The organism is Brevundimonas sp. UBA7838, from assembly GCF_002500885.1.
In the GTDB taxonomy this organism is placed as follows: Bacteria; Pseudomonadota; Alphaproteobacteria; order Caulobacterales; family Caulobacteraceae; genus Brevundimonas; species Brevundimonas vesicularis_C.
Genome location: NZ_DLTK01000100.1, coordinates 1 through 55,460 on the forward strand (window position 1 = coordinate 1; position 55,460 = coordinate 55,460).

The following is a 55,460-nucleotide window of genomic DNA, read 5'->3' on the forward strand; positions in this document are numbered from 1 at the left end:
GTCGCGGCCGGAGGGGGCGTGGCTTCGGCGGCGGCGGCGCGAGCGGCCATCTGCTGGGCCTGGAACCGGGCGGCGAGCTTTTCGGTCAGTTCCTTGGCTTGCGGCGCGCTCATCTGGGCCATAATGGCGGCCAGGGTGCGCGGACGCATGGCGGCGGCGACCGGCAGGCGCACCCGGTCCTCCAACGCGGCCATAACCGGGGCGGCCTCCTTGGGACGCATGGCGGAATAGACCTGAACCAGACGATCGATCTCGGCCTTCTCGCGCTCGTCGACTTGGCCGAGCATCTGCTTCATCTCGGCCTTCAAGGCTTCCAGCGCCTTGACCTTGGCGTCCAGCTTCTGCTCGGCGGCGACCATCAGCGGCAGGGTGGTGGCGAAGTCTTGATCACGTGCGTCCAGCGCCGCGCGGCGCTGCGACAACGACTGGATGATCTTCAGCTCGGCCGGCGAAATCCCGGCCTGCTGGGCCAGTTGTTCGGGAGACAAGGCGGAACAGGTGCCGGGCAAGGCCGGCTTGGGGGGCGCGCCGGCCGCAGCGGGAACCGCCTCCTCGGCCCAGGCCTTGGCCCCGTCGAACAGGCCAGGCGCGACGCCGACGGCGCGCACGGCGACGACCCCGCCGATGGCGATGGCGATCAGGGGCAGGATGCGAGGAAGGCGGGCCATGAAATGGGGTTCCGAACTCAGGCGGCGAACAGGTCGTCGTCGAGATTACGACGCGCGGCGTTGAGGCTTTGTTTGGCGGAATGGTTAGCGGAGCGTCCGGCCGTCAGGGCCTGAACAATGGCGGCGACATTGTCGCGCCCGGCGGGGGCGACGGCTTCGTTGCGACGGTTCGAAGCGGGACTGGCCAGTCCCTGGATGCGTTGCGCCAGGGCGGCCATACGCTCGGCCCGCTCCTCGTCTTCGGTCGCGGCCGGGGTCGGAGCGAGGGCGACCGGGGGCGCGCGGCGGACGGGCTCTTCCTCGACGATCCGCACCGGCGCCATGGCCGGCGCGCGGGCGATTAGGGTTTCCAGCTGCGCCTTGACCTCACGCGCCTTGATAATCCGGTCGTGCAGCAGATCCGTTTCCTGGCCCGAGGCCCGAAGGGTGGCCAGGGCGTTTTCGGCGCGCCCCGCAGCGGCGTTCAGTTCGGTGACGGCCTGGGCGAAGGCCAGCTGTCCGGCGCGCAGGGCGGCCAGCTTGCGTTCCAGCTTGATGCCGTAACCGACCGCCGCGATCAGCAGCACCATCAGCACGCCGTCCATGATCATTCCGGCCATCAGACGTTCACTCCCAGGCGGGCGGCGACTTCCGGATTGACCGGCCCTTCGACGCGTATGGCGATGTGCTGTCCCTTGCGACCCATGCGGCCGGTGGTCAGCGGAATGGAGCCGGCGCGGATCGAAACCTCGGAATCCGGCGTGGCGTTCAGCATCATCGTGTCGCCGACCTTGAGGTTCAGCACGCTGGACAGGGGCATCTGCTGTTCGTCCAGGACCGCGCGGACTTCGGTCTCGGTCGTCCAGATCTCGGTGGCCAAGTGGCCTTCCCAAATGTTGTCGCGGCCGAACTTCTCGCCCATGAACTGCTGCAGCAGCATCTTGCGGATCGGCTCCAGCGTCGCATAGGGCAGCAGCAGCTCGATACGGCCGCCGCGATCCTCCATGTCGATCCGCAGCTTGATCAGGATGGCGGCGTTGGCGGGACGCGCGATGGCGGCGAAGCGCGGATTGGTCTCCAGCCGGTCCAGGTTGAAGTGAACCGGGGTCAGGGGCTCGAACGCCTGGCGCGCGTCGTTCAGCACGACCTCGACCATCCGCTGCACCAGCACACGCTCGATGGTGGTATAGGGCCGGCCTTCGATGCGCAGCGCCGCCGTGCCGCGACGACCGCCCAACAGCACGTCGACGATCGAATAGATCAGGTTGGAATCGACCGTCAGCAGGCCGTAGTTGTCCAGCTCTTCGGCGCGAAACACCGCCAGGATGGCCGGCAGCGGGATTGAGTTCAGATAGTCGCCGAACCGGATCGACGAAATATTGTCCAGGCTGACTTCGACGTTGTCGGAGGTGAAGTTGCGAAGGCTGGTCGTCATCAACCGCACCAGGCGGTCGAACACGATCTCCAGCATCGGCAGACGCTCGTAGCTGACGAGCGCGGAGTTGATGATGGCCCGGATGCCCGAGCGTTCGGAACCGTCGTCGTCGCCCAGGTCGAAGCCCAGCAGGCTGTCGATCTCATCCTGGTTCAGGACGCGTTCGGACAGGGCGTCGCCAGGATCGCCCAGACCGCCGAACGGATCGAGTTGCGCCGCGTCGGTCATGCCTATTGCACCAGCATTTCTTCGATCAACACGGCGTCGACCTTGCCCGGAGCGGCGATCAGATTGACGCGGCGCAGAATCTCGGCGCGCAGCTGATAGGTGCCGGCCGAGCCGCTGAGGTCCTCAGGGCGCAGTTCGCGCATGAAGCTGGTGAACATGTCCTGCAGACGTGGCATTTCCTCCTGAAGATGGCTCGCGACCTCGGCGTCCTGCATCTCCAGCGTCAGCTTCAACTTCATATTGGCCGGACGCGGGCCGTCCGACTGAATGTTCATCACCATGTCGGGCAGGGTGTAGAAGGTGACGCCGTCCGGCCCTTCAGAAATGACGCCCAGCGCGGGATCGGCCTCGCCTTCCTTGCCGCCGCCGCCGTGACCGCCGCCTTCCTTCTTCTCTTCCTTGCCCTCGGCCTTCTTGTCGGCCTTCTCTTCTCCGTGGCCGGCTTCGGCTTCGGCGCCGTGCGCTTCGGCGGGCTTGGGCTTCAGCATGAAGAAGGCCGCCGCTCCCCCGCCGCCCAGCACCAGCAACGCGACCGGCGCAATGATGAATAGCAGCGGGATTTTCTTCTTCTTGGGCGCGGCGGCATCACCGTCGGCGGCCTCGTCTTCGGTCACGGCCGGCAGGTTGGCGTCGGCGTCGGCCGCAGGCGCACCCTTCTTCTTGCCGAACTTGAACATGCGCGCGCCCCGGAGACTTTCTCATGATGAGGATCGTCCGGTTTGGTTAACGCGACGTTTACAATGGGCAGGATTTGCCGGGTTGGAAGCGACCCGATCCCGCTCAAACCCGCATTCCGCCTGAATTAACCCTGTTGGCACGGCCGTTGCGAGAGGCTGAGGCGAAGGAGCACGCCTCTCGTGGAAAACGCCGCCTATATCGGACTGTCACGCCAGATGACGCTGCGTCGCGAGCTGGACATCGTGGCCAACAACGTCGCCAACGCCAACACCACCGGCTTCAAGGTCGAGCAGCTGATGCTCGGAACCGAGATCGGTCAGCGAGCGCGCAACGACTCGATCCGCCCGTCGGCCAGCTTCGTGCTGGACAATGGCGTCGGTCGCGACTTCGGCCAGGGCTCCATGCAGCAAACCGGCCGCTCGCTGGACTTCGCCATTTCCGGCGAGGGCGCCTTCTTTACCGTGCGTGATGGCGCCAACGGCGAGGCCTACACCCGCGACGGCGCCTTTACCCTGGATCCGGAAGGTCGTTTGACCACCAAACAGGGTCAGGCCGTCCTTGGCGGAGGCGCGGAGATCGTGCTGGACCCCGCGCTTGGCGCGCCCAGCGTCGGGGCCGACGGCACCATCACCCAGAACGGACAGGTCACTGGCCGGCTGTCGGTCGTGCGTTTCGATACGCTGGGCGTGCTCGAAAAGGGCGGCGACAGCCTCTACCGCAATAAGTCCAACGCCCAGCCGATCGAGGCCGCCGACGCCCAGGTTCATCAGGGCTCGCTGGAGTCTTCCAACGTCAATCCGTTGATCGAAATCACCAATCTCGTCGAGATCAGCCGCGCCTACGAGAGCATTTCCAAGCTGATCGAAAACACCACAGACCTGAGCCGTCGCGCCGTCGAGCGCCTCGGCAAGGCCGCTTAAGGGAGAGCCGGAACATGCGCGCTCTGAGAACCGCAGCCTCGGGCATGGCCGCCCAGCAGCTGAACGTGGAGGTCATCTCCAACAACATCGCCAACATGAACACGGTGGGCTTCAAGAAGCAGCGCGCCGAGTTTCAGGACTTGCTCTATCAGAACGTCGAACGCATGGGGGCCCAGTCCTCGGCCTCCGGAACCGTGGTCCCGACCGGCATCCAGATCGGCGCAGGCGTTAAGGCCGGGGCCGTCTATCGGATCACCGAACAGGGCACGCCCCAGGCGACCGGCAACCCGTACGACATGGCCATCGACGGCAAGGGCTATTTCCAGATCAGCCTGCCTTCTGGCGAAAAGGCCTACACCCGCGCCGGCAATCTGCAGGTCAATCCAGAAGGCCAGATGGTGACCGACGACGGCTATCTGCTGGAACCGGCGATCACCATCCCGCAGGACGCGACCAAGGTATCGATCTCCAAGACCGGTCTGGTTCAAGTGACCCAGGCCGGACAGCCCGCCCCGACCACGGTCGGGCAGATCGAACTGGCCAGCTTCTTCAACGAAGCCGGTCTGGAAGCCATCGGCGACAACCTGCTGCTGGAAACCGCCGCATCCGGGCCGGCGATCGTCGGGACGCCCGGCGACGCGGGCTACGGCCAGATCATGCAGTCCTACACCGAGGCGTCGAACGTGGACGCGGTAGCAGAGATCAGCGCCCTGATCGTGGCGCAGCGCGCCTATGAGATGAACTCCAAGGTCATCAGCACCGCCGACCAGATGCTGTCCGTCGCCTCGCAAGTGAAGGGCTAGGGCCATGACCATGATCAGTTCCCTGCTGCTCGCCGCCGCCATCAGCGCCTTCGCCGGCGCTGCCCTCGCCAACCCGGTCGTGCTGCGCGCCAACCCCGTGGACGACGACGGTCGCGTCACCCTGGGCGACATCTTCGAGGGCGCGGGCGCCGCAGCCAATGTCGCCGTCGCCGAACGCGTCGGCCCCTCGGTCGTGCTGGACGCCGGTCAGCTTCAGGCCCAGGCGCGTCAGGCGGGCCTTGACTGGAGCAATCCCAACGGCCTGCGCCGCGTCGCCGTGCGCCGTTCGGCCGGACCCGTTCAGACCGTGGCCGAGGCCGCGCCGACGGACGCCGTCCAGGCTGCCCAACCTATCGCCCGCGCCGCCTATCGTCCCGGTGCCGCGCCGCAGGTCATCGCCCGCAACGATATGGTGCGCGTCACCTATCAGGTCGGCGGCGTGAACCTGGCCGTCATGGGCAAGGCCATGCGCAGCGCCGGTCTGGGCGAACCAGTGGCCATCATGAACACCACCTCCAACCGCGTCATCGATGCGGTCGCCTCCGGTCCCGGCCAGGCCATCGCCGGCCCCGGCGCCGACATGGCCCGCGCCAATCCCCAACAGTTCGCTGCCCGCTAGGGAATCCAAGTCATGCGTAAAGCCGTCCTGATCCTCGCCGCCCTCGCCCCGCTCGCCGCCTGCTCGACCGTCGCCGAAACGGTGCGCGGTCCGGAACTGGCCCCCATCGGCTATCCGGCCGCCCTGATCCCGGCGCAGCAAGCCTATTTGCCTGCGCGCGAGACCGCGCCAGCCAGCGCCAACAGCCTGTGGCGCACGGGCGCCCGCACCTTCTTCGGCGACCAGCGCGCGCGCCATATTGGCGACATCCTGACGGTCAAGATCGACATCGACGATCGCGCCCAGACCCAGAACTCGACCCAGCGCTCGCGCTCCAACGAGATCAATGCCGGCGTCAGCAATCTGTTCGGCCTGGAAAGCAGCCTGGGCCGCGCCTTCCCCGGCGGCTTCGATCCGTCGAAGATGGTTGGCATGGAAGGCGATCTTAAATCGTCGGGCAACGGTTCGGTCACCCGCGCCGAGAAGGTGTCGCTGACCATCGCGGCCGTCGTTACCGACGTCCTGGCCAACGGCAATCTGGTGATCCAGGGTCGGCAGGAAGTGCGCACCAACCGCGAGGTCCGCGAACTGACCGTCGCCGGCATCGTCCGCCCCGAGGACATCTCATCGGCCAACGCCATTAACCACACCCAGATCGCCGAGGCGCGCATCTCCTACGGCGGTCGTGGCGACGTCAGCCGCGTCCAGGCCCCGCCTGTCGGACAGGCGCTGGCGGAACGCTTCAGCCCGTTCTGACGCGAGCTGACCCCGCTGCGTGAACTGCTGAGGGATAACCGCGTTCAGAGTGAATGCGGTCGTCTGATCTCTTGCGGTTCCAGCCGCGCCTGACGACATTGAAGACGACGCGGCGCTGCGCGTCCTCGGCGGGGGCTGACACATGATGCTGATACTCTCCGCCCTGATGGCGGCCGCGATACAGACTGCGCCCGCCGCAGGCTGGACCTGGAGCCTGTACGAGGGCGAGGGACCGATGGTGCTGGCCAATGACATCCCCGACACCGCCAGCCTGCGCGCGACGCTGCAATGCCTGCCGGGTTCGGGCGCGGTCTCGGTCGCGGTCTATGGCGAGGATGCGTCCGCCGGATTTGCGCGCATCACCTCGGGCGGGTCGACGGCCACCAGCGAGGCCCGCGTCGGGCGTGGCGGCAAGCTGGAGACGGCGATCCCCGTCGACCACCCCGCCTTTTCCGCCTTCGTCGCGAACGGCCGGATGACGATCACCGTCGGCGACGACACCAGCACGATCACCGTCGAACGTCCGCACATGGCCAAGCTGCGTCGCTTCGCCGATCGCTGCGCCGGCTGAGGAACTTACGCATGCGTCTTCGCTTGATATCAGCCTTGATCGCCGGCTCGGCGCTCGCCGCTTGCGCGACCCAGGCTCCGATGCCCGCCGCCGGCTCTGCGGCGACTGCATCGGCGCCGGCGCCCACGCCCGGTTACGACTGGTTCCTGAACACCGATGGGCAGGAGGCCATGCTGGCCTACGGCGTCGCCAATAGCGACGAAGTCAAACTTCGGCTCGCCTGCCAGGTGGGGTCGAGCGCGCTGGAATTGACGGCCTCCAGCGACAAGCCGGGCCGCGAAATCTACTTGGAATCCGGCGGAGACACCGAGCGCTATCGCGCCGCATCTGAGCCTGCTGCCGTGCATGACGGCGAACTGCTGACGGCTCAGGCCAAGACCAAGGATCCGGTCTTCCAACGCTTCCGCCGTCTGGGCTGGATCGCCGCCTGGGCTGACGACGAACGTCACGTCTACGCCGCCCATCCCGCCGCAAAGGTGCAAATCGAGCGGTTCTTCACCGTCTGCGGTTGACGCATCGGCTCTGCTCGGCTTGCGTGCCGCTCCTGACAGGAGGGGCGTCATGAAGATTTCTTATCTGGCGATTGCGGCCATGCTTGCGGCCGGGTCGCCGATCATGGCCGTCGCGCAAACGCCGCCCGCCGCCGTCGCAACCGCGCCGGCAGACGCCGCGCTGAACGCCGTCATCGCCGACTACGAGACCTATCTGAAGTCGGTCGATCCGATCTCGGCCGGCGGAGAGGGCGATGTCGAGGCGATGGGCCGGGTGCCTGATCTGTCGCGTGAGTTTGAACTGGCCCAGCGCGCGCCGCTGGAAGGGTTCGTGCGACGGCTGACGGCCATCAACCCGGCAAGTCTTTCCCACGCCGGCGGCATCAACCACGCCTTCCTGCTCTATACGCTTAACCGCAGCCTGGAAGGGTTGGACTACGACACCAGCCGCCTGGCGTTCGACTCCGAAGGCGGCCCTGGAACCTGGGCGCTCTATGTCGGCGGCAGCACGCGACTGAACTCGGTCGCGGAGGCCGAGGCCTACATCAAGCGTGTCCGGGGCTTCGGCCAAATCTACGCCCAGACGACCGCCAACGCCCGACGCGGCCTGGACACCGGCCTGGTCCAGGCCCGGTCCGTGACAGAAAGCGCCCTGACGCTGGCGCGAAACGATGTGGCGATCAAGTCGGACGCCGAGCCGCTGCTGAAGCCCCTGTCGACCCTGCCCTCGACAGTGTCTCAAGCGGATAAGGATCGCCTGACGGCAGAGGCGACGGCGGCGGTTTCGGAAACGATCCTTCCGGCGCGCCGGGCTTGGCTGGCCTTCCTCGAAAGCGACTACCTGCCCAAGGCGCCGGTCCAGCCGGGCATCGGTAACCGGCCCGGCGGCAAGGAACTGTACGCCTATCTGGTGCGCGGCCACACCACGACCGACCTGACGCCGGACCAGATCCACCAGATCGGCTTGGACGAGGTCGCGCGCATCCGCGCCCGTATGGATGTGGAGATGAAGGCGTCGGGCTGGACCGGCGACTTCGCCGGCTTCCTGAACTTCCTGCGCACCGATCCTCAGTTCTATGCGACCAGCCGCGAGGCCCTGTTGCAGCAGGCGTCGGAGATGGCGAAGCGTGCGGATGGCGGCCTGCCGCCCCTGTTCGCCACCCTGCCCCGCCTGACCTACGACGTGCAGCCCGTGCCGCCGCAGATCGAGGAAAACTACACCACCGGCCGCTACAGCGGCGGGTCGATGCAGAACGGCGTCGCCGCCCATTACATCGTCAACACGTCCAAGCTGGATCAGCGTCCGCTGTACGAACTGCCCGCCCTGACCCTGCATGAGGCCGTGCCAGGCCACCACCTCCAGATCGCCTTGCAGCAGGAGGCGCCTGGCCAACCCTATTTCCGCCGCCAGGCCAACGTCAGCGCCTATACCGAGGGCTGGGGCCTGTATGCCGAATATCTGGGCGAGGAGATGGGCTTCTACCGCACGCCCTACGAACGGTTCGGCCGCCTGTCCTATGAGATGTGGCGCGCCTGCCGACTGGTCGCGGACACCGGCCTGCACTGGATGGGCTGGACCGAGGAACAGGCCCGCGCCTGTTTCCGCGACAACTCGGCGCTCGCGCCGCACAATATCGAGACCGAACTTCAACGCTACATCGGCTGGCCCGGTCAGGCCACGGCCTACAAGATCGGTGAAATCCGCCTGCGCGAGATCCGGGCGCGGGCCGAGCGGGAGTTGGGGCCGAAGTTCAACATCCGCACCTTCCACGACGCCCTTCTGGTCGAGGGCCCGCTGCCGCTGGCGCTGTTGGACCAGCGGATGGACGCCTGGATCGCGGAGCAGAAGGCGAAATAGGCTGTGCGGCCTACGCCCAGTCCGGCTCCGGCAAACCCTTCGACCGCAGGAATTCCGGGTTGAACAGCTTGGACGCATAGCGCGAGCCGGGATCACACAGGCAGGTGACGATGGTCTTGCCGGGGCCAAGCTCGCGCGCCAGCCGCACCGCGCCGGCGATATTCACCCCCGCCGATCCGCCCAGCGATAAGCCTTCGTGCTTCACCAGGTCGAACAGGATCGGCAGGAACTCCGCGTCTTCGATCCGATAGGCGTAATCGGGCCTGAAGCCCTCCAGGTTGCCGGTGATGCGGGCCACGCCGATCCCCTCGGTGATCGACGATCCCTCTCCCGTCATCTCGCCCTTGGTGAACCAGTTGAACATGGCCGCGCCCGCTGGATCGGCCAGGGCGATGGTCACATCCGGCTTCTGCTCGCGCAGATAGGCGCCGACGCCGGCGATGGTCCCGCCCGAGCCGACGGCCGAGACCAAGGCGTCGACCTGACCGTTTGTCTGCGTCCAGATTTCGGGGCCGGTCGTGTTGTAATGCGCCTCGCGGTTGGCGGTGTTGTCGAACTGATTGGCCCAGATGGCGCCGGCCTCTTCGCTGTCGTTCATCTCGGCGGCCAGACGCCCGGAATAGTGGACGAAGTGGTTCGGGCTGGAAAAGGGCGCGGCGTCTACCTCGACCAGGCGGGCGCCCAGAGAACGGATGGCGGACTTCTTCTCTTCCGACTGGGTGCGCGGAATGACGATGACGACCGGATGCCCCAAGGCGGCCCCGACCAAGGCCAGGCCGATGCCGGTGTTGCCGGCGGTGCCCTCGACGATCGTCCCGCCGGGTTTCAGCACGCCGGACGCCCGCGCGCCCCGCACGATCGACAGGGCCGCGCGATCCTTGATCGAGCCGCCGGGATTCAGAAACTCGGCCTTGCCCAGGATTTCGCAGCCCGTCGCGTCGGACAGGCGGTTCAGGCGCACCAGCGGCGTATTGCCGATCAGGTCGATGACGGATGGCGTAGCGGACAAGGTCAGGCTTTCAGGCGAAGGTCGAAACAGGGCGGATCAGGCGGCGGCCTGGCGTGGCCCTAAGTGGATGCCGCACTCGACCTTGTCCATGCCCGACCAACGTCCGGCGCGGGCGTCTTCGCCGTCCTGGACCGCGCGGGTGCAGGGCCAGCATCCGATGGAGGCATAGCCCTGCTCGACCAGCGGATGGCGCGGCAGATCGTTCTCCTCCAGCCAGGCCTCCACGTCGTCGGCGTCCCAGTTGGCCAGGGGATTGATCCGCAGCACTCCGTCCAACACCTCGAACGGCTTCAGCTTTGCCCGCGTGGCGGATTGGTAGCGTTTCCGCCCGGTGATCAGAGCATTGAACCCCGCCGTCGCCCGCGCCAGCGGCCGCACTTTTCGCAGGTCGCAGCAGGCGTCCGCGTCTGTCTTCCACAGGTCATCGCGCGCATCCAACGTCGCCTTTTCGCCCGCATCCGGCGTGACCAGCCGCACATCAGTCAGACCCAGCGCCTTGGTCAGTTGCGTGCGATAGGACAGGGTCTGGAGGAAATGCTGGCCCGTCTCCAAAAACACCACCGGCACGGTCTTGTCCTCGCCGGCGATGATGTCCAGCAGGGCGGCGGATTCGGCGCCGAAGGACGAGATGGCGCCGACCCGCAGGCCCAGCGCCGGATCCAGCGCCGCCTTCAGGATTTCGGACGCGTCCTTGCCCGCCGTCTCGCGATTCAGCTGTTCGGCGAGCGCGCCCAGATCGCGGTCGTTGGACGCCGCCCGCCGCCGCTGCCAGATCGTCGGCGCGGGATCGACGGCGGGCTGGTAGGCGCCGCTGAACGCCCGGTCCATCCGGTCCCAGGCCGCCTTGTCCGCGCCCTCGGTCAGTTCCACCGCGTCGAAGCCCGAGCGCCGAAGGTGTCGCGCCTGATCCGGCAGGACCTTGCCCGCCGCGATCAGCCGCCCGGCGTAACCGCGCTCTCGCAGCACCGCCGCCAGCGAGAAGCCGCGTCCGTCGCGGAAGGCGTCGAACTCCAGCACCAGCGTGTCTTCGCTCGCGGCGGCGGCCTCGACCTCCTCCAGTGGGGTCGTCACCGACAGGCGCAGCCCGTTCTGTATGCCCTCAAGCCGTTGCATCGAGCGTCTCATAAATGGCGTCGCGGAAGGGATCGGGTCCGACACGGCGCACCGTGTCGATGAACCGCTCGCCCTCGGCGCGGATTTTCAGGTAGCGATCCAGGGTCCGCTGGATCGCGGGCGCGACCTCATCGGCCGGCAGGCTCTTGCCGACGATATCGCCCAGCGCCGCCTGTTCGTCGGGGGAGCCGCCGACGGTGATCTGATAGTATTCCTCGCCCTTGCGATCGACGCCCAGGACGCCGATGTGGCCGACGTGGTGGTGGCCGCAGGCGTTGATGCACCCGCTCATGTTGATCCGGACGGGCCCCAGTTTCTCCTGATAGTCGAGATCGGCCAGCCGCTTCGACAGGGCCTGGGCCACCGGGATCGATCGGGCGTTGGCGAGGCTGCAATAGTCCAGGCCCGGGCAGGCGATCACGTCGGTCGCCAGATCGGCGTTGGCCGTCGCCAGCCCCGCCTCTCGCAGCGCTCGCCACAGAGTCGGCACGTCGTCCAGCTTCACATGGGGCAGGACCAGATTCTGCTCATAGGCGGCGCGCAGTTCGTCGAACGAATAACGCTCGGCCAGATCCGCCACCGCGTCCATCTGGTCCGCCGTGATGTCGCCCGGCACGCCGCCGACGGGCTTCAGCGACACCACCACCGAGGCGTAGCCAGACTGGCGATGACGGCGGACGTTGGTGCGGGCGAACCGGGCGAAGTCGGGATCGGCCAGCAGGGCGCGGTCGAATGGGGCGCTGGTCTTGGGCAGGGCCTCGAACAACGGCGAGGCGAAATAGGCCTGAATGCGCGCGGCCTCGTCCTCGGGGATGCGCAGGTCCTCGTGGCGCAAAGTGGCGTAATGCTTGTCCACCTCCTCGCGGAAGGCCTCGATGCCCAGCGAGGCGACCATGATCTTGATCCGCGCCTTGTGGATGTTGTCACGCCGACCCAGCAGGTTCCAAGCCCGTAGAATGGCGGTCAGATAGGCCAGCAGGTCCGCCGCCGGGACCGCCGAAGCAATCTCCTGACCGATATGGGGCAAACGTCCCTGTCCGCCGCCGACGAAGACGCGGAAGGCCATTCCGCCGTCATCGCCCTTCACGATCTGCAGGCCGACATCGTGGGTGCGGATGGCCGCCCGGTCCTTCTCCGCGCCGATCACCGCGATCTTGAATTTGCGCGGCAGGAAGCTGAACTCCGGGTGGATGGTCGACCACTGGCGGATGATCTCGCACCAAGGGCGCGGATCCTCGATCTCGTCGTCGGCGGCGCCGGCGAAGACGTCTGTCGTGGTGTTGCGGATGCAGTTGCCGCTGGTCTGGATGGCGTGCATCTCGACATCGGCGAGGTCGCTGAGGATCGCCGGCAGGTCGGTCAGGGCCGGCCAGTTGTACTGGATGTTGCAGCGGGTGGTGAAGTGACCGTAGCCCTTGTCATAGGTCCGCGCGATATGGGCCAGCCGGCGCATCTGACGACTGCTCATCACCCCATAGGGAATGGCGACGCGCAGCATATAGGCGTGCAGTTGCAGATAGACGCCGTTCATCAGCCGCAGCGGCTTGAACTCGTCTTCGGTCAGGGCGCCGGATGCGCGCCGCGCCACCTGGTCTGAGAATTCCTCAACCCGCTCACGCACCAAGGCGTGGTCGAACTCGTCATAGCGATACATCAGCCCACGCCTCCGACGACGCTGTGACCGACGGTCGGCCCGGCCGAGCGGATGCGCTCTTTGAGTCGGTCGCGGCCTGACGGCGTGCGGTCCTGAACGTCGAACAGATAGGGATTCACGAAGACGTCCGGCCGCCCGGCGACATCAGCCAGCACGACCTCGGCCGCCGTCTCGTCCAGCATCGAAGCCTGGTCGATGTGCTCGACCGGCTGGTTGTCGATGCCTGCATAGATGACGCGACCGTCCGACAGGCGGTTTGCGGTCACGATCTTCACGCCGCGACCTCCGTCCGCGTCTCGACCGACGCCGAGAAGGCCGCCGTCTCGCCGACGAACAACAGGGCCGGGCCGGTCAGGTCGGCGCCGCGCACCAGGGCGCCCAGCCCGTCCAGACGCCCGGTCAGAACCCGCTCGTCCGGGCGGCTGCCGTTCTCGACAATGGCGACGGGCGTCGAGGGCGAGCGACCCGCCGCAATCAGGCGCGCAGCCGTCTCCTCGGCTCGGTCCGTGCCCATATAGATGGCCAGGGTGTGGTTCGTTCCGGCCAGCCGCGTCCAGTCGGCCTCGACGCCGGCCGACTTGGCCTGGGCCGTCACGAAGGTGACGGCCTGGGCGTGATCGCGATGGGTCAGGGGAATGCCCGCCGAGGCCGCGCAGGCCAGGGCCGCCGTCACACCCGGCACGACAAAGACCGGGACCCCGGCCGCCCGCATGGCGTCCAGTTCCTCGCCGCCGCGCCCGAAGACGAAGGGGTCGCCGCCCTTTAGGCGCACGACGCGGTGGCCGGCGCGAGCCTCCGCAATCATCAGGGCCTCGATCTTATCCTGCGGCACCGAATGTTCACCGCGCGCCTTGCCGACATAAAGCCGCTTGGCGTCGCGCCGCGCCCGCTCCAGCACCGGCTCGGGCACCAGACGGTCGTGGATGATGACGTCGGCGTCCTGCAACACCCGCAGCGCCTTCAGGGTCAGCAGTTCCGGGTCGCCCGGCCCTGCGCCGACGATATAGACCACGCCCGTCTCCGGCGCGGCGACGTTCAGCAGGCGCAGCATCTCGCGCCGCGCCTCGGCCGTCCGACCTTCCGCCGCCAGCGTCACGGCCGGACCCCGGAAGGCCTTCTCCCAGAAGCGACGGCGCGCCATGAAGTCCGGCACGCTGGCCTTGACCGTATCGCGCAACTCGCGCGCCAGCCGCGCCACATTCGCCAGTCCGGCGGGCAGCACGCCCTCAATGGCCGTGCGGATATCCCGCGCCAGAATGGGCGCCGATCCGCCGGTCGCCACGCCGATCACGACCTCGTCGCGGTCGATCAGGGCAGGGGTCTGGAAATCGCTCAGATGCGGCTTGTCCACCACATTGACCTGAGCCCCCGCCGCCCGTGCGAGATGGCCCAGCCGCACGAGTTCATCCGCGTCGTCCAGCGCCATGAACACCAGCCGTGCGCCGGCCAGTTCGTCAGCCTCTGGCGCACGCAGCACCGGTTCCGGCGCCGTCAATGGCGTCTCGATCTTGGGGGGCGCGCCGTCTGGCGCGAACCACACCACCTCGGCGGGCGTGTTCAGAAACAGTCGCAGCTTGGCCAGCGCCGGCTCGCCGCCGCCGATGATCACGATCTTTGCGGCCTCCAGCGGAATGGAGGCGAGGAATACACGCATCGTCTTGCTTTCAGGGCCGTCGGGAGAGGAAACAGGGACGACGGCAGGGCGCGAACCTTCGTCTTCCCCGCCCAGAGCCGCAAACCAGATTGCCTTTGTCTCGCTGATAGGATTTCTATCCGCGATGGCCCGTCCCCTGCTCCCGCTCAACGCCCTGCGCGCCTTCGAGGCCGCCGCGCGGCATCTGAACTTCTCGCGCGCCGCCGACGAACTGTCAGTGACGCCGGGCGCGGTCAGCCAGCAAATCCGCCTCTTGGAAGACATCGTCGGCGGGCCGCTGTTCGTGCGCGAGGCGCGGGGCCTGCAACTGACCGATCTGGGCCGTTCCTCCGTGCCGCTGCTGCGCGAGGGGTTCGAGCGGCTGATGGACGCCTCGGCCCTGTTGCGCGAACCCCCGCGTCGCAAACAAGTGTCGATCAGCGTCGCGCCCGGTTTCGCCTCCAAATGGCTGATGCCACGCATGGACGACTTTCACACCGCCCATCCCGAGATCGAACTGTGGATCTCGGCAGACATGGAGCCGGCGGACCTGAGCGAGGGCAAGGTCGATCTGGCGGTGCGCTACGGTCCCGGCGACTATCCCGGCCTTACGGTTGATCGGCTGATGACCGAGACGGTTCTGCCTGTCTGCGCCCCATCGCTGATGGATGGCGAAAAGCCGATCCGCAAACCGGCCGACCTGATCGGACACACCCTGTTGCACGACATGTCCAACGATGGCGATCCCAGCCGCCCGGACTGGGCCATGTGGTTGAAGGCGCGGGGCATCCGTCACCCCGACCCGCGTCGAGGCTCGCGTTTCAACCAGTCGGGTCTGTTGATCGAGGCCGCCATATCGGGGCGCGGCGTGGCCCTGGCCAAACGCACCCTGGCCCAGGCGGACCTGGCGTCAGGGCGACTGGTCGCGCCCTTCCCTGACGGGTCCGAGGCGGTCGGCTTCGCCTACTACGTCGTCCAGCCCCGCGACCGGCCGCCCTCGCCCAGCGCGACGGCTTTTGTCGGCTGGCTGAAGAAACAGGCCGTGGATCACGACAATACGATGGGTCAGTTGTAGGGTTCGTTGCACCGCAGATTGGCGGCGCAGGAAAAGGACATCCGCCATGGCTGACGACAAGGCCCCTCGCCTCGCGGTCCTGATCGATGCGGAGAACGCTTCCGCCCGCATCGCAGAGGCGCTCTTCAGCGAAATCGCCACCTTGGGCGAGGCCTCGGCGCGGCGCATATACGGCGACTTCGCCAGCCCGCAGATCGCCGGCTGGACGCGGGTCTTGGCTCGTTTCGCCATCCAGCCGCAGCAGAACTTCGCCAACACCAAGGGCAAGAACTCGGGCGACATCGCCTTGGTCATCGATGCGATGGACCTGCTGCATTCGGGGCGGTTCGACGGCTTCTGCCTGGTGTCTTCCGACGCCGATTTCACCCGACTGGCGGCGCGCATCCGCGAGGAAGGCGTCGACGTCTACGGGTTCGGCGAGCAGAAGACGCCCGAAAGCTTCCGTCAGGCCTGCACCCGGTTCATCTATACAGAGAACCTGATCGCGCCGGTTCCGGTCGACGCCGGCGCCAAGTCGCCCGTCGCTGAAGCGCTGGCGACCAAGCGCAAGCCGTCCGAGGCCGCGCGCCTGATCGCGGCCATCATCGCCGACATGGACGAGGACGGCGACGGATGGGTCGCGGTGGGCGGTATCGGCAATCGGCTGCGCAACGCCCATCCCGACTTCGATCAGCGCACCTATGGCTACGCCAAGCTGTCAGACCTGATCCGCGCGACCGGCCGGTTCGAGGTCGAGACCGGCGAACGCGGCGCGATGCGAATTCGCGACCGCGCCTGACGCGTTTACGCGCGGACGGCTTGGCTCGCGGAAACGCCGAGGGCCTGAAGCGCGGCGGCGGTGATGTGTTCGGCGTTCAGGCCGGCCTGGGCGTACATCGCCATGGGCGCATCCTGGTCCTGGAAGACGTCGGGCAGGTTCAGGGTGCGGATCTTGAGCCCGCCGTCCAGCGCGCCCTTTTCGGCCAGCAGTTGCAGCACGAAGGCGCCGAAGCCGCCCATGGCGCCTTCTTCGACCGTGATCAGGGCCTCGTGCTCGCGCGCCAGACGCAGGATCAGATCGGCGTCCAGCGGCTTTGCGAAGCGGGCGTCGGCGACGGTGGCCGACACGCCCTTGGCGGCCAGCATGTCCGCCGCCTTCAGCGATTCCTGCAGGCGGGTGCCCAGGCTAAGGATGGCGACCGAAGTCCCCTCTCGCACGATCCGGCCCTTGCCGATCTCAAGCGGCGCAGCGAGTTCGGGGATCTCCACGCCCACGCCGTCGCCGCGCGGATAGCGGAAGGCGCTGGGCCGGTCGTCGATGGCCAGGGACGTCGAGATCATCGCCGCCAGTTCGGCCTCATCGGCGGCGGCCATCAGCACCATGCCGGGCAGGGCGCCCATGAAGCCGATGTCGAACGATCCCGCGTGCGTGGCGCCGTCCGATCCCACCAGACCTGCCCGGTCCATGGCGAAACGCACCGGCAACGACTGGATCGCCACGTCGTGGACCACCTGGTCGTAGCCGCGCTGAAGGAAGGTCGAATAGATGGCGCAGACTGGCTTCATGCCGTCCGCCGCGAGACCGGCCGCGAAGGTCACCGCGTGCTGTTCGGCGATGCCGACGTCATAAGTCCGCTCGGGGAAGGCTTGGCCGAACAGGTCCAGACCCGTTCCCGACGGCATGGCCGCCGTGATCGCCACGATCGACGGGTCGACCTTGGCGTGTTTGATCAGCTCGGTTCCGAACACCTTGGTGTAGCTGGGCGCGTTGGAGATGGCCTTGGCCTGCTTGCCCGAGACCACGTCGAACTTGACGACCGCATGGAGTTTGTCGGCGCTGCTTTCGGCGGGAGCGTAGCCCTTGCCCTTCTGCGTCACGACGTGGACCAGCACCGGGCGGTCTTCGATGGCGGCCGCCTTCTTCAGGATCGGCACCAGATTGTCCATGTCGTGGCCGTCGATCGGACCGACATAATAGAAGCCCAACTCCTCGAAGAAGGTGCCGCCGGTGACCATGCCGCGGGCGTATTCCTCGGCCTTCTTGGCCGCCTTGCGGAAGGGGCGCGGCAGGTGCTGGGCCACCGTCTTGCCCAGGCGGCGGACGTTCTGATAGGCGCCGCCCGACACCAGGCCGGCCAGATAGGCGCTCATCCCGCCAACCGGCGGCGCGATCGACATGTCGTTGTCGTTCAGGATGACCATCAGCTGGCCGCTGGTCGCCTCGGCGGCGTTGTTCATCGCCTCATAGGCCATGCCGGCCGACATGGAGCCGTCGCCGATGACGGCCACCACGCGGTTCTTCTCGCCCTTCTGGTCGCGCGCGGCGGCGAAGCCCAGGGCGGCGCTGATCGAGGTCGAGGCGTGGGCGGCGCCGAACGGATCGTATTCGCTCTCGCTGCGCTTGGTGAAGCCCGACAGGCCGCCGCCTTGGCGCAGGGTGCGGATGCGGTCGCGCCGTCCGGTCAGGATCTTGTGCGGATAGCACTGATGCCCGACGTCCCAGATCAGGATGTCCTTGGGCGTCTCGAACACATGGTGCAGCGCCGTGGTCAGTTCGACCACGCCCAGTCCCGCGCCGAGATGGCCGCCGGTCACGGATACGGCGTCGATCGTTTCGGCCCGCACCTCCTGCGCCAGTTGTTTCAACTGGGCGATATCGAAGTCCCGCGTGTCGGCGGGCGTCTTGACGGTGTCGAGTAGCGGGGTGTCGGGCATCAGCCGTAAAACCTTGGAAAGTCTGGTCGATCAACCCGCAGGTCGTTTCAACGTTTCGTATCAGGACCGGCGCTTTAGCACAAAGTCCACGCTGGCCCTGAGGATTTCGGCCTCGTCGCCGAACGGCTCCAGATGCGAACGGGCTTGGTTTGCGAGATGCGCGACCCTTTGCCGCGCCGCTTCCAGACCCAGCAGGGTGACGAAGTTGGTCTTGCCCAGCGCTGCGTCCTTGCCCCCGGCCGCCTTGCCCATTTCCTCGGCCGAGCCTTCGGCATCCAGCAGGTCGTCGACGATCTGATAGGCCAAGCCGACGTCGTGGGCGAAGCTGATCAGGGCATGGCGGTGCTGGGCAGAGGCGTCGGCGATGATCAGCGGGATTTCGAAGGCGTAGGCGAATAGGGCGCCGGTCTTCAGGCGCTGCATCCGCGCCACGCCGCCCAGGTCGTCGCGCACGCCCAGCAGATCGATCATCTGACCGCCCGCCATGCCGCGCGCGCCGGACGCCAGCGACAGCCGCGCCGCCAGTTCGCAACGCACGGCCGCATCCTCATGGGTGTCCTCATGCAGGATGATGTCGAAAGCGGCCGTCTGCAGCGCATCACCGGCCAGCACCGCCGTCGCCTCATCATAGGCCCGGTGAACGGTCGGCCGGCCCCGGCGCACGTCGTCGTCGTCCATGCACGGCAGGTCGTCGTGAACCAAGCTGTAGGCGTGAACGCATTCCAGGGCGCAGGCGGCGCGGAGCACCGACCGCTCATCGATATCGAAAAGGCGTGCGGCCTCTAGCGCGAAGAACGGCCGCAAGCGCTTGCCGGGGCCCAGCGCCGCATAGCGCATCGCCTCGGTCAGGCGGGATTCCGGGCCCTCGGCGCGCGGCAGCAGTTCATCCAACGCGACCGTGACCAGATCGGCGACCTCAGCCACGCGATCGATCACCGCCTGTTCCGGCGAGTTCGCGGCGATGACCCGGTTCACGAGAACCGGCTCCAGACCAGGCTCGAAGACGACATAGGGATCATTCGAACGACGCCGCCTCGACGCCCTTGGCCTGACCGTCCGGGCCGACCACGATCTTTTCCACACGCAGTTGAGCCGCCTTCAGGCGCGCCTCGCAATGCGCCTTCAGCTTGGCGCCCTCTTCATAAAGCGCGATCGATTCCTCCAGCGGCGCCTGGCCGGATTCCAGGCGAGACACGATGGTCTCAAGGCGCTTCAGGGCGTCTTCGAAGCTGAGATCGGCGGGGATGGCGGCGGCGGTATCGGTCATGGCGCGAACCCTAGAGGCGAGCGCGGGGCGCATCAACGTCAGAAGCGGCTATCGCTTCTCGTAGCGACGCTGCGACCAATATTTGAAGCCCTGGTTCTGAACCAGCTTCCAGCCGTCGGCCTTCAGCGCGCGCCCGACCATATGGTTGAAATAGCCATGGGCGAAGACCAGCACGTCCTGACCGCTCTCGGCTCGCGCGATCAACTTTTGCGCCGCCTGATCGGCGCGCGCCTCGGCCTGGGCGCGGGTTTCCTGGCCGCCGTGGTGATCGAAAGCGTGCCACCAGAAGCGCGACACCACGCCCCACCATTTGGGCGACAGCTTGATCCATTCTGGAATCGGCGGCGGCGGCAGGGGCGCCTCGATGAACATGACGTCGGCCATGACCTCGCGCCCCGCAGCGACAGCAGCGGCGGTTTCCTGGGCGCGCTGACGGGTCGAGGCGTAGATAGCCCCAGCCCCTTGGGCCGCCGCAACCAGTTCGGGCGGCGGCGTCTGACCGGCCAGCAGGCCGCCGATCTCATACTTCGCCCACCAGTCGCCGTACTGGCGGGCAGAGATCAGACATTTGCGCGACAGGGCCGGCTCGCCGTGACGCGTCAGGATGATGGCGCCGGGACGGACAGCGACAAGCGCGCCGACGGATGGCGCGGCGTCAGGCGGGGACACGGACGGTTCGGTCGAATCGAGGGACAGGGCGGGGGCTGACATGACAAACGGACGGGCCTTTGGTTTCAAGGCGTTAGGCGTCCTCAGTCCTCCCCGAGCGCAGCGACGTGGGCGACCGCAGAGCGGCCTAGTCCTTCAAGGTCGTAACCGCCCTCAAGCGCCGACACAACCTTGCCCGAACAGGTCCGACGCGCGACTTCCAGAATCGCGCGCGTCGCCCAGGCGAAATCCTCGGCCTCCAGCGACTGATGCGCCAATGGATCGCGCCGGTGGGCGTCGAAACCGGCCGAGATCAGGATCAGGTCCGGCCGGAACGATTCCAGCGCCGGCATCAACCCGCCGGCGAAGATCGCGCGCCAGTTCTCGCGCGCCGCATGGGGCGCGACAGGCGCGTTGACGATATTGCCGACGCCCCTCTCGGACGCCGCGCCCGTGCCGGGATAGAGCGGCATCTGGTGGATGGAGGCCAGAAACAGGCTGTCGTCGTCTTCGAACGCCGCCTGGGTGCCATTGCCGTGGTGAACGTCGAAATCAACCACCGCCACCCGCGCCACCCCTTCGGATTGAGCCACACGCGCCGCGACGGCGACGGAGGAGAACAGGCAGAAGCCCATGGCCCGATCCGGCTCGGCATGGTGACCCGGCGGGCGCACGGCGGCGAAGGCGCGATCCATCTCGCCCCGCGCCACGGCTCGCACCGCATCGATCGCCGCCCCGGCCGCCAGCCGCGCGGCCGGCACGCTGCCGGGCGAAAGGACAGTGTCGGCATCCAACTGAACCATGCCTGCGACCGGCGAGGCGTCCAGCAGGCGTGCGACATAGGCGGCGGGATGCACCCGCTCCAGGTCCGCAACCTCGGCCTGGGTCGCGGCGCGGCGGTCGCGGGCCAGGCCTGCATCCTCGAGAGCATCCAGCACCGCCTTCAGCCGCTCGGGACTTTCGGGATGGCCCGCGCCCGGCGCGTGGGACAGCATGGACGGATGGGTGAAGATCGGCAGGAACATTGAAGCGACGATACGCCGGGCTTTTGGACTTGTCGCCCGTGACGCGCACCAAGGCGCGCGCTAGAGCCGAAGCATGACCGAGATCGTGATCCGCCCTGGCCGCCCCGAAGACGCCGCCGCCTTGGGCGCCCTGGGCCGCCAGACCTTTATCGACACTTTCGTCGAGGGGTTCGGCATCCCCTATCCCGAGGCGGACCTGAACGCGTTTCTGGACGCCAGTTTCGATCTGGAACCGACGCTGAAGAAGTTGGCGGAGCCCGACTGCGCCTGGTGGGTGGCCGACCGCGACGGCGAACTGCTGGCCTTCGCTAACGCCGGCCCCAACGGCCTGCCCCACCCCGAGGCTCGACAGTCGCACATGGAGTTGCGCCGGCTCTATGTATCCAAGGCGGCGCAAGGTCTGGGGCTAGGAACCCGACTGCTGAAGCTGTCTCTGGACTGGATGCAAAGCCACACGGACGGACCGCTGTGGATCGGCGTCTGGAGCGGCAACGACAAGGCCCAGCGCCTCTACGCCGCCTACGGCTTCGAGAAGGCTGGAGAATACGACTATCCCGTCGGCGCCTGGCGCGACCGCGAGTTCATCTTGCGGCGCGACTGATCCGGGTTCACATCCCTCTCATGCTCCTGCCATTCTTTACCGCGCTGCGCGACGCCAAGGTTCCGGTGTCGATGAAGGAATGGCTCCATCTGATGGAGGCCATGGATCGCGAAGTGGCGGGGCGCGAGGTTGAGGCCTTTTATCACCTGTCGCGCGCGGTGCTGGTCAAGGACGAGAAACACTATGACCGGTTCGATCAGGTGTTCGGGACGGTGTTCAAGGGCGTCGAGTCGGTCGGGTCGGGCGAGGATCTGACCACCGACATTCCCGAGGACTGGCTGCGGCTGCTGAACGAAAAATATCTGACCGACGAGGAGAAGGCCCAGATCGAGGCGCTGGGCGGATTCGACAAGCTGATGGAGACGCTGAAGCAGCGTCTGGAAGAGCAGAAGGAGCGGCACTCGGGCGGCTCGAAATGGATCGGGACGGGCGGGACCAGCCCCTTCGGACACGGCGGCTATAACCCCGAAGGCGTAAGGATCGGCGGTTCGGGCAAGCATGGCCGGGCGGTCAAGGTCTGGGAAAAGCGCGAGTTCAAGAACCTGGACGACACGGTCGAACTGGGCACCCGCAACATCAAGGTGGCGCTACGTCGTCTGCGCCGTTTCGCCCGACAAGGGGCGCCCGACGAACTGGATATCGACGGCACCATCGACGGCACGGCTCGTCAGGGCTGGCTGGACATCCAGATGCGGCCCGAGCGGCGCAATACGATCAAGGTGCTGCTGTTCCTCGACATCGGCGGGTCGATGGACGGTCACATCAAGCTGGTTGAGGAGTTGTTCTCGGCGGCCAAGACCGAGTTCAAGAACCTGGAGTTCTTCTACTTCCACAACTGCCTCTACGAAGGCGTCTGGAAGGACAATCGCCGGCGGCACACCGAGCGGATCCCGACGTGGGATCTGCTGCACAAATACCCTGGCGACTGGCGCGCCATCTTCGTCGGCGATGCGACGATGAGCCCCTACGAGATCACCATGCCCGGCGGCTCCGTCGAGCACTGGAACGAGGAGGCCGGAGCCGTATGGATGAAGCGGGCGCGCCAGCAGTGGGAGAAGTCGGTCTGGCTCAATCCCGTTCAGGAACGGTACTGGGATTATACCGCTTCCGTCGGCATGCTACGCGAAGTGATGGAGCAGAGGATGTTCCCGCTGACGCTCGAAGGCCTCGACAAGGCAATGCGGGCCCTGACAAGGTAGGAGACGTTCGGGCGACCGCCTGCAACTTCACGAAGGGTCCGACCATGATCGCCGCCGCCTTCGCCTTGCTGATCCTCCAACAGACTGTACCCACCGTGGTGTGGGAAACGCCTGCGACTGAGGCGGTCGTTGAAATGCCGGCGCCGCCGCTTGATCACAACGTGCCTGCCTGGGGCCTTGCCGATCCGTTCGGCTTCGAGCGCGCTCGGTGCAGCCCGTTGGTGCGAGGCCAGAAGTCCATGGCCGAATGTCAGACCGAGGTGCGCGAACAGCTGGCCATCGCCATGGGGTCCGACCTGCCCGAAGCTCTGCGCCCGAGCGGCATGGCCGGTGACTGTCAGATGATCCGGGCCAGCGCCGCAGGCTCGGACTATGCGGTCCAGTGCGGCCCGCAGTCTCGCACGGCGGCCACGCCCTCGAGCCTGCGAGAAATGGATTGTCGTCCGCGTCCGGTCGAGGGCGGGTTCAGCTCTGAGTGCCGCCCGGTCGATGGAGCCGACAAGAAGGGACTATCGCTGACCCTGTGGGGCGACAAGAACTGATCGAAAAGAAAAGCGCCGCCCGCTTTCGCGGACGGCGCTTCGCATCTTCGCGCATTCGAGGGAAGCTTAGGCCTTGTCGCGCAGGCTGTCCTTGACGCCGCCGACAGTATTCTGGACCTTGCCTTCGACCTGATCGGCCTTGCCTTCAGCCTGCATCTTGGTGTCGCCGGTCACCTTGCCGACGCCTTCTTTAATCTTGCCACCGATGTTCTTGGCGGCACCTTCGATACGGTCATGGTCAGCCATGGAAATCTCCTAATTTTCGTCGCCGCGACGTAACGTTGCGGTTCGAAAAATAAACGATTTCGCTAATGGCCTGTTCCGTAAGGCTCAGCTTGGACGACGTAGCCAGACGGCGACAGCCCAGGCGTGAGAATCGTGACGCAAGCGCGAGATGGCGAAGGTCGGATCCAGCCACACCAGGGTGTGATCGTCCTCACATTTTGCATCGGGATTTTCGGCCGCCACAGTCGCCGTCCAGAAGCCGCCGACATTGTTGACCGGCTCGCGCGTCGAACGCACGAAATATTGGCTGGCCTCGGCGATGCGGTTCAGCGGCGCGACCGTCAAGCCGGTTTCCTCGACGAATTCGCGGATCAGCGCCTGAACCTCGGTCTCTTCCAAATCCAAGCCGCCGCCGGGCAGGTCGAAATAGGGACCGGTCTCGCGTTCGACGCGCACACAGGCGATCAGGCCATCGCGCTCGACGATGCCGAACGCGGTGGCGCGGTGACGATAATCCGAAGCGGGTTTGCGAACGCCGAACTGCAACATGATGAAAACCGACCCTAGAGGTCGAACGACAACCTGGCGCGCACGCCCTTGTGGGCGCCGTCGAACTCGACTGCCGACCGCAGGCCAGACGCCATGGCGGAAATGATCTTGCCACCGAGCCCCGTGCCCTTTGGCGTTCCATCGCCCATGCCGGGGCCATCGTCCTCGACCGTCAGCATCACGCGATCATCCGTTTCGCGGCGCAGATGGATGCGAATCTCGCCGCCCTGCCCCGGCGCATAGGCGTATTTGACCGCGTTGGTGACCAGTTCGGTGACGATGACGCCGATGGACACGGCCTGATCGGTCGTGACCGACAACGGCTCAGCGTCCAGCCTCAGTTTGGGCGATCCTTCGTCTGGCCCGATTGACTTGGACAGTTCGTCCATCAGCCCGACCAGATATTCGTCCATCTCCACGTGGCTCATATCGCCGGACGTGTAGAGGCGGCGGTGAACATGGGCGACGGCCTCGATGCGCGCCTGCGATTCGCGCAGCGCGTCCTTGGCGCCCTGATCGGTGACGTGGCGCATCTGCAACGACATGAAGCTGGACACCAGCTGCAGCGAGTTGCCGACGCGGTGGTTCACCTCACGCAGCATCGCCTCGGCCCGATCGCGCGCTCGGCGGATTTCTTCCTGCGCCAGTTCGTTCTCGCGCTCCAGCCGACGGCGCGACAGGGCGTCCTCGAGCGCCGAGCGCAACAGGGAGGTGAAGTCCTCCGAGACGTCCTTGATCACATAATCCGCCGCGCCCGCTCGAAGGGCGGCGACGGCGATCCGCCCATCCTGCGCACCCGTCACATAGACGACGGGCGGCGGCGCCGTCAGGGCCAGAATGTCCGGCAGGACGTCCAGCCCGTCTCGCGTCGGCATATAGTGGTCCAGCGCGCAAACGTCGAACTCATCCTGCTGCAACAGTTCCAGCCCCGCATCGCCGTCGGGCGCGCAGGTGACGGCGTAGCCGTGACGCCCCAGTTCCTTCTCGACCAATCGGGACAGACCCCGATCATCGTCGATGTAGAGCAGGCGGATGGGCTGGGACGCGTCGATCGTCAGATCTCCGGCGCCTGAATCACCGACAGGAACAGACCCAACTGACGGATGGCGCCGGCGAAGGACTCATAATCCACCGGCTTGGTGATGTAGACGTTGCAGCCCAGGTCGTAGCAACGCTGGATTTCGACCTTGTCGTCCGTGGTCGTCAGCACCACGACCGGAGCCCGCTTCAGACGGTCGTTGGCCTTCACCTTTTCCAGAATGTCCGTACCCGACATATCGGGCAGGTTGAGGTCGAGCAGGATCAGCAGCGGGCCATTGGCGAGGATTTCGTCGCTGAACAGATAGTCGAGCGCCGCACCGCCCTCATCGAAATGCTTGATCTCGTTGTTGATGTTGGCCCGGCGGATGTTCTTTTCGATCAGCTTGGCGTGGCCGTGGTCGTCTTCGACCATGATGATTTTGACGGGTTGCGTCACAGCGCGCCTCCGGGTTCAGACAGGATCAGTCGTTTGGGGAATTTCACCAGGAAAGTCGAGCCTTTGCCCAGTTCGGACTCGACGTCGATGGTCCCGCCCAGGCGGCGCACGCTATTTCTGACGAACGCCAGCCCCAGACCTTCGCCGGAACGGTCCTGTTTTCCGGAGCGGCGGAACAGTTCGAAGATCCGCTCATGGTCACGCGGGGCGATGCCCCGGCCGTTGTCGGCGACCCGGTAGACGACCCAGCCGCCCGGCACGTCTTCGCCCGACACGACGATTTCGCCCGGCCGGTCGTGATCCAGATATTTGACGGCATTATCGATCAGATTGCCGACGATCTGCTCCATCGAAATACGGTCGCTTTCGATCTCGGGCAGCGACTGCACATCGATGCGGGCGCCCGAGGCTTCGGTCTGGTGATGGACGCTGTTAGCGATGTTCTGAGCCATCGTCGTCATGTCCAGCAGTTCTGGAAGCAGGTTGCGGCGACCTTCGCGCGACAGCTTCAGGATGGCGTTGATCAGCCGGTCCATCTTCTCGGTCGAGGCGCGGATGAAGCCGATCGCCTCAGGCATTTCCTCGCGGACAGCTGTGACGATCTCGGGATCGACCACGCGCGTCTTTTCCGCCTCGTAGATCGCCTTGTCGACGATCTTGCCCGCCTGCTCCAGTTCGGAGGTGTAGCCCATGACGTTGACCAGCGGCGCGCGCAGGTCGTGGCTGACGATATAGGCGAAGCGTTGGATTTCCTCGTTCGCGCGCATTAGGTCGCCGGTGCGCTCGCGAACCTTGTCCTCCAGGCTGGCGTTGGCGGCGTCCAGTGTCGCGCGGGCGGACTGGATCTCGGCCACGTAACGCCGCACCAGCCAGGCCGAGAGCAGAGCCAAAACGAGGACCAGAAGCCCCGCGATGGCGTTCATCGTGACGGTCAGGAAGCCAAAACGCTCCGAGGCCCGGCGTCGGCTGTCGATTTTGTCGGACTTCAGCTTGTCGAACTTCTCGATGGCGGCTCGGAGCTCGTCCATATACTGCTTGCCTTCGCCAGACCGCACGGCCTGGATCGACTGCCCGATCCGACCCTGCCGCGCCAATGCGACGGTGCGCTCCATCTCGTCCCATTTCTTGTCACCCAGACGGTGAATGGGTTCGACGGTGTCTTTCAGCGTCGGATCGAGGGCTGCGCCCTCATCCAGAAACGCCAGAGCGGGCTCCATGTCGGCCCTGGATTCGCGATAGGGCTGTAGAAAATCGCTTCGTCCAGTCAGCAGAAAACCGCGTTGCGACGTTTCGGCGTTCAGGCTCGCAATGAGAACCGTGCGCGCGGCGCGCCGCATCTGCTGAGCATGCTCGATGGTCTTGTTCAACGCGACGGTGCGCTGGATCATCACGAAGGTCGTCGCATTGACCACGATCAGCAGTCCGAACGCCAGGATTAGCATGGCCGAGATCGACCGGGCCAACGACGGCGTACGCATGAAGTCGCGCAGGCGCGACCATTGGGATCGGGGGTTCGGACTCATGACGGCGGAGCTTTAGCGGGGTGCGTCGCCGCGTCAAACGTCAAACTGCCAAGTCGGCGGGATCAGACCTGGCCAAGGGTCCGCAACCGGGCCTTGGGATGGATCTCGTTCTGGCTCATCACGACGGTCTGGCCGCGGAAGCGTTCGATGATCGAGCGCACATAGGGCCGCGTCATCGGCCCGGTCAGCAGCACCGGGTTTTCGCCCGTCATGGCGATCCGCTCGAAAGTGTCACGCACGGCGCGGATGAAGTCCTGAAGGCGCGACGGCGCCATCGCCAGCTGCTTGTCTTCGCCCTGACCGATCAGGCTTTCGGCGAAGGCGTTTTCCCATTCCGGCGAAAGGGTGACGATGGGCAGGGCGCCCTCGCCGTCCTTGTTCTGCCAGCACAGTTGGCGGCCCAGACGCGCACGAACGTGTTCGACCAGGGTGGTGACGCTGGAGCTGTGCGGCGCGGCCTCGGCCAAACCTTCCAGAATGGCCGGCAGGTCGCGGATCGACACTTTCTCGCGCAGCAGAGACTGCAACACCCGCTGCAGCGTCGTGACGGTGACCACGCTGGGCACCAGTTCCTCGACCAGCTTCTTCTCTTCGGCGCCCAGTTCCTTCAGCAGCTTCTGCACCTCCGCATAGGACAGCAGATCGGCCATATTATCTTTCAGGATCTCGGTCAGATGGGTCGTCAGGACCGTCGACGGATCGACAAGCGTATAGCCCCGGAACGTCGCCTCCTCGCGCAGACCTTCCTCGATCCAGGTCGCTGGCAGGCCAAAAGCGGGTTCGCGCATATGCTCGCCCGGAAGCTCGACCTGACGGCCTGCCGGGTCCATCGCCATCAGGTGGCCCAGCCGCACCTCGCCCGCGCCCGTCTCCATCTCCTTGATGCGGATGGCGTAGCCCTGGGTCGGCAGGCGCATGTTGTCGAGGATGCGCACCTGGGGAATGACGAAACCGTATTCCTGGGCCAGCGACCGCCGCAACGCGCGGATTTGATCGGTCAGGCGGCGTCCTTCAAGATCGTTGATCAGGCTGAGAAGCGAGTAGCCGAGTTCGATCTTCACCTCGTCGATGGTGAGGACGTTGGCGATCGGCTCTTCGACGTCTTCCTTGGGTTTTGCGGCCGCTGCCGCCGCGGCGATCTCCGCCTCTGTCGGCTGAGGCTTCAGGCGATTGCGGCCCAGCCGCCAGGCCATGAAGCCCGAGCCGATGGCCAGGGCCGCGAACGGGATCAGCGGCATCCCGGGGATCAGGCCGATCAGACCGGCCGCGCCCGACACCACGCCCAGCGATACGGGATTGGTCGCCAGCTGGGTGACCATGGCCTTGTCCGCCGTGCCTTCGACGCCCGCCTTGGACACCAGGAAGCCGGCGGCGATCGAGATGATGATGGCCGGCACCTGCGTCACCAGACCATCGCCGATGGTCAGTTGCACATAGGTGTTGGCGGCTTCCATCGCCGGCATGCCGTGTTGCAGCGTGCCGATCAGTATGCCGCCGATGGCGTTGATGAAGGTGATGATCAGCCCGGCGACGGCGTCGCCGCGCACGAACTTGGAGGCGCCGTCCATGGCGCCGAAGAAGGTCGATTCCTGCTCCAGCTCCTTGCGGCGCAGCTTGGCTTGGTCCTCGGTGATCAGGCCCGACGACAGATCGGCGTCGATGGCCATCTGCTTGCCCGGCATGGAGTCCAGGGTGAAGCGGGCGGACACTTCGGCGATCCGGGTCGAGCCCTTGGTGATGACGACGAAGTTCACCACCAGAATGATCGCAAAGATGATCACCCCAATGATGAAGTTGCCGCCCATCATCAACTGACCGAAGGCGTTGATGACCTGACCCGCCGCATCGTGACCTTCTTGGCCGTGGGTCAGGATCAGACGCGTTGAGGCCAGGTTTAGGCCGAGACGGAACAGAGTCGAGACCAGCAGCACGGTCGGGAAGATGGCGAAATCCAGCGGCCGCTTCATCATCACAGCAGTCATCAGGATCAGCACGCTGGACACCAGCGAGAAGGCCAGCAGCAGATCCAGCAGGAACTTGGGCACCGGCAGGATCAGCAGCATGATCACGCCGATCACGCCGACCGCCATCAGCACTTCGCCGCGGTTGACCCAGCCCAGGACGTCGCGGCCCGTCGGGCGCGCCATGCCGTCCTTCATCATCACCGGCGTATCAGTCACGGCCCAACGCCTTCAGCGCGCGACGCGTCGCCTCGGCGATCACGACCGCATTGGCGTCGTCCGATGTCGCCCGGGTGGCGTGGTAATAGGCGGCGACGATCACAGGTTGGCCGTTCGGCGGATACAGCAGGCCGATGTCATTGGTCGGCCCATAGCCCCCCGTCCCAGTCTTGTGCGCCACCCGCCAACTCGCAGGCGTCCCAGCCCTAAGACGATTCTGACCCGTGGGCGTATCGGTCATCCACTGCAGCAACAGGGCGCGCGACGCCGCCGTTAAGGGCGAGGCCGGATCGAGAAAAAGACGTTGGAGGTTGGCGACCGACTGGTTGGGAAGGATCGTATCCTTGTCGCCGTCCAGACGATTCATCTCCGGCTCGAAACGGTCCGAGCGGGTGCTGCGGTCGCCGATGCCGCGATAGAAGGTCTGCATCGCCGACGGGCCGCCCAGGGCCTTCAGCAGCAGATTGGCGGCGGGGTTGTCGCTGACCTCCACCGCGCCCTTCATCAACTGCTCGATCGTCAGGCTGCCACCAACCGCGGGCTCGGTCACCGGAGCGTGGTTGATCATGTCCGCCGCAGTGATGGGGATGCGGCGATCAAGTCGCTCCTGCCCGGCCTGCACCCGCAACAGGGTCGCGGCGGCCAGATACATCTTGAAGGTCGAGCAATAGACGAAGCGTTCGTCGCCGCGCCAAACCAGCTTACGCCCTGTCGCCGCGTCCTGAACGACGAAGCCGAGACGTCCGCCATTGCGCGCTTCCAGGTCGGCCAGGTCAATAGCCTCGTCTGACAGACGGGCGGGCGCGGCAGGGTGTGATTCCGCGCGCGACGAACAGCCGACCGCGCTCAAGGCGGCCAGCCCCGTCAGGACGCATCGGCGCTCCACGGATGCGCGCATGGGTTCAGGCCGCGTAGCCCGAGGCGGAGACGCCGCTCATCGGCGCCGGAATGGCCGTGCCCTCATCGGCGTATTCGTTCAGCTTGTTGCGCAGGGTGCGGATCGAGATGCCCAGGATGTTGGCCGCGTGGGTGCGGTTGCCCAGGCAGTGGGTCAGGGTGTCCAGGATCAGCGTCTTTTCCATCGCCGCCACGGTCTGACCCACGAAGCTGCGGGTCACGGCGTCGGCCGCTTGGGCGGCGCGGGCGGCCACCCCGGCTTGCGGCGCCTCATAGGCCTGTCTCGCCATCATGCCCGCGCCCATGCCGCCCAGCGGCTGACCGTCCGGCAGGCGGATGGCGTCGACATCGATCTCAGGGCCGGTGGCCAGCAGCACCGCGCGGTGCATGGCGTTTTCCAGCTCGCGGACGTTGCCCGGCCAGCGATGGGCCGAAATAGCCTGACGCGCGGCGGCCGAGATCGGACGCACCGGCACGCCGTTGGCGGCGGCGTATTTCTTGATGAAGTGGTCGGCCAGCACCACGATGTCGCCGGGCCGCTCGCGCAAGGACGGCAGGCGCAGGTTCACCACGTTCAGGCGATACAGTAGGTCCTCGCGGAAGGTGCCTTCCGCCACGGCCTTGGCCAGATCGCGGTTCGAGGTGGCAATGATGCGGATGTTGACCGAAACCGGCTTGGAGCCGCCGACGCGGTCGATGACGCGCTCCTGGATGGCGCGCAGCAGCTTGGCCTGGAGCCGGGCGTCCATCTCGGAGATTTCGTCCAGCAGAAGCGTGCCGCCGTCAGCCTCTTCGAACTTGCCGATGCGGCGCGCAACGGCGCCGGTGAAGGCGCCCTTCTCGTGGCCGAACAGTTCGGATTCCAGCAGATTGTCGGGAATGGCGGCGCAGTTGACGCTGATGAACGGGCGCTCGGACCGACGCGAATGCTCGTGCAGATACCGCGCCATCACCTCCTTGCCGACGCCGCTTTCGCCGGTGATCAGGATCGAGGCTTCCGAGCGCGCGACCTGGTCGGCCAGTTGCAGCACAGCCTTCATCGAGGGGTCGGCCGAGATCATCGGCTTTTCGTCGTCGGCGACGGCCGACAGGACAGCGGCGATCAGTTCGGCGTCGGGCGGAAGCGGAATGAATTCCTTGGCGCCGGCCTTGATGGCGGCGGCCGCCTCTCGCGCATCGGCGTCGACGCCGAAGGCCACGACCGGAATGGTGATCCGCTCGGCTTCGTTGGCGGCGATCAGGGCGGCGATGTCCAGCTGATAGTCGACCATCAGCAGGTCCGCGCCCTGCCCCCGGCGCAGTTGTTCGGTCGCCTGGTCGGCGCGCTCGACGTGATTGACCTTGGCGCCGTGCGCCATGGCCATCTTCACCGCCGAAGCGAGCTGGCCGCTCAGTCTGCCTACCACCAGAAGACGCATCGTTCTTCTCCTCTAATCTCTAAAGCCGGTCGCCAATCAGGCGCCCGAGTCCTCGGTCTTGATGATTTCCGTCATGGTCACGCCCAGCCGGTCGTCGACGACGACGACCTCGCCGCGCGCGATCAGGCGGTTGTTGACGAAGATGTCGATCGCCTCGCCGACCTTGCGGTCCAGCTCCAGCACCGAGCCCTTGTTCAGTTTCAGCAGCTGGGCCACCGACATGTGCGACTTGCCCAGAACGGCCGAGATATTGACCGGCACGTCGAAGACGGTCGCCAGGTCGGCGGCGCTCTTTTCGCCGCTGTCGTCCAGGGGCGGCAGGCCCGAAAGGCCGGAGAATTCCTCCAGCGCCAGGTCGTCGGATGCCATCAGAACATGCTCCTGTCGACGGGAAGGGTTTCGGCGTGTCCGGCCTCGGCGGCCAGGGCGGCGGTCAGGGCTTCGGCGACGCGATCGGCCGAACCCTGCGGGTCGTGATCAGCGCGCCCGTCGGCCCATTCCAGCTGGAAGGCGGCCTGGGCCATGCCCGGTTCATCACGGAAGGCGACCGTACCGGTGAAGCCGCTGTCGGCGCACGCCCGCTCAATCAGGCCGCGCGCCTCGTCATCCAGGCCCGAGGCGCGAACGACCAGGCGTGGCGAGGCGTCGATCTCCTGCGCCAACAGTTCCAAAGCGGCTTTCAGCGGCGCATGCGGAAACCGGTCCAGAGCGGCCCCTGCGATGGTGCGCGCAGCAGCCAGGGCCAGGTCAGCGGCCTGTTCGCGGTGCGCCTGGGCCACAGCCTTCAGGGTCGGCATGGCCGAGGCCACAGCCTGGGCGATGTTGCTCAGGGCCATGGCGCGGATGTTCTCAACCTCGCTGAGCGCCTGTTCGCGCGCTTCCAGACGCCCCTGGGCGACCAGGGCCTCGACCTCGGCCGGCAGATAGGAGCGCTTGGCCGGCGTCCAGGCGCCGGGACGCACGACCGTGCCGTCCGCGTCAAACTCTGTGTCGAAGGCGAAGAGGCGCCGGATTTCTGGAGACTGGGTCATGTCAGTAGATCAACTCGTCGTCGGCGCCCTGACCGGCCAGCATGATGTCGCCCTTGGCGGCCAGATCCTTGGCGACCTGAACCATGGCCATCTGGGCGGCGTCCACGTCCTTCAGACGCACCGGCCCCATCGACTCCATGTCTTCGCGCATGATCTTGGACGCGCGCTCGGACATGTTGGAGAAGAACATCTCGCGCAGCCCTTCCGACGCGCCCTTCATCGCTAGGCCCAGCGAATCCTTGTCCACGGCGCGCAGCAGGGTCTGCACCCCGCCCGGGTCCAGCTTGGACAGGTCTTCGAAGACGAACATCAGGGCGCGGATGCGTTCGGCCGACTCACGATTGCGCTCTTCCAGGGCGCCGATGAAACGGGCCTCGGTCTGGCGGTCGAAGCTGTTGAAGATGTCGGCCATCATTTCGTGGCTGTCGCGCTTGGAGGTGCGCGCCAGGTTCGACATGAACTCGGTGCGCAGCGTCGCCTCGATCTTGTCCAGGATCTCGCGCTGAACGGGCTCCATGCGCAGCATCCGCTGGACGCATTCCAGGGCGAAGTCTTCCGGCAGGCTGGTCAGGACGCGCGCGGCGTGGTCCGATCGCACCTTGGACAGGATCACGGCGACAGTCTGGGGGTATTCGTTCTTCAGATAGTTGGCGAGAACGGCCTCGTTCACATTGCCCAGCTTGTCCCACATGGTGCGACCGGCCGGCCCCCGGATCTCCTCCATCAGGCCATCGACGCGATCCTTGGGCAGGAAGGCGGCCAGCAGCTTTTGCGTCTGCTCATAGCTGCCCATCACGGCCCCGGAGCCGGACAGGCCCGAGACGAACTCGATCATCAGGGCCTCGACGGCCTCGGCGCTGACGTTGCCCAGGGTCGCCATGGCCTGGGAGATTTCCTTGACCTCGTCGTCGTCCAGCCGCTCCCACAGGGCGGTGTGCTCTTCGCCCAGCGCCAGCAGGATGACGGCGGCCTTCTCCGGTCCCGACAGCTTGTTGGGATCGTCGATCGAGGCTTTCTTGTTGACCAGCTTCGCCATCAGCCTTCGGCCACCCAGGTCCGCAGGATGCCGGCCGCGTCATCGGGATGCGACTGAACGAAGTCGGCGACCTTCTTGACTGACGACGCCTTCACCTGACCCTCGATGCGGGCGATGTCGATCTTCTGTTCCATCTCGCTGGGCGCCGGCAGCTGAACCAGCTGAGGCTGGCCGTCCGGGCCGATCACCGTGGTCGCCACGGTCGTGACCGGCACGCCGTTGGCGCCCGCCAGCGCCGGCAGATTGGCCCCGCCACCGGCGGCCGTCTTCAGCAGAGGACGCAGCACGAAGAAGATCAGCAGCAAGGCGACGACCGTCAGAATGCCCAGCTCGACGAAACGCATGATGTCGTTCTTGGAGAAGTCCAGCAGCGACGACTTTCCGTCCAGACCGCCCTCAATGCCCGTGTCGTGGTTGAAGCGGACGTTGATCACTTCGATCTTGTCGCCGCGTGTCTCGTCGATGCCGGCGGCGGCGGCGACCAGCGACTTGATCTGGGCGATCTCCTCGGCCGTGCGCGGCGCATAGGTCGGCTCGCCCTTGCCGTCCTTGGCCGGCGTCCACTTGCCGTCGACCGCGACGGCGACGGCCAGCTTCTTGACCTCGCCCGGCTCCTTGGTCGTGGTCGTGGTGGTCTTGGAGATTTCGTAGTTGGTCGTCTCGGCGTTTTCCGAGTTGGTCGAACCGGCCGGCGTGGCACCGGGCGCCGCCCCGCCAGGGATGTTGTTCGTCGCAGTCACGCCGCCGTCGGGCTGGGCGCTGTTGTCTGCGGATTGCGAGCCGTTGGTCGTGGTCGAGCGGACGACCTGACCATCGGGATCGAACTTTTCTTCCTGTGTCGTGGCGCGGCTCTGGTCGATGTCGGCCGTCACCTGGACGCGAGCGGCGCCGGCGCCGACGACGCCTTCGACGATATCCTTGATGCGCGCTTGAAGCTGGCTCTCGGTATTGCCCTTGGCCTCGGCGGCAGAGGCTGAGGTGAAGGTTCCGTCGTCGCTGCCGGCCGCCAGGGTGCGGTTGGTCTGGTCCGCCACTGTGACGCGGTCGGGCTTCAGGTTCGGCACGGATGAGGCCACCAGATTGCGGATCGCCCGCACCTGATCGCTGGTCAGGTCACGCCCGCCCAGGCCCACCAGCACGGCGGCGGTCGGTTCGCCGGCGGCCGAGGTGAACATCTCGCGGCGCGGCATGGTGATGTGAACGCGGGCGGCGGTGATGCCGCGCATGGACATGATGGTGCGCGACAGTTCGCCCTGCAGGGCGCGCTGCTCGTTCAGCTGCTGCTGGAACTCGGTCTGGCCCAGCACCGACTGGGTGTCGAACAGCTCGTAGCCGACCGATCCGGACGTGACCAAGCCCTTACCCGCGACCAGCATACGGGCGGTGCCGACCTCGTCGCGGTTGACCATGATGGTCGAGCCGTCGCCCTTGGACGAATATTTGATGCCGGCCTGATCCAGGGCGGCGCTGATCTCGCTGGCCTCGCGCAGATCCAGGTTGGAATAGAGAAGCGCGTCCGGCGCCTGGCCCATGCGCAGCATGACGGCGACCAGCACGGCGGCCACGCCTGCGGCGACGCCGAGGACCGCAGCCAGACGGCCGATCCCGAACTTCTGCAACGCCGCTGTGAAGCCGCCCACGCGTCCCCGCCCCCTACTCGCGGGAGACACGAACGCCCCGCTAGGCAGAAAATGCCGCCTGGATGGTAAACGTCGCGTTAAGACCCGCTTAAGGGCGCGCCCCGCCCGCCTGGAGCTGCGGCAAAACCGCCGGCGCACCGGACGACAGAGGGGCTTTCGGGTCTCTCAACCACGAGACGACGTCGCGATAGACGATCTCGGCGTCCAGATCGCGGTTCAGCAGATGCCAGCCGTTCGGATACCAGGCGGTCCGCAGCGTTCCGCCCTGCTTCTCGGCCCGCTCCAGCGCCAGCTTCATCGGCCCCTTCTTCACCACCTCGTCGTGGGCGCCGTACATCAGGATGGCGTCGCCCCGGATGCGGCCCAGGCTGCGCGACGAGGTCTCCATCAGATCGACAAGCCCATAGACGGTGTCGAACCGGGTCGCGAGGATGCTCCTCGGATCGCGCCCGTTGCGGATCAGCTCCAACGTATTCGAAGAGGCGTGGATGTCGCGCGTGATGAATTCGGGCGGCTCCAGCGCCACGTCGCCCAGCGCCCGCGCCGCAATGTTCAGCGCCGTGCTGTTCAACGGTCCTTGCGTCGACCAACCCCACACGCCGGGGGCCAGCAGGACGATCCGGTCCGCATCCGGGGGATTGTCGGAGCCGAATGCGGCGGCGGTGACAGACCCGCCCATACTCTCGCCCACCACAGCGATGACGGCATTGGGATAGCGGGCCCGCGCCATCGCGGTGATCTCGCGCAGATCATCCGTCATCCGCTGCTGCCCGGCCCATTCGCCCCGCCCCGGCGCCCCGCCGAAGCCACGCTGGTCGTAGGACCAGGTCTCGATCCCCTGCTCGGCCCACCAAGGGCCGGCCAAGCGGAAGCTGGCGTCGTGATCGTTCATGCCGTGGAGGGCCACGATCACCGCCCAAGGCGCCCCATCCTTTGGCCCCCAATGCAGATACGGCAGGCGCGCGCCGTCCGACATGACCAGCGCCCGATCCTCGACATGGGCGCCGACAAAGCCCGGCGGCGGCGTCAACGGCGGCTGAATGTGGGGTGCGGCGCAGGCCGACAGAATGAGCGCGGCGGTCAGCGGCATAAGTCTGGAGGCGATCAAGGCCATGTGTCCCAAGCAGCGCTCATGATACCACCGGCGAGTCCTTCTCGCTGGAGCGAATGGCCGCCGGATTTGCAGAAGTCAGAATGCGCTGAACCCGTTCCCGGAGATAGGGAAGCACCTCCGCCTCGAACCACGGATTCTTCTTCAGCCAGGCCGTATTGCGCCACGACGGATGCGGCAGCACCAGCAGATCCGGTGCATACTCCCGCCACGCCCTAATCGTTTCGGTCATGGTCCGCTTGGCGTCATCGCCCAGCGCCCACGCCTGGGCATAGCCGCCGACCAGCAGGGTCAGTTCCATCTGCGGCAGGGCGTCCAGCAACTGCGGTCGCCACAGTTCCGCACAGCGTGTCGGCGGCGGATAGTCGCCGCCTTTCGGCGCGGTGCCCGGATAGCAGAAGGCCTGGGCCGCCACCCCGATGCGCGGGTCGGCGTAGAAGGTCTCATAGTCCACGCCCATCCAATCACGAAGACGATCGCCCGAGGGATCCGTGAACGGCAGGCCGCTCTCGTGGACGCGTCGTCCCGGCGCCTGGCCGCAGATCAGCAGCCGCGTCTCGGGAAAGACCCGCACCACCGGGCGCGGCGTGTGCGGCAGGACGCCCGCGCAGGCGCGACAGGCGCGGATGTCGTTCAGGATATCCTGGAGATCAGTCGTCATCGCCCTCGACGACCGGCGGACGGCGGCTCAGCGCCAGGGCCGTTTCTTCCTCGGTCGCCTGGCGCAGGCGCGTGACGCCGCGGAAATTGTCCGGATCGACCGCCTTGCCCTTCTTGGTGATGGTCAGCTTGCCCTGGCGCATCAGACCCAGAGCGGTCGCGCGGACCTTGGGCAGCATGCGCTGCCACTGCTCGGGCTGTAGCTCTTTGGCCACTTCCGCCGGCTCAATGCTCTTGCCGGGCTCAAGCGCGGCGATTTTGTTCAGGATTGCGGTTTCGATCGGGTCGCTCATTGCGCCTATATGCTGCAACGCACGCCCATAAGTAAGGCCGAGTCTGCATGCCCAAGAAAATCACCATCACCGAGGGCGAGTTCGCCGGCTGGCAGACCTACGATCTGCACGACACCTTCGACACGGTGGTCGGCCCCTTCTACGGCAAGCCGGATCCCGACGGGCACATGCGCTGCGCCTTCCGCGCCGAGCAGAAGCATATGAACGCAGGCGGGCGGATGCACGGCGGCTGCCTGATGACCTTCGCCGACATCGCCATGTTCCAGATCGCCTATCAGGAGATGGAAGGTGCCTCGGGCGTCACGGTTCAGCTGGACTCCACCTTCATCGACGGCGGCTATGTCGGCGAACTGATCGAGGCCACCGGCCAGGTCACCAAGGCGGGCAAGAGCCTGATCTTCGTGCGAGGTCAGATCAATACCGGCGAGCGTCTGCTGATGACCTTCTCCGGCGTCATCCGCAAATTCACGCCGCGCTGAGCGTGTTCTAGCCGAAGACGACGCTGGGCATCGCGCCGACGATGGCCGCGGTCATCAAGGTGGCCAGGAAGCCGGCGAAGAGGCCCTTCCAGACCATGCCCAGCACCTCCTCGCGGCGTTCGGGCATCAGGACCGACAGTCCGGTGACGGTGATGCCGACCGAGCCGATATTGGCGAAGCCGCACAGGGCGTAGGTCATCAGCATCCGCGTGCGCTCGGTCATCTCGGCGGCCGGCACCTTGCCCAGGTCGATGAAGGCGACGAACTCGGTCAGGGTCAGTTTGACGCCTAGCAGCCAGCCGGCGACATCGGCGTCCTTCCACTCGACCCCGATCAGCCAAGCGACCGGCGCGAAGATCCATCCCAGCATCCGCTCAACGGTCAGGGGCGCATCGAACACGACAAACCCGCCCAGCATGACGTTGACCAGGGCGACCAAGGCCACGAACACGATCAGCACGGCCGAGATATTCAGCACGACCATCAGGCCGTCGGACGTGCCCTTCACGATGGCGTCGATGGCGCTGTCGTATTTCAGGGCCGAGTCATAGTCGGCGACCGCGCCACCCATCCCCTCTTTCTCGGGGATGATGATCCGCGCCAGCAACACGCCAGCCGGCGCCGAAACGATCGAGGCCACCAGCACGTGGCCTGCCGCATTGGGCAGCACCGGCGACAGGATCGTCGCATAGGCCACCATGGTCGAACCGGCGACCGTCGCCAGGCCCACCACCATCATCAGGAAGATCTCGGACCGCGTTAGCTTGTCCAGATAGGCGCGGATCACGATCGGGCTTTCGATCATGCCCAGGAAGATGTTGGCCGCGACCGCCAGGGCCGACGCGCCGCCCAAACCCATCGTCTTCTGGAACAGAAAGCCGAAGCCCAGCGTGATCCACTTCAGGATCTTCCAATGCCACAGCAGGGCCGACAGGGCGGAAATCACCAGGATCAGCGGCAGAACCTGGAAGGCGAATGTGAAAAGCGCGCCCTGGTTCGAGACCGTATAGGGTTGGTCCCCGCCGGCCAGATAGCCGAAGACGAACTTGGTCCCCTCGGTCGTGGCGACCGCAAGACCGTCCACCGCGCCCGTCACCGCCGCCAGCACCGCCTGCGAGCCCGGAATGGCGAACAGGGCCAGCACCAGCCCCGCCTGCACCAGGATCGCGCCGATGGTCAGCCGCCAGGGGAAGGCCTTGCGGTTTTCCGAGATCGCCCAGCAGACCGCGACGATGACGACCAGACCCAGAAGGCTCTGGAGGTTCAGGAGGCTGAACATGGAAAACGATCCCCGCATCCGGCGCGTCTGCCGGTCTCTATTCGCTTCAAGGACAAAGTGACGCGGCTGGCAAGCGAAACGAAAAAAGGGCGGCCCCTTAAGGGACCGCCCTCATCCTGTCGTCGCGCCTCGGCTTACAGTTGGCCGCGCACCAGCTTGCCGTAGTGATCCATCAGATCCAGCGACAGGGCGCCGGGGGTGAAGCGGTATTCGCCGACCTCGGCCACCGGGGTCACCTCGACAGCCGTGCCGGTCAGGAAGCATTCGGTGAAGTCCGAAAGTTCTTCCGGCTTGATCTCACGCACCACGACCTCGATGCCCTTTTCGCGAGCGATCTCAATCACCGTCTGGCGAGTGATGCCGTCCAGAATGTGCTCGACGTTCGGCGTGTGGATAACGCCGTCCTTGACGAAGAAGACGTTGGCGCCGGTCGCCTCGGCGACATAGCCGCGCCAGTCCAGCATCAAAGCATCGGCGAAACCGCGACGCTCGGCGGCGTTCTTGGACATGGTGCAGATCATGTACAGACCCGCCGCCTTGGCCGTCGTCGGGGCCGTCGCCGGATCGGGACGACGCCACTTGGACCATTCTAGACGCAGGCCGCGCGCCTTGACCTCCGGGTCGAAATAGCTGGGCCAGTCCCACACGGCGATGGCCAGATGGACCTTGTTGTTCAGGGCCGAAACGCTGGTCTGCTCCGGGCCGAGGTAGGCGACGGGACGCACATAGCAATCCGTCAGACCGTTCTTGGCGCAGGTTTCCTTACAGAAGGCGTCGATTTCAGCGACGCTGTAGGGTATCTCGAAATCGAGCAGGTTGGCGGACCGCTTCAGGCGCTCGGAATGTTGCGTCAGCTTGAAGATTTCGCCGCCGTACATACGCTCACCCTCAAAGACCGACGAGCCATAATGAAGGGCATGGGTCAGAACGTGCGTTTTCGCTTCCCTCCAGGGGACGAAATCGCCATTCACCCAGATGAAGCCGTCACGATCGTCGAAAGGAACGAAGGCCATTGAAATACGTCTCCCGCGAAACTGACGGTCTTAGAGCCGCACGAATCGCTCAGGTCAACGCCGCAAGCGGGGGAAACGTCGCATGAGCATGACGGAATCGCGTTCGCATGGCCGCTCAGGCCCCATCGCCGGCCCCGGCGTCGGCCGCCATCTGCTGATCGTCGACGACGACGATCGCATCCGCGAACTGCTGAAGGAATTCCTGGCGCGCGAGGGCTATCGCGTGACCGGCGCCGCCCACGCCGCCGCCGCCAAGCGGATGATGGAGTTGATCGAGTTCGATCTGGTCGTGCTGGACGTCATGATGCCCGGCGAAAGCGGCCTGGACCTGACCAGCTGGGTCCGCAACAAGGCTGAACTGTCCAAGACGCCCGTCCTGCTGCTGACCGCGCGCGGCGATGCCGAGGACCGGATCGAAGGCCTGTCGCGCGGCGCCGACGACTATATGTCCAAGCCCTTCGAGCCGCGCGAACTGGTGCTGCGGATCGACGCCATCCTGCGTCGCACCGGCGGCAAGCCGATCGGTCCCAAGGAGATCAAGCTGGGCACCGCCGTCTTCGACATGGAACGGCTGGAGCTGAGCCGTGACGGCGCGCCCCAGCGCCTGACCGAGGCCGAAGCCCAGTTGCTCAAGACCCTGGCGCTCCACGCCCATGCCCCGGTCGAGCGGATGAGCCTGTCGCCCGACACCGCCGACATCACCGGCCGCGCCGTGGACGTGCAGGTGACGCGCCTGCGCCGCAAGCTGGAGGTCGACCCCAAGAACCCGCGCTATCTCCAGACGGTGCGCGGTGTCGGCTATATGCTGGCTCCCGACTGAGCCGATGCGGCTTCTGCCCGCCTATCTGTGGCCGCGATTTCTGAAGCGGCGCCTGCCGACCTCGCTGTGGGGCCGGTCGCTGCTGATCATCGTCCTGCCGGTGCTGGTCATGCAGATGGCGGTGACCTGGGTCTTTTTCGACGCCCACTGGCAGACGGTGACCGCGCGCCTGTCCGAGGGCCTGGCCGGCGACATCGCCTGGGCCGTCGAAAGCTATGAGGACGACCCCAGCCCGGCGAACCTGGACAAGCTGGCCAATCGCGCCGAGCGGTCCATGTCACTGTCCATCGTGCTTCAGGATGGGCGCACCCTTCCGACGGAAGAACGTCGCGGCGCCATCGGCGTGGTGGACCGGGTGCTGGACAAGGCCCTGGATGCGCGTCTGGACCGCCCCTACTGGTTCGACACCACCCGCTATCCCGCCTACGTCGACATCCAGGTGCAGGAGCCGCAAGGCGTGCTGCGCATCATCGCCCCACGCGAGCGCGCGGTGGCGACGCAAGCCCACATCTTCGTCCTGTGGTTGGCGGTGGCGACCGTTCTGTTGATGGGCGTGGCCATCCTGTTCATCCGCAATCAGGTCCGCGCCATCGAGCGTCTGGCCGACGCCGCCGAGGCCTTCGGGCGTGGCGAAACCGTGCCCCGGTTCAAGCCGCATGGCGCGCGCGAGGTCCGCGCCGCCGCCGTCGCCTTCATGGCCATGCGCGACCGCATCCAGCGCCACATCGATCAGCGCACCGCCCTGCTCGCCTCGGTCAGCCACGACCTGCGCACGCCCCTGACCCGTCTACGTCTCGAACTGGCTCTGGCTCCTCCCTTCAAGCGCCAGTCCGCCATGCGCGGCGACCTGGACGAGATGGAGCATATGATCGACGAATATCTCGACTTCGCTCGCGGCGAGGCGGGTGAACCGCCCAAGCCGGTTTCCATTTCCGACCTGCTGAAGGCGGCCGGCGAGGATGCGAAACGCGCCGGCGCCGAGGTCGAGGTGGTGGTCGCAGAGGGCCTGACCGCCTCGGTTCGCCCCCTCGCCTTCAAGCGCGCCCTGGTGAACCTGGCCGGCAACGCCGCCTCGCACGGCGAGCATGTGCGGCTGTCGGCCCGCGCGCTGGCGTCCGGCGGGCTGGAGATCATCGTCGAGGACGACGGACCCGGCATTCCCGAAGCCATGTACGACGAGGCCTTCCGGCCCTTCTCGCGCCTGGACGACTCCCGCAACCAGAACCGCAAGGGCGTCGGTCTGGGCCTGGCCATCGCGCGCGACGTGGCGCGCGGCCACGGGGGCGACGTCACCCTGGATCGTAGCGAACTGGGCGGATTGAAAGCGACCATCCGCATCCCCGGCGCGGTCACCGTGGCTGAATCCGCCTAAGGCTTTAAAGCTTTCGTCAGCAGGGTCTGGCGAAACAACGCTGCAAGGGTCATCTTGATGGCGACAGGGCTTGGAGATGATTTCGATGCGTAAACTCGCCTTCTTTGCACCCCTGGCGGCGACACTCGCCGTCGCCGCCATGGCTCAGGCTCAAGCGCCGACGGTGAACGTCACAGTCGGGCCGCAGCTTCAGCGCGAGGTCGAAAAGCTCGGCGACCGCGAGGTCAACGAACAGATCGCCGGCCTTCAGGCCGAGGTCGGCAAGGCCTTAGCCCAGCGTTATCCAGGCGCGACCGCCAATCTGGTGCTGGTCGATCTGAAGCCGAACCGGCCGACGTTCGAACAGGTCCGTCAGACGCCCGGCCTCGACCCGATCCGCAGCGTGTCCGTCGGCGGCGCGGCCATCAAGGGTGAGATCGTTATGGCGGACGGCGTGACGCGGCCCGTGGACTATTCCTACTTCACGCCCAGCATTAGCGACGTCTGGGGCTACAGCGTCTGGCGTGACGCTGACCGCGCGTTCGAGCGCTTCGGCGATCAGATTGAGCGCGGACGCTTCTAACCCATCTCTCGGTTGCGTCTGACCGCCGCCGCGACCGTCTCGTCCAGCATCACCGTGAGGCGGCCGTCCTTCGCCATGGCGTCAAGCCCGGCGCGGGTCGAGCCGCCAGGCGAGGCGATGCGGCCTATCAGGGCCTCCAGCCCATCGTCGCCCATGGAGTCGGCTGCGGACCTCAGGGTCGCGCGCGCCAGCACATCCGCTGTCGCCGCATCCAGGCCCGCCGCCTCCCCAGCCCGCGCCAGCGCTTCGGTGAAGGCGTAGAAATAGGCTGCGCCTGACCCGGCCACCGCTGTCGCCGCATCCATCAGCGCCTCGTCCGCCAGCACCACGGTCTCGGCCATCGGCTCAAACAACGCCCGCCCGATGCCCTCAGCGCGCCGGTCCGCCGACCAGACAGAGGCCACGCCGCGCCCGCGCGACACGCCGGTCGTCGGCATCACCCGTACGATGGGCCAGCCTCCTAGACCTTCGGCCAAGGTCGGCGCCGTCACGCCCGCCATTACCGACAGAATGACGGCTCGGTCATTCAGGAACGGCGCCAGCGGAGCCATGACCTCGCGCCACAGCGCCGGTTTGACCGCCAAAACGATTACCGCCGCCTCGGTCAGGACCTCCAGCGGCGGATTGGTCCGCGCGCCCTTGACCCGCGCCGTCTCGGCCGCCGGCTTTTCCGAGGGGGTGAGAATGATCAGGTCGGACGCCGCCACCGTCTCGGTCAGCAGCCAGCCTTCCAGAATGGCGGAGCCCAGCCGGCCGCAGCCGACCAGAACAACGGGACCCGGCACAGATGCCGCGCTTGGCATCAGGCGGTGCCGACGGTCTCGAACAGGCAGGCGTCGATCGCCTCCTGCGGCTTCTTGTTCCCGCGCACCATGAAGTCGAAGGCGGGGTAGTAGCGATCCGAAGCCTCGATGGCCGCGTCGATCATCGAGGCTGCCTGGGCCAGGGTCGGGCGCTCGCCCATCGGCAGGGCCAGCGAATGGCGGAAGACGATCTCGCCGTCCTCGGCCCAGACTTCGAAATGACCCATCCAGGTGCGCTGGTTGATCAGGCCGACCAGTTCATAGGCCGCCGTCTTGCGGCTTTTGGCCACCTTCAGATCCAGCGCGCAGCACAGCTGAAGACAGTCGCCCTCGGGACGCCAGGCGAACCATAGCTCATAGTCCTTCCAGTCGCCGGCCAGAGCAAAGGCGAGGTCGCCGTCGTCGGTGCGGTCGAACGGAAGATTCTCGGCCGTGAGCACATGCTCGACGACCTCAAGCGGGTCGAAGGGCACGTCCACTTCCTCGGGCCGGGCGATGTCCATCAAGTGTCTTTCACGCTGCGTCCGCGAGAATCGCGGGCGTTAACAGAACGGTAAGCCTGTTCGCAGATTCGGCTCAACCGGCTGCGTCCCCGGGTTGAGTTCCATCTGTGGACGTTCCCTTCGCGGGCTTTGCAGCCGGCTTTTGGGCGGCCTTCAGCTCTGCGATCTCGGCACGCAGAGCGGCGATCTCGTCCTTCAGAACATCGAACTCGTCGCGACGGACCAGGTCCATTTCGGCGGCGATCCGGTCGGCCTGGGCGCGCCAGGCGGTCTTGGCCTCTTCGCCTGCGGCTTGGGCCAGGCCCATGGCGCCGGTCGTCAGTTTGGCGAACTCGTCCAGAATGGGATTGCGGGTCTGCATGGCGGCTCCGACCTCAACGTCGTTAACGAAGGTTCACCGACTATGGTGAACGAAACCTTTCTTTCTGCTGCTTCGCGGGCGCCATCAAGGCGTCGTGATGCGTCTTCACAGGCGACGACGGCGGCGACGCTTGCTAAACCGCTGTCAAAGACAGTCCCGCACAGGAACGCCCCTTGCCCTTTCCCGAATTCGATCCGGTCCTGATCCACCTCGGACCGCTTCCGATCCGCTGGTACGCGCTGGCCTATGTCGCCGGCATCATGCTGGGCTGGTGGTACGCCGCGCGCCTGGCCAAGACCCAGCGGCTGTGGGCGCCCGGCAAGCCGCCTGTCACCACGACGCAACTGGACGACCTGGTGCTGTGGATCGTGCTGGGCATCATCCTGGGCGGCCGCCTCGGCTACGCCCTCTTCTACAAGCCGGCCATGTACGGCCAGCTGTTCACCGGCCAGACGCTGGGCGAGCGGTTCGAACTGTTCCAGCTGTGGACCGGCGGCATGAGCTTCCACGGCGGCTTCCTGGGCGTCTGCCTGGCCATCGTCCTCTATGCCCGATCGCAGAAGATTAACATGCTGCGCCTCGGCGATCTGGTCGCGCCCGTCGTGCCGATCGGCCTGATGTTCGGTCGCCTGGCCAACTTCATCAACGGCGAGCTGTGGGGCCGCGAGACGACCGTCCCCTGGGCGGTGCGCTTCTGCAACGCCCGCATCGAACAGATGTACGGCTTCTGCCCCGCGGGCGATGCGCCCCGCCACCCCAGCCAGCTCTATGAGGCAGGCCTTGAGGGGATCGTTCTCTTCTCCATCCTTTCCATTGCCATCTGGAATTTCGGCCTGCTGAAGAAGCCCGGCTATATCACCGGCCTGTTCTTAGTCGGTTATGGCGTCTGCCGCGCGGCGCTGGAGAATGTGCGCGAGCCGGATATCGGCATGCCAGATTTCCCGTTCGGCCTGACTATGGGAATGATGCTGTCAATCCCGATGATCCTGGTCGGCGCCTGGCTGATCTGGCGCGCGTGGAAGCGTCCGCCGGCTGCCGCTGAGGCATGAGCGAGGCCGAAACCCTCAAGGCCCGTCTGGCGCGCGAGATCGCGCTGACGGGTCCGATGACGGTCGCCGACTACGTAACCCGCTGCCTGCACGATCCCAAGGGCGGCTACTATGCGTCGCGTCCGGATTTGGGCGCGCGTGGCGACTTCATCACCGCCCCTCTGGTCAGCCAGATGTTCGGCGAACTGATCGGCCTGTGGGCGGTCGAAACCTGGAACCGGCTGGGCGCGCCCGAGCGGTTCCGCCTGGTCGAGGTCGGCCCCGGCGACGGCACGTTGATGAGCGACGCCTTGCGCGCCGCCCGCCTGGTTCCGGGCTTTCTTGAAGCCTGCGATCTGATCCTGATCGAACCCAGCGCCCCCTTGCGCGATCTCCAGGCCAAGGCCCTGGCCGGCGCCGACCTGTCGCCGCGCTGGGTCCGCAGCCTGACGGCGATCGAGACCGACGCCCCGGTCATCCTGATCGCCAATGAGGTGCTGGACTGCATGCCCGCCCGTCAGTTCGTCCGCACGGACGGCGGCTGGGCCGAGCGCCGCATCGGCGTCACAGACGATGGCGACCTGATCTTCGGCCTGACCGCCATATCCGGCGGTTTCCACAAGCCGGACTTCGACATCGCGCCAGGCGGCATTCTGGAAATTTCGGACCAGCAGGCGGTCTTCGGCCGCGACCTCGGCCTGTTGATGAAGGCCGCCTCGGGCGCCGCTCTGCTAATCGACTATGGCCGCGCCCGCCCCGAAGCCGGCGACACGCTCCAGGCCCTGCGTCGTCACCAGAAGGTGGATCCCCTCGCCACGCCCGGCGAAGCCGACCTGACCCAATGGGCCGACTTCCCCCTGGTGCTGGAAGGCGCGGTGCGAACCGGCGCCGACGTCACCGGCAGCCTGCCCCAAGGCGAGTTCCTGCGCCGGCTGGGCATCAAGGCCCGCGCCGAGGCGCTGAAAGCCGGCCGGCCTGCCGCCTCGGGCGTCATCGACCGCCAGCTGCATCGGCTGACCGGCGACAACCAGATGGGAACCCTGTTCAAGGCCGCCGCCATCTTCGCCCCCCGATCCATGGTCGTGCCCGGCTGGGACGCCTGATATAGGTGGGGGCATGAGCGATCTGGCCGCCATCACCCACCCGCTTCTGACCGCCGCCGGCATTGCTCACGGCTTCTTCACCCGTGCGGGCGGCGTTTCGACCGGCATCTATGAAGGGTTGAACGCTGGCGTCGGCTCCAAGGACGACCCGGCCGCCGTCGCCGAAAACCGCCGGCGTGCAGCGGGCCATTTCAACGCCGACCCGGGCCATCTGAACGGCTGCTATCAAATCCATTCCGCCGTGGCGCGTGTGGCCGAAGGTCCCTGGCATGGCGACAGGCCGGAAGGCGACGCCGTCGTCTCAGCCGAGCCGGGCCTGCTGTGTTCAGTTCTGACCGCCGACTGTGCGCCGATCCTGATGGCCGATCCCGAGACCCGCATCGTCGCCGCCGTCCACGCCGGCTGGAAGGGCGCGCTGGGCGGCGTCATCCACTCCGCCGTTTCCGCCATGCAGGCCCTGGGCGCCGAGCCTCGGCGGGTGGTCGCCGCCGTCGGCCCCTGCATCGCGCCCGCCAGCTATGAGGTCGGCGTCGATTTCGAAGATCGCTTCACCCACCACGATCCTGGCAGCGACCGCTTCTTCCACCCCGGAGAGACCGCTGACAAACGCCAGTTCGACCTGCCCGGCTTTGTCCTTTGGCGGCTGCAGCAGGCGGGGGTCGGCCAGGCCGTCTGGACCGGGCACGACACCTGCGCGGACGCAGAGCGGTTCTATTCGAACCGTCGCGCCTTCCAGCACGGCGAGCCGGACTTCGGTCGATTGATTGCGGTGATCGGGGCTTAGCCCGCGCGCGCCAGCTCCGGCACGCGGGTGACCTCGCGCCAAGCTTGGGGCGCGGCCAGCAGGGCGCGGACCAGCTTGTTGTTCAGCGCGTGACCGGCCTTGTAGCCTTCGTATCGACCCAGCAGGGGAGCGCCAAGCACATACAGGTCGCCGATGGCGTCCAGCGCCTTGTGACGCACGAACTCGCGTTCCATGCGCAGGCCGCCGGGGTTTAGAATCTCGTCGCCGTCGATGACCACGGCGTTCTCCAGCGAACCGCCGCGCGCCAGGCCCGCCTTGCGCAGCGCCTCGACCTCATGGGCGAAACCGAAGGTGCGGCAGGCCATGATCTCCTTGCGGAAGGTCGGTTCGTCCACGACGAAGTCGATCACCTGATTGCCGATCACGGCCGACGGGAAGTCGATCTCGAACCGCATCTCGTAGCGGTCGCACGGCATCAGGGCCGCATGCTTGTCGCCCTCGACGACATGGACCGTTTCCAGGATCTCGATGTAGCGCTGCGGCGTCGGCTGTGGTCGGAAACCGGCCCGATCCAGCAGCTTCACGAACTCCAGCGCCGAACCGTCCAGGATCGGCAGCTCTGGTCCGTCCACCTCGACCACGGCGTTCGACACGCCCAGCGCGGCGAAAGCGGCCATCAGATGCTCGATCGTCGACAGGCGAACACCCGCGCCGTTCTCGATCATGGTGTTCAGGCGGGCGTCAACCACGGCCTCGCCCGACACCGGAATGCGGTTGTCGCGGTCGGTGATGTCGGTGCGCACGAAGACGATGCCCGTGCCAGATGGCGCAGGCCGAACCGCCAGCCGCACCCGGCGGCCGGTGTGCACCCCGACCCCGGCGATGATGGCCGGGGCGACGATGGTGCGTTCGTGATGGTCGCTTCTGACCGACAAACCTGAACTCGCTCTTTCCTTTGCGCGCCGCACACCGTGCGGATTGCGCCCTGGGTTTCATCTAGCGGTCATGCCGCAAGCGCGAAATCAAAGTCCGGTTTCGGATTGTTTCGCTCTGAGACACGTCCGAGAACGAGAAACGCCCCGGAGACGGGCTCCGGGGCGTTTCATCGTCATTTGGGACGTTTAGTTGGCCAGACGGCGGAGAAAGGATGGGATTTCCAGGTCGTCATCGGCCTGTCCCGCCTCCGGTTCTGGATGTTGGACCGGTTGAGCCGAAGAGCGCGCCTGATGCGACGATTGCGGCGCATAAGACATGTCGTGCTGAGGCTGGGTGCGCTTGCCGCGACCAAACAGGCTCCAGCCGCTGCGGCGGTGGTCACGGTCGTCGTAACCCTCGTCGGCCTGAGGCTGCTGGGCCGCAGGCGCGGCGCGCTCATAGAGATCGCCTTGCGGCGCGACGCGCGGGGCCGGCGCGCGGGTTTCATATTCCTCGACCCAAGGATCAACGATGGGGTCCAGAGCGCGCGGCTGCGGCTCGGCGACGCGGATCACCGGCTCGGGGCGCGGTTCCGGTTCGCGAGCGGCAGGGGCCTGAAAGGTCGGCACAACCGGCACCGCCTCGATGCGGGGCTCAGGCGCGCGCGGGGCTTCTGCGCGAACCGGCTCACGGTAGGCGTCGCGGGTCGGTTCCGGCGCGCGCGAGGCTTGCGTGCCATACAGACCGCCAGCCGAGCGGCGAGCGTCATGACCAGCCAGCGGCGCGCTGGCGGCCGGCGGGGCGATGGGTTCGATGCGACGCACTTCGCCCTCGTCCATGCCGGTCGCGACGACCGAGACGCGGATCTTGCCATCCAGGGCCGGGTCGAAAGCGGCGCCGAAGATGATGTTGGCGTCGCCGTCCACTTCCGCGCTGATGGCGTTGGCAGCTTCGTCGACTTCCAGCAGAGTCATGTCCAAACCGCCGGTGATGTTCACCAGCACGGCCTTGGCACCCTTCAGGCTGGTTTCGTCCAGCAGCGGGTTGGCGATGGCGTTCTGGGCCGCCAGCAGGGCGCGGTCGTCGCCCGTGGCCTCGCCCGTGCCCATCATCGCCTTGCCCATCTCGGACATGACGGCGCGCACGTCGGCGAAGTCCAGGTTGATCAGGCCAGGCAGGATCATCAGGTCGGTGATCGAGCGCACGCCCGAGTGCAGGACCTGATCGGCCATGCCGAAGGCGTCGGCGAAGGTCGTGCGCTCATTGGCGACGCGGAACAGGTTCTGGTTTGGGATGACGATCAGGGTGTCGACATAGCGTTGCAGCTCGGCGACGCCCGCGTCGGCCAGACGCATGCGGTGACGCCCTTCGAAGGTGAAGGGCTTGGTCACGACGCCGACGGTCAGGATGCCGCGGTCACGCGCGCATTTGGCGATGACAGGCGCCGCGCCGGTGCCGGTGCCGCCGCCCATGCCGCAGGTGATGAAGACCATGTGCGCACCTTCCAGGTGCTGATGGATCTCGTCAGCGGACTCCTCGGCGGCGTTCATGCCGACTTCGGGGTGGGCGCCGGCGCCCAGGCCTTGGGTGATGGTCTCGCCCAGTTGGATACGGCGATCGGTCTTGGCGAAGCTGAGGTGCTGCGCGTCGGTGTTGGCCACGACGAACTCGACCCCTTCGAGGCCGGCGTCGATCATGTTGTTCACGGCGTTGCCGCCAGCGCCGCCGACGCCGAACACGACGATGCGGGGCTTCAGTTCAGTGTGTTGCGGCTTGACCAATGAGAGCGACATTTTCTGTTTCCGACCTGCTGACCCGCCCCTTCAAACCAACCGACCGCCCCGCCGAATCGCTTTGGTTATGAGCGCGTTAAGGATTGCGCCCATGAAGGTTAAGAGAAGGTTACGGCGATAATGTGAGTCGGACCGAAGAACACCCCAAACCGGAAGCGTTGCTGAAGTTTTCCACGAAGATGGAAGTTTGGATCTCAGGTAGGGTTGGCGCGCGGTGACCGGAGCTAAAGCATGGGTCGTGGGGGCCTTTACAGATTATCTCTCAGCCAGCCGGCCACGCGTCCCACCACGTTTCCACGGTGAATGCGGGGCGCATCTGCAGCCGTAATCTGCCGCGCCATCAGCTTCCGCGCGGACACCGCCTCACGCGGGCCATAGGCGGCGCGGAGGAGGACGCCGGCGGTGGCGCAGAAGGCGGGGCCGGAGGCGGCGTCGGCCAAATGTGGCGCCCGTTGGGGTTTTCCGAGGCGGACGGGACGGTCGAACACGCGCACGGCGAGTTCGCGCACGCCGTTCAGCTGACTGGCCCCGCCGGTCAGGACGAGGCCCGCGCCTGGCTCCAGGCCGACGCCCGCATTTTTTAGCCGATCACGGAGCAGTTCGAGGGTTTCCTCGACGCGCGGGGCGATAACGGTCTTCAGCATGGCGCGCGGGACGATGACGGGGCCGGCCGAGGCGTCCTCGCCGCGCGGCGGAGCCTCCAGCATTTCGCGGTCCTCGTTGGCGCTGGCCATGGCCGAGCCGTGCAGGGTCTTGAGCCTTTCGGCGCCGGCCTTGGACGTCGACAGACCGCGTGCGATGTCGGAGGTGACGTGATCGCCGCCGACGTTCAGGCTTTCAATATGCAGCAGGGACCGGCCGCCCCACACGGCGGCGCTGGTCGAGCCGCCGCCCATGTCGATGCAGACGGCGCCCAGGTCCATCTCGTCTTCTTCCAGCGCGGCCAGAGATGAGACGACGGGTGCGGCGGCGACGCCTTGCAGATCCAGGTGCGCCAGCTCCAGGCAGTGGCTGAGGGTCGTGAAGACGTTTTCGGCCATTGAGACGACCAAAAGATCAAGCCCCAGCGAGCCGCCCCGCATCGAACGCGGATCATGCACGCCTCGCGCGCCGTCGACCGACCAGGCGATGGGCAGGACGTGGATCGGGCGACGGTTGGGCAAGCGAATCTGGGCTAGAGCCATGCCGATGGCGCGCGCCAGATCGGCGTCGCCGACCGGATTGGCGCCCAGCGAGACGCGGGCCTGCACCCGGTGGCTGGCCATCTGGCCGATAGCCGTGGTGACGACGACGCCGGAAACCGGGCTCTGGGCCGCACGCTCGGCGCGTTCGACGGCATGGCCGATGGCCTGGGCGGCCTCATCCATATTGATGATGGCCCCGCCCCTCACGCCCTTGGACTGGACGTGGCTGGCGCCCGCGACGCGGATGGTGCGGTCGGCATGGCGGACGCCGTCGGGCTTCATGATGAAGCACGAGACCTTGGACTGGCCGATGTCCAGCGCGGCGACCACAGGCGCACGACCGGCGCGAGGATCCATGCCCCGACCGTGATCATTCGCCGCGCCGCGTTGCTTGGTCATGTCTCTACGGTCCTTAGGCGTCACCGGCGGGTCGCACGGCGACCTCGTCCGGGGTTCTGAGATCGACGCGGGCGAAGCCCAGGTCGAGCAGGCGTTCGCGCTGGTCCAGCGCATCGAGGCGGATCAGGGCCGCGTCCTGTTCGGTGGCAGGCAGTTGGATCAGGCTGCCGTCCTTGAGACGCAGGTCCCAGCGGCGCTCGTCCACGCGCACCAGGGCGTCCACCATCCCCATCAGCCGCGGGCGCTGGGCCAGCAGAGGCAGGATTTCGCCCGCCGCCAGGTCGGCTCCCTTGCCCACGACCAGCGGCAGCGTCGGATAGCGGCGCGCGTCGGCGCCGTCGATGACTTGGCCCCGGTTGTCGATCACCTTGATCTGACCGGCTTCCTGCCAGACGGCGAGGCGGTCGTGTTCCTTGACCTCGACGATCAGGGTGTCGGGCAACAGGCGCACCACGCGCGCTTCCTTGACCCAACCCACGCCCTGAACCCGCGTGCGAATGGCGTCCAGATCCAGACTGGTGATCGGCTGACCAGAATACAGGCCGAGCGCGCGCTCGATCGCCGGCTCAGCCTCGGGCGAGGCGCCGGTGATGTGCACCCGCTTCAGCGTCAGGCCCATGCCGGCTGTCAGATTGTCCAGGCCATGCGAAACCGAGGCGCCGATCCGCTCGGCGCGGGCGCCCGTGGCCAGAACCCCGACCAGCAGCAGCGCGCCGGCGCCCAGGGCGATCACGGCGGTGCGTGGCGAAATATCGACACGGCCGATGGCGGCCATCTTGCCGGGAACGGCGGACGCGTTCTGGGCCCCGCTGCGCGACCGTCCCCCGCCTTTGGAAGCCGAACCGCGCTGTGGAGCCTGATTAGAACCCTGTCGCCGACCGCCGCGAACTACCGCGGGCATGAGGCGTCCTCCACCATCCACCGAACCAGATCGTCATAGCTCATCCCGGTATGGGCGGCCTGCTCGGGCGCGAGCGAAGTCGGAGTCATGCCGGGCTGGGTATTGACCTCCAACAGGACCAGATCGTCCTTAACATCATCATAACGGAAGTCGGATCGCGACACGCCACGGCACCCCATTGCGACGTGCGCCGCCTCGGCCTGACGCAGCGCCTTTTCGAACACGTGCGGAGGCAGAACGGCCGGCAGGACGTGCACCGATCCGCCCGGCGCATACTTGGCCTCATAGTCATAGAAGCCCTTGGTCGGGGTGATGTCCGTGACGGTCAGGGCGCGCGGTCCGGCCGGTTCGCCCAGCACGGTGACGCACAGTTCCTTGCCGGCGATATAGGGCTCGACGACAACCTGCTCGCCATAAGTCCACCCCGGCTCGCCCACTTCGGAAACCGGACGGTTGGCGCCCTCGCGCACCAAGAAGACGCCGACAGACGAGCCTTCGGCATTCGGCTTGACCACATAGGGCGGGTCGATGACGTGGCGGCTGGCGACTTCGTGACGATCGTAAAGACCACCGCCCGGCACCTTGATGCCCGCCGCCCGCAGCACGGCCTTGGACTTGTCCTTGTCCATCGCCAGGGCCGAAGCCAGCACGCCGGAATGGCTATAAGGAATACGCAGCGTCTCCAGCACGCCCTGGACGCAGCCGTCCTCGCCCCAGGCCCCGTGCAGACAGTTCAGGACCACGTCCGGCTTGATCAGGCCGGACAACACATTGGCCAGATCCCGCCCCGCATCCACGCGACTGACGCGCACGCCCTGCCGCTCCAGCGCGCGCGCGCACTGCTCGCCCGACGAGAGGGACACCTCCCGCTCTGCGGAAAGGCCGCCCAGTAGGACGGCGACATGAAGATCTTTGAAAGCGCGGGCCATGACGCCTTGGATTGGGGCCTACATGTTTAACAGGCCGTCAACCATTCGCGCCCGCCGACCCTTTTTGCGCAGGATTTTTTTATCCCGCCCGGCCGATCCGCTTGATTTCCCACTCCAGCTGAACGCCGGTCTTGGCCAGGACATCGGCGCGAACCGCCTCGCCCAGGCCTTCGATATCGGCCGCAGTCGCTTCGCCGGGATTGATCATGAAGTTGGAGTGCAGTTCGCTGAACTTGGCCCCTCCCCCGGTTTCGGCGTGCAGCTTGCCGCGCCAGCCGGCCTCATCCACCAGCTTCCACGACGAATGGCCCTCGGGGTTCTTGAACGTCGAGCCGCCCGTCTTCTCGCGGATCGGCTGGGTCGTCTCGCGACGGCTTGTGATCTCGGAGATCCGGGCCGCCACCGCCTCGGGTTTGTCGGCCGTGCCGCGATAGGTCGCCTCGATCCAGATGATGTCGGCCGGCGCCTGGGAATGGCGATAGGTGTAACGGAAGTCGGCCAGAGCGTAATCGACCCGCTCGCCCGACCGCGTCAGGCCCCAGGCCGACACCAGCACGTCCTTGGTCTCGGAGCCGTAGCAGCCGGCGTTCATGGTCAAGGCGCCGCCGATGGTGCCCGGAATGCCGGCGTAGAATTCCAGCCCGGCGATCCCCGCCTTGGCGCTGGCCTTGGCGACCATCGAGTCCAGCGCGCCCGCGCCAGCCGTGACCGCATCGCCGTCCGCCGTGATCTGCGCCCAAGGGCGGCCCGCCAGGCGGATCACCACGCCCTCGACCCCGCCGTCACGGACGATGACGTTCGATCCGACGCCCAGAACCGTCACCGGCACGGCCGGGTCCAGCGCCTTCAGGAAGTCCGCCAGATCCTCGGCGTCCGCCGGAATGAACAGGGCCTCGGCCGCGCCGCCTACCCGGAACCAGGTATAGGGCGCGAGCGGCTCGTTCCGCAGCAGCTTGCCGCGCACTTCGGGCAGAGCGATCACGCCAGAGCCTCCAACTGCGCCGGCAGGCCATAGGCCCAGCTGGTGATGTCGCCAGCGCCCAGCAGCACGACGACGTCGCCGGATTTCGCCTCGTCCTTGATCAGGCGTGGCAGGACGGCGGCGTTCTCCAAGGCCTGGACGTGACGGTGGCCGTAGCGGCGCACACCGTCGGCCAGGGCGTGCTTGTCCACCCCTTCGATCGGCTGTTCGCCGGCAGGATAGACGTCGGCGACGATCACGCTGTCGGCGTCCGAGAAGCAGGTCGAGAACTCGTCCATCAGATCGCGCAGACGCGTATAGCGGTGCGGCTGAACCACCGCGATGACGCGACCTTCCGTCACCTGGCGTGCGGCCTTCAGCACGGCGGCGATCTCGACCGGGTGGTGGCCATAGTCGTCGACGATGCGGACGCCGCCCACGACGCCCGTGGTGGTGAAGCGCCGCTTGACCCCGCCGAACCCGGCCAGACCGGTGCGGATCGCGTCGTCCGACACATCCAGCTCGCGCGCCACGGCGATGGCGGCCAAGGCGTTCGACACATTGTGCCAACCCGCCATCGGAAGGTGCAGACCTTCGATGCGGTGGGTCTCGCCGTTCTGGATCACAACGTCGAAACGCGCGCCGTCCGGTCCCATCTGGCAGTTTTCAGCCCGCACCATGGCCTGCGGGTTCGTGCCGTAAGTGACGAGGCGCCGGTTATCGATGGCCGCGACCAGCTTCTGCACCTCCGGATGGTCCAGGCAGACGGCGGCGAACCCGTAGAAGGGGATGTTCTCGACGAAATCGACGAACGCCTTCCGCACC

The 55,460-nt window shown here is 66.5% G+C and carries 60 protein-coding genes (1 of these 60 running past the window's edge); 19 read left to right on the forward strand and 41 right to left on the reverse strand.

What is annotated here, in order from left to right; translation table 11 throughout:
• The 4 genes from B3T77_RS09035 to B3T77_RS09050 form a co-directional block, all read right to left on the reverse strand.
• The coding region (locus tag B3T77_RS09035) for a MotE family protein (protein WP_292078953.1) at positions 1-668 on the reverse strand (668 nt) is incomplete at its 3' end.
• A 17-nt stretch (positions 669-685) separates the two neighbouring features.
• Positions 686-1,267 carry a DUF6468 domain-containing protein gene (locus B3T77_RS09040; protein ID WP_292078955.1) on the reverse strand — a complete coding sequence of 194 codons (582 nt, stop codon included), beginning with the start codon at positions 1,265-1,267 and terminating at the stop codon, positions 686-688.
• Entirely contained in the window at positions 1,267-2,310 is a 1,044-nt protein-coding gene (gene fliM / locus B3T77_RS09045) for a flagellar motor switch protein FliM (protein WP_017504455.1), read from the reverse strand. Before fliM ends, B3T77_RS09040 begins: the two co-directional genes overlap by 1 nt.
• A gap of 2 nt (positions 2,311-2,312) precedes the next feature.
• Complete coding sequence (locus B3T77_RS09050; protein ID WP_292078956.1) at positions 2,313-2,987, reverse strand: flagellar basal body-associated FliL family protein; 675 nt, start codon at positions 2,985-2,987, stop codon at positions 2,313-2,315.
• Positions 2,988-3,167: 180 nt separating this feature from the next.
• Here B3T77_RS09050 and flgF point away from each other — a divergent pair, with 180 nt between their 5' ends.
• The 7 genes from flgF (at position 3,168) to B3T77_RS09085 (ending at position 8,985) form a co-directional block, all read left to right on the forward strand.
• Entirely contained in the window at positions 3,168-3,908 is a 741-nt protein-coding gene (gene flgF / locus B3T77_RS09055) for a flagellar basal-body rod protein FlgF (protein WP_055754136.1), read from the forward strand.
• Between the two features lie 14 nt (positions 3,909-3,922).
• Positions 3,923-4,711 carry a flagellar basal-body rod protein FlgG gene (flgG, locus tag B3T77_RS09060; RefSeq protein ID WP_055754135.1) on the forward strand — a complete coding sequence of 263 codons (789 nt, stop codon included), beginning with the start codon at positions 3,923-3,925 and terminating at the stop codon, positions 4,709-4,711.
• Between the two features lie 4 nt (positions 4,712-4,715).
• Positions 4,716-5,330, forward strand: coding sequence for a flagella basal body P-ring formation protein FlgA (locus B3T77_RS09065; RefSeq protein ID WP_292078959.1), 615 nt, complete (start codon positions 4,716-4,718; stop codon positions 5,328-5,330).
• Positions 5,331-5,342: 12 nt separating this feature from the next.
• Positions 5,343-6,065 (forward strand): flagellar basal body L-ring protein FlgH, encoded by a 723-nt coding sequence (flgH, locus tag B3T77_RS09070; protein WP_055803887.1) that lies wholly within the window; start codon positions 5,343-5,345, stop codon positions 6,063-6,065.
• Between the two features lie 142 nt (positions 6,066-6,207).
• Positions 6,208-6,636 (forward strand): hypothetical protein, encoded by a 429-nt coding sequence (locus B3T77_RS09075; RefSeq protein WP_292078960.1) that lies wholly within the window; start codon positions 6,208-6,210, stop codon positions 6,634-6,636.
• Positions 6,637-6,647: 11 nt separating this feature from the next.
• A complete protein-coding gene (locus B3T77_RS09080; protein ID WP_292078961.1) occupies positions 6,648-7,148 on the forward strand; it encodes a hypothetical protein in 501 nt (166 codons plus the stop codon).
• A 49-nt stretch (positions 7,149-7,197) separates the two neighbouring features.
• On the forward strand, positions 7,198-8,985 hold the full coding sequence (locus B3T77_RS09085) for a DUF885 domain-containing protein (RefSeq protein WP_292078962.1): 1,788 nt from the start codon (positions 7,198-7,200) through the stop codon (positions 8,983-8,985).
• 10 nt (positions 8,986-8,995) lie between these two features.
• Here B3T77_RS09085 and B3T77_RS09090 read toward each other — a convergent pair whose 3' ends face one another.
• The 5 genes from B3T77_RS09090 to cysG are packed head-to-tail and all read right to left on the reverse strand — an operon-like array spanning position 8,996 to position 14,415.
• A complete protein-coding gene (locus B3T77_RS09090; RefSeq protein ID WP_292078963.1) occupies positions 8,996-9,994 on the reverse strand; it encodes a cysteine synthase A in 999 nt (332 codons plus the stop codon).
• A gap of 36 nt (positions 9,995-10,030) precedes the next feature.
• The gene (locus B3T77_RS09095) at positions 10,031-11,107 is read right to left on the reverse strand and encodes a phosphoadenylyl-sulfate reductase (RefSeq protein WP_292078964.1); all 1,077 of its coding nucleotides are present in this window, start codon (positions 11,105-11,107) and stop codon (positions 10,031-10,033) included.
• Positions 11,094-12,761 carry a nitrite/sulfite reductase gene (locus B3T77_RS09100; protein ID WP_292078965.1) on the reverse strand — a complete coding sequence of 556 codons (1,668 nt, stop codon included), beginning with the start codon at positions 12,759-12,761 and terminating at the stop codon, positions 11,094-11,096. The genes B3T77_RS09095 and B3T77_RS09100 overlap by 14 nt, the downstream gene beginning before the upstream one ends.
• The gene (locus B3T77_RS09105; RefSeq protein WP_292078966.1) at positions 12,761-13,036 is read right to left on the reverse strand and encodes a DUF2849 domain-containing protein; all 276 of its coding nucleotides are present in this window, start codon (positions 13,034-13,036) and stop codon (positions 12,761-12,763) included. The genes B3T77_RS09100 and B3T77_RS09105 overlap by 1 nt, the downstream gene beginning before the upstream one ends.
• Positions 13,033-14,415: a siroheme synthase CysG gene (gene cysG, locus B3T77_RS09110; protein WP_292078967.1), complete on the reverse strand. Its 1,383-nt coding sequence runs from the start codon at positions 14,413-14,415 to the stop codon at positions 13,033-13,035. The genes B3T77_RS09105 and cysG overlap by 4 nt, the downstream gene beginning before the upstream one ends.
• 124 nt (positions 14,416-14,539) lie before the next feature.
• Between cysG and gcvA the strand changes: the two genes are divergently transcribed.
• Complete coding sequence (gene gcvA / locus B3T77_RS09115; RefSeq protein WP_066626336.1) at positions 14,540-15,469, forward strand: transcriptional regulator GcvA; 930 nt, start codon at positions 14,540-14,542, stop codon at positions 15,467-15,469.
• A 46-nt stretch (positions 15,470-15,515) separates the two neighbouring features.
• Positions 15,516-16,247, forward strand: a complete 732-nt coding sequence (locus B3T77_RS09120; RefSeq protein ID WP_292078968.1) for an NYN domain-containing protein — start codon at positions 15,516-15,518, stop codon at positions 16,245-16,247.
• A 5-nt stretch (positions 16,248-16,252) separates the two neighbouring features.
• On the opposite strand, the gene dxs is transcribed toward B3T77_RS09120, so the two are convergent.
• From dxs to B3T77_RS09145, 5 genes are all read right to left on the reverse strand, one after another.
• Complete coding sequence (gene dxs, locus B3T77_RS09125; protein ID WP_156146763.1) at positions 16,253-18,166, reverse strand: 1-deoxy-D-xylulose-5-phosphate synthase; 1,914 nt, start codon at positions 18,164-18,166, stop codon at positions 16,253-16,255.
• A 57-nt stretch (positions 18,167-18,223) separates the two neighbouring features.
• Positions 18,224-19,099: a polyprenyl synthetase family protein gene (locus B3T77_RS09130; RefSeq protein WP_038293630.1), complete on the reverse strand. Its 876-nt coding sequence runs from the start codon at positions 19,097-19,099 to the stop codon at positions 18,224-18,226.
• 79 nt (positions 19,100-19,178) lie between these two features.
• Positions 19,179-19,430, reverse strand: coding sequence for an exodeoxyribonuclease VII small subunit (locus B3T77_RS09135; protein ID WP_017504472.1), 252 nt, complete (start codon positions 19,428-19,430; stop codon positions 19,179-19,181).
• A gap of 48 nt (positions 19,431-19,478) precedes the next feature.
• On the reverse strand, positions 19,479-20,141 hold the full coding sequence (locus B3T77_RS09140) for a histidine phosphatase family protein (RefSeq protein ID WP_052247765.1): 663 nt from the start codon (positions 20,139-20,141) through the stop codon (positions 19,479-19,481).
• Between the two features lie 41 nt (positions 20,142-20,182).
• A complete protein-coding gene (locus tag B3T77_RS09145) occupies positions 20,183-21,103 on the reverse strand; it encodes a histone deacetylase family protein (RefSeq protein ID WP_292078969.1) in 921 nt (306 codons plus the stop codon).
• 73 nt (positions 21,104-21,176) lie between these two features.
• On the opposite strand from B3T77_RS09145, the gene B3T77_RS09150 reads away from it, so the two are divergent.
• The 3 genes from B3T77_RS09150 to B3T77_RS09160 are packed head-to-tail and all read left to right on the forward strand — an operon-like array spanning position 21,177 to position 23,445.
• Positions 21,177-21,704: a GNAT family N-acetyltransferase gene (locus B3T77_RS09150; RefSeq protein WP_292078970.1), complete on the forward strand. Its 528-nt coding sequence runs from the start codon at positions 21,177-21,179 to the stop codon at positions 21,702-21,704.
• Between the two features lie 20 nt (positions 21,705-21,724).
• Entirely contained in the window at positions 21,725-22,903 is a 1,179-nt protein-coding gene (locus B3T77_RS09155; RefSeq protein ID WP_292078971.1) for a vWA domain-containing protein, read from the forward strand.
• A 44-nt stretch (positions 22,904-22,947) separates the two neighbouring features.
• Positions 22,948-23,445 (forward strand): hypothetical protein, encoded by a 498-nt coding sequence (locus B3T77_RS09160; RefSeq protein ID WP_292078972.1) that lies wholly within the window; start codon positions 22,948-22,950, stop codon positions 23,443-23,445.
• A 66-nt stretch (positions 23,446-23,511) separates the two neighbouring features.
• Here B3T77_RS09160 and B3T77_RS09165 read toward each other — a convergent pair whose 3' ends face one another.
• The 15 genes from B3T77_RS09165 to B3T77_RS09235 form a co-directional block, all read right to left on the reverse strand.
• Positions 23,512-23,691: a CsbD family protein gene (locus B3T77_RS09165; protein WP_055803844.1), complete on the reverse strand. Its 180-nt coding sequence runs from the start codon at positions 23,689-23,691 to the stop codon at positions 23,512-23,514.
• 84 nt (positions 23,692-23,775) lie between these two features.
• Positions 23,776-24,219, reverse strand: a complete 444-nt coding sequence (locus B3T77_RS09170) for an NUDIX domain-containing protein (RefSeq protein WP_292078973.1) — start codon at positions 24,217-24,219, stop codon at positions 23,776-23,778.
• 14 nt (positions 24,220-24,233) lie between these two features.
• Positions 24,234-25,277, reverse strand: a complete 1,044-nt coding sequence (locus tag B3T77_RS09175; protein WP_312184840.1) for a sensor histidine kinase — start codon at positions 25,275-25,277, stop codon at positions 24,234-24,236.
• Positions 25,274-25,696 carry a response regulator gene (locus B3T77_RS09180; RefSeq protein ID WP_231868686.1) on the reverse strand — a complete coding sequence of 141 codons (423 nt, stop codon included), beginning with the start codon at positions 25,694-25,696 and terminating at the stop codon, positions 25,274-25,276. Before B3T77_RS09180 ends, B3T77_RS09175 begins: the two co-directional genes overlap by 4 nt.
• Positions 25,693-27,219, reverse strand: coding sequence for a sensor histidine kinase (locus B3T77_RS09185; RefSeq protein WP_292078975.1), 1,527 nt, complete (start codon positions 27,217-27,219; stop codon positions 25,693-25,695). The genes B3T77_RS09180 and B3T77_RS09185 overlap by 4 nt, the downstream gene beginning before the upstream one ends.
• 62 nt (positions 27,220-27,281) lie before the next feature.
• The gene (gene flhA, locus B3T77_RS09190; protein ID WP_055754112.1) at positions 27,282-29,381 is read right to left on the reverse strand and encodes a flagellar biosynthesis protein FlhA; all 2,100 of its coding nucleotides are present in this window, start codon (positions 29,379-29,381) and stop codon (positions 27,282-27,284) included.
• A gap of 10 nt (positions 29,382-29,391) precedes the next feature.
• Positions 29,392-30,297 carry a class A beta-lactamase gene (gene bla, locus B3T77_RS09195; RefSeq protein WP_292078976.1) on the reverse strand — a complete coding sequence of 302 codons (906 nt, stop codon included), beginning with the start codon at positions 30,295-30,297 and terminating at the stop codon, positions 29,392-29,394.
• A gap of 4 nt (positions 30,298-30,301) precedes the next feature.
• Positions 30,302-31,714 carry a sigma-54 interaction domain-containing protein gene (locus B3T77_RS09200; RefSeq protein ID WP_292078977.1) on the reverse strand — a complete coding sequence of 471 codons (1,413 nt, stop codon included), beginning with the start codon at positions 31,712-31,714 and terminating at the stop codon, positions 30,302-30,304.
• Between the two features lie 36 nt (positions 31,715-31,750).
• Positions 31,751-32,083, reverse strand: a complete 333-nt coding sequence (gene fliN / locus B3T77_RS09205; RefSeq protein ID WP_039246916.1) for a flagellar motor switch protein FliN — start codon at positions 32,081-32,083, stop codon at positions 31,751-31,753.
• Positions 32,083-32,745, reverse strand: coding sequence for a flagellar assembly protein FlbE (locus tag B3T77_RS09210; protein WP_292078978.1), 663 nt, complete (start codon positions 32,743-32,745; stop codon positions 32,083-32,085). The genes fliN and B3T77_RS09210 overlap by 1 nt, the downstream gene beginning before the upstream one ends.
• Position 32,746: 1 nt before the next feature.
• Positions 32,747-33,781, reverse strand: coding sequence for a flagellar motor switch protein FliG (gene fliG / locus B3T77_RS09215; protein WP_055754108.1), 1,035 nt, complete (start codon positions 33,779-33,781; stop codon positions 32,747-32,749).
• Positions 33,781-35,421 (reverse strand): flagellar basal-body MS-ring/collar protein FliF, encoded by a 1,641-nt coding sequence (gene fliF, locus B3T77_RS09220; RefSeq protein WP_066552295.1) that lies wholly within the window; start codon positions 35,419-35,421, stop codon positions 33,781-33,783. The genes fliG and fliF overlap by 1 nt, the downstream gene beginning before the upstream one ends.
• 88 nt (positions 35,422-35,509) lie before the next feature.
• The gene (locus B3T77_RS09225; protein ID WP_292078980.1) at positions 35,510-36,535 is read right to left on the reverse strand and encodes an alpha/beta fold hydrolase; all 1,026 of its coding nucleotides are present in this window, start codon (positions 36,533-36,535) and stop codon (positions 35,510-35,512) included.
• 16 nt (positions 36,536-36,551) lie between these two features.
• Positions 36,552-37,193, reverse strand: coding sequence for a uracil-DNA glycosylase family protein (locus tag B3T77_RS09230; protein ID WP_112862500.1), 642 nt, complete (start codon positions 37,191-37,193; stop codon positions 36,552-36,554).
• Positions 37,183-37,485: a DUF3253 domain-containing protein gene (locus B3T77_RS09235; RefSeq protein ID WP_017504494.1), complete on the reverse strand. Its 303-nt coding sequence runs from the start codon at positions 37,483-37,485 to the stop codon at positions 37,183-37,185. Before B3T77_RS09235 ends, B3T77_RS09230 begins: the two co-directional genes overlap by 11 nt.
• 47 nt (positions 37,486-37,532) lie before the next feature.
• On the opposite strand from B3T77_RS09235, the gene B3T77_RS09240 reads away from it, so the two are divergent.
• On the forward strand, positions 37,533-37,964 hold the full coding sequence (locus tag B3T77_RS09240) for a PaaI family thioesterase (protein WP_039246907.1): 432 nt from the start codon (positions 37,533-37,535) through the stop codon (positions 37,962-37,964).
• Between the two features lie 7 nt (positions 37,965-37,971).
• Here B3T77_RS09240 and B3T77_RS09245 read toward each other — a convergent pair whose 3' ends face one another.
• Positions 37,972-39,243, reverse strand: coding sequence for a NupC/NupG family nucleoside CNT transporter (locus tag B3T77_RS09245; RefSeq protein WP_039247069.1), 1,272 nt, complete (start codon positions 39,241-39,243; stop codon positions 37,972-37,974).
• A gap of 134 nt (positions 39,244-39,377) precedes the next feature.
• A complete protein-coding gene (locus B3T77_RS09250; protein ID WP_045810405.1) occupies positions 39,378-40,256 on the reverse strand; it encodes a branched-chain amino acid aminotransferase in 879 nt (292 codons plus the stop codon).
• 88 nt (positions 40,257-40,344) lie between these two features.
• Between B3T77_RS09250 and B3T77_RS09255 the strand changes: the two genes are divergently transcribed.
• The 3 genes from B3T77_RS09255 to B3T77_RS09265 all read left to right on the forward strand — a co-directional run bounded on the left by B3T77_RS09255 (position 40,345) and on the right by B3T77_RS09265 (position 43,010).
• Complete coding sequence (locus B3T77_RS09255) at positions 40,345-41,076, forward strand: response regulator (protein ID WP_369796268.1); 732 nt, start codon at positions 40,345-40,347, stop codon at positions 41,074-41,076.
• A gap of 4 nt (positions 41,077-41,080) precedes the next feature.
• Entirely contained in the window at positions 41,081-42,448 is a 1,368-nt protein-coding gene (locus tag B3T77_RS09260; RefSeq protein WP_292078984.1) for a sensor histidine kinase, read from the forward strand.
• 85 nt (positions 42,449-42,533) lie between these two features.
• Complete coding sequence (locus B3T77_RS09265) at positions 42,534-43,010, forward strand: hypothetical protein (protein ID WP_292078986.1); 477 nt, start codon at positions 42,534-42,536, stop codon at positions 43,008-43,010.
• On the opposite strand, the gene B3T77_RS09270 is transcribed toward B3T77_RS09265, so the two are convergent.
• The 3 genes from B3T77_RS09270 to B3T77_RS09280 form a co-directional block, all read right to left on the reverse strand.
• Positions 43,007-43,795: a pyrroline-5-carboxylate reductase family protein gene (locus B3T77_RS09270; RefSeq protein WP_292078988.1), complete on the reverse strand. Its 789-nt coding sequence runs from the start codon at positions 43,793-43,795 to the stop codon at positions 43,007-43,009. The two genes, B3T77_RS09265 and B3T77_RS09270, sit on opposite strands and share 4 nt — an antisense overlap.
• Positions 43,796-43,812: 17 nt before the next feature.
• Entirely contained in the window at positions 43,813-44,316 is a 504-nt protein-coding gene (locus tag B3T77_RS09275; protein WP_017504503.1) for a YbjN domain-containing protein, read from the reverse strand.
• A gap of 73 nt (positions 44,317-44,389) precedes the next feature.
• Positions 44,390-44,677 carry an accessory factor UbiK family protein gene (locus tag B3T77_RS09280; RefSeq protein ID WP_153922568.1) on the reverse strand — a complete coding sequence of 96 codons (288 nt, stop codon included), beginning with the start codon at positions 44,675-44,677 and terminating at the stop codon, positions 44,390-44,392.
• A gap of 173 nt (positions 44,678-44,850) precedes the next feature.
• Between B3T77_RS09280 and lgt the strand changes: the two genes are divergently transcribed.
• Genes lgt through pgeF form a run of 3 tightly spaced genes read left to right on the forward strand, consistent with a single transcriptional unit; the run spans position 44,851 to position 47,592 of the window.
• On the forward strand, positions 44,851-45,726 hold the full coding sequence (gene lgt, locus B3T77_RS09285) for a prolipoprotein diacylglyceryl transferase (protein WP_292078991.1): 876 nt from the start codon (positions 44,851-44,853) through the stop codon (positions 45,724-45,726).
• Entirely contained in the window at positions 45,723-46,808 is a 1,086-nt protein-coding gene (locus B3T77_RS09290; protein ID WP_292078993.1) for a class I SAM-dependent methyltransferase, read from the forward strand. The genes lgt and B3T77_RS09290 overlap by 4 nt, the downstream gene beginning before the upstream one ends.
• A 13-nt stretch (positions 46,809-46,821) precedes the next feature.
• Complete coding sequence (gene pgeF / locus B3T77_RS09295) at positions 46,822-47,592, forward strand: peptidoglycan editing factor PgeF (RefSeq protein ID WP_292078995.1); 771 nt, start codon at positions 46,822-46,824, stop codon at positions 47,590-47,592.
• Here the strand turns inward: pgeF and lpxC are convergent.
• From lpxC to murC, 7 genes are all read right to left on the reverse strand, one after another.
• Positions 47,589-48,488: a UDP-3-O-acyl-N-acetylglucosamine deacetylase gene (gene lpxC, locus B3T77_RS09300; RefSeq protein WP_112862510.1), complete on the reverse strand. Its 900-nt coding sequence runs from the start codon at positions 48,486-48,488 to the stop codon at positions 47,589-47,591. The genes pgeF and lpxC overlap by 4 nt on opposite strands.
• Positions 48,489-48,674: 186 nt before the next feature.
• Complete coding sequence (ftsZ, locus tag B3T77_RS09305) at positions 48,675-50,261, reverse strand: cell division protein FtsZ (protein WP_292078998.1); 1,587 nt, start codon at positions 50,259-50,261, stop codon at positions 48,675-48,677.
• 248 nt (positions 50,262-50,509) lie between these two features.
• Entirely contained in the window at positions 50,510-51,802 is a 1,293-nt protein-coding gene (gene ftsA, locus B3T77_RS09310) for a cell division protein FtsA (protein WP_039247066.1), read from the reverse strand.
• 55 nt (positions 51,803-51,857) lie between these two features.
• Positions 51,858-52,745: a cell division protein FtsQ/DivIB gene (locus B3T77_RS09315; protein ID WP_292079000.1), complete on the reverse strand. Its 888-nt coding sequence runs from the start codon at positions 52,743-52,745 to the stop codon at positions 51,858-51,860.
• The gene (locus tag B3T77_RS09320; protein ID WP_292079002.1) at positions 52,733-53,674 is read right to left on the reverse strand and encodes a D-alanine--D-alanine ligase; all 942 of its coding nucleotides are present in this window, start codon (positions 53,672-53,674) and stop codon (positions 52,733-52,735) included. Before B3T77_RS09320 ends, B3T77_RS09315 begins: the two co-directional genes overlap by 13 nt.
• Before the next feature lie 79 nt (positions 53,675-53,753).
• Positions 53,754-54,656: a UDP-N-acetylmuramate dehydrogenase gene (murB, locus tag B3T77_RS09325; RefSeq protein ID WP_292079004.1), complete on the reverse strand. Its 903-nt coding sequence runs from the start codon at positions 54,654-54,656 to the stop codon at positions 53,754-53,756.
• Positions 54,653-55,460, reverse strand: the 3' portion of a protein-coding gene (gene murC, locus B3T77_RS09330) for a UDP-N-acetylmuramate--L-alanine ligase (protein WP_205682818.1). It continues 605 nt past the right edge of the window; the window shows 808 of its 1,413 coding nt (coding positions 606-1,413); its start codon lies off the right edge, out of view; it ends in the stop codon at positions 54,653-54,655. The genes murB and murC overlap by 4 nt, the downstream gene beginning before the upstream one ends.

Bases quoted from the DNA above. Each gene is read 5' to 3' on its own strand.
- bla (WP_292078976.1), bottom strand. From the start codon at position 30,297: ATGCGCGCATCCGTGGAGCGCCGATGCGTCCTGACGGGGCTGGCCGCC.
- B3T77_RS09120 (WP_292078968.1), top strand. From the start codon at position 15,516: ATGGCTGACGACAAGGCCCCTCGCCTCGCGGTCCTGATCGATGCGGAG.
- fliG (WP_055754108.1), bottom strand. From the start codon at position 33,781: ATGGCGAAGCTGGTCAACAAGAAAGCCTCGATCGACGATCCCAACAAG.
- B3T77_RS09225 (WP_292078980.1), bottom strand. From the start codon at position 36,535: ATGGCCTTGATCGCCTCCAGACTTATGCCGCTGACCGCCGCGCTCATT.
- B3T77_RS09275 (WP_017504503.1), bottom strand. From the start codon at position 44,316: ATGGACATCGCCCGGCCCGAGGAAGTGGACGTGCCCTTCGACCCGCTT.
- B3T77_RS09160 (WP_292078972.1), top strand. From the start codon at position 22,948: ATGATCGCCGCCGCCTTCGCCTTGCTGATCCTCCAACAGACTGTACCC.
- B3T77_RS09290 (WP_292078993.1), top strand. From the start codon at position 45,723: ATGAGCGAGGCCGAAACCCTCAAGGCCCGTCTGGCGCGCGAGATCGCG.
- B3T77_RS09320 (WP_292079002.1), bottom strand. From the start codon at position 53,674: ATGGCCCGCGCTTTCAAAGATCTTCATGTCGCCGTCCTACTGGGCGGC.
- fliN (WP_039246916.1), bottom strand. From the start codon at position 32,083: ATGGCATCCGACGACCTGGCGCTGGAGGAATTCTCCGGCCTTTCGGGC.
- B3T77_RS09255 (WP_369796268.1), top strand. From the start codon at position 40,345: ATGACGGAATCGCGTTCGCATGGCCGCTCAGGCCCCATCGCCGGCCCC.
- B3T77_RS09315 (WP_292079000.1), bottom strand. From the start codon at position 52,745: ATGCCCGCGGTAGTTCGCGGCGGTCGGCGACAGGGTTCTAATCAGGCT.
- B3T77_RS09145 (WP_292078969.1), bottom strand. From the start codon at position 21,103: ATGTTCCTGCCGATCTTCACCCATCCGTCCATGCTGTCCCACGCGCCG.
- B3T77_RS09080 (WP_292078961.1), top strand. From the start codon at position 6,648: ATGCGTCTTCGCTTGATATCAGCCTTGATCGCCGGCTCGGCGCTCGCC.
- gcvA (WP_066626336.1), top strand. From the start codon at position 14,540: ATGGCCCGTCCCCTGCTCCCGCTCAACGCCCTGCGCGCCTTCGAGGCC.
- B3T77_RS09050 (WP_292078956.1), bottom strand. From the start codon at position 2,987: ATGTTCAAGTTCGGCAAGAAGAAGGGTGCGCCTGCGGCCGACGCCGAC.
- fliM (WP_017504455.1), bottom strand. From the start codon at position 2,310: ATGACCGACGCGGCGCAACTCGATCCGTTCGGCGGTCTGGGCGATCCT.
- B3T77_RS09100 (WP_292078965.1), bottom strand. From the start codon at position 12,761: ATGTATCGCTATGACGAGTTCGACCACGCCTTGGTGCGTGAGCGGGTT.
- B3T77_RS09170 (WP_292078973.1), bottom strand. From the start codon at position 24,219: ATGTTGCAGTTCGGCGTTCGCAAACCCGCTTCGGATTATCGTCACCGC.
- B3T77_RS09085 (WP_292078962.1), top strand. From the start codon at position 7,198: ATGAAGATTTCTTATCTGGCGATTGCGGCCATGCTTGCGGCCGGGTCG.
- B3T77_RS09230 (WP_112862500.1), bottom strand. From the start codon at position 37,193: ATGACGACTGATCTCCAGGATATCCTGAACGACATCCGCGCCTGTCGC.
- B3T77_RS09235 (WP_017504494.1), bottom strand. From the start codon at position 37,485: ATGAGCGACCCGATCGAAACCGCAATCCTGAACAAAATCGCCGCGCTT.
- B3T77_RS09265 (WP_292078986.1), top strand. From the start codon at position 42,534: ATGCGTAAACTCGCCTTCTTTGCACCCCTGGCGGCGACACTCGCCGTC.
- B3T77_RS09075 (WP_292078960.1), top strand. From the start codon at position 6,208: ATGATGCTGATACTCTCCGCCCTGATGGCGGCCGCGATACAGACTGCG.
- B3T77_RS09240 (WP_039246907.1), top strand. From the start codon at position 37,533: ATGCCCAAGAAAATCACCATCACCGAGGGCGAGTTCGCCGGCTGGCAG.
- flgH (WP_055803887.1), top strand. From the start codon at position 5,343: ATGCGTAAAGCCGTCCTGATCCTCGCCGCCCTCGCCCCGCTCGCCGCC.
- B3T77_RS09135 (WP_017504472.1), bottom strand. From the start codon at position 19,430: ATGACCGATACCGCCGCCGCCATCCCCGCCGATCTCAGCTTCGAAGAC.
- B3T77_RS09250 (WP_045810405.1), bottom strand. From the start codon at position 40,256: ATGGCCTTCGTTCCTTTCGACGATCGTGACGGCTTCATCTGGGTGAAT.
- B3T77_RS09245 (WP_039247069.1), bottom strand. From the start codon at position 39,243: ATGTTCAGCCTCCTGAACCTCCAGAGCCTTCTGGGTCTGGTCGTCATC.
- flhA (WP_055754112.1), bottom strand. From the start codon at position 29,381: ATGATGAAGGACGGCATGGCGCGCCCGACGGGCCGCGACGTCCTGGGC.
- B3T77_RS09185 (WP_292078975.1), bottom strand. From the start codon at position 27,219: ATGAGTCCGAACCCCCGATCCCAATGGTCGCGCCTGCGCGACTTCATG.
- cysG (WP_292078967.1), bottom strand. From the start codon at position 14,415: ATGCGTGTATTCCTCGCCTCCATTCCGCTGGAGGCCGCAAAGATCGTG.
- B3T77_RS09280 (WP_153922568.1), bottom strand. From the start codon at position 44,677: ATGCAGACCCGCAATCCCATTCTGGACGAGTTCGCCAAACTGACGACC.
- B3T77_RS09150 (WP_292078970.1), top strand. From the start codon at position 21,177: ATGACCGAGATCGTGATCCGCCCTGGCCGCCCCGAAGACGCCGCCGCC.
- B3T77_RS09095 (WP_292078964.1), bottom strand. From the start codon at position 11,107: ATGCAACGGCTTGAGGGCATACAGAACGGGCTGCGCCTGTCGGTGACG.
- flgG (WP_055754135.1), top strand. From the start codon at position 3,923: ATGCGCGCTCTGAGAACCGCAGCCTCGGGCATGGCCGCCCAGCAGCTG.
- B3T77_RS09040 (WP_292078955.1), bottom strand. From the start codon at position 1,267: ATGGCCGGAATGATCATGGACGGCGTGCTGATGGTGCTGCTGATCGCG.
- ftsA (WP_039247066.1), bottom strand. From the start codon at position 51,802: ATGGATCCTCGCGCCGGTCGTGCGCCTGTGGTCGCCGCGCTGGACATC.
- pgeF (WP_292078995.1), top strand. From the start codon at position 46,822: ATGAGCGATCTGGCCGCCATCACCCACCCGCTTCTGACCGCCGCCGGC.
- B3T77_RS09165 (WP_055803844.1), bottom strand. From the start codon at position 23,691: ATGGCTGACCATGACCGTATCGAAGGTGCCGCCAAGAACATCGGTGGC.
- B3T77_RS09140 (WP_052247765.1), bottom strand. From the start codon at position 20,141: ATGTCAGCCCCCGCCCTGTCCCTCGATTCGACCGAACCGTCCGTGTCC.
- B3T77_RS09210 (WP_292078978.1), bottom strand. From the start codon at position 32,745: ATGACCCAGTCTCCAGAAATCCGGCGCCTCTTCGCCTTCGACACAGAG.
- B3T77_RS09065 (WP_292078959.1), top strand. From the start codon at position 4,716: ATGACCATGATCAGTTCCCTGCTGCTCGCCGCCGCCATCAGCGCCTTC.
- B3T77_RS09260 (WP_292078984.1), top strand. From the start codon at position 41,081: ATGCGGCTTCTGCCCGCCTATCTGTGGCCGCGATTTCTGAAGCGGCGC.
- B3T77_RS09200 (WP_292078977.1), bottom strand. From the start codon at position 31,714: ATGCGTCTTCTGGTGGTAGGCAGACTGAGCGGCCAGCTCGCTTCGGCG.
- ftsZ (WP_292078998.1), bottom strand. From the start codon at position 50,261: ATGTCGCTCTCATTGGTCAAGCCGCAACACACTGAACTGAAGCCCCGC.
- B3T77_RS09155 (WP_292078971.1), top strand. From the start codon at position 21,725: ATGCTCCTGCCATTCTTTACCGCGCTGCGCGACGCCAAGGTTCCGGTG.